The organism is Nitrosospira sp. TNL200 (assembly GCF_055386305.1).
This window is the reverse complement of record NZ_AP041003.1, coordinates 632583-690253: the sequence shown is the minus strand read 5'-3', so window position 1 is coordinate 690253 and position 57671 is coordinate 632583. Positions and strand designations below refer to the sequence as shown.

44 protein-coding genes and 1 riboswitch (2 of these 45 cut by a window edge) are annotated in these 57671 nt (G+C 55.3%); of the genes, 17 read left to right on the top strand and 27 right to left on the bottom strand.

Annotated elements, in window-relative coordinates:
* From cphA to ovoA, 6 genes are all read right to left on the bottom strand, one after another.
* On the bottom strand, positions 1 to 1981 hold the 5' portion of the coding sequence (cphA, locus tag ACZ5CE_RS03130; protein WP_464576286.1) for a cyanophycin synthetase. 587 nt of this gene lie to the left of the window's left edge; only the first 1981 of its 2568 coding nucleotides appear in the window; its start codon is at positions 1979 to 1981; its stop codon lies off the left edge, out of view.
* 53 nt (positions 1982 to 2034) lie between these two features.
* On the bottom strand, positions 2035 to 4272 hold the full coding sequence (locus ACZ5CE_RS03125; RefSeq protein WP_464576285.1) for a cyanophycin synthetase: 2238 nt from the start codon (positions 4270 to 4272) through the stop codon (positions 2035 to 2037).
* Between the two features lie 570 nt (positions 4273 to 4842).
* Positions 4843 to 5316: a cyanophycin metabolism-associated DUF1854 family protein gene (locus ACZ5CE_RS03120; protein WP_464576284.1), complete on the bottom strand. Its 474-nt coding sequence runs from the start codon at positions 5314 to 5316 to the stop codon at positions 4843 to 4845.
* The gene (locus tag ACZ5CE_RS03115) at positions 5309 to 7648 is read right to left on the bottom strand and encodes a cyanophycin metabolism-associated ABC transporter (protein WP_464577405.1); all 2340 of its coding nucleotides are present in this window, start codon (positions 7646 to 7648) and stop codon (positions 5309 to 5311) included. The genes ACZ5CE_RS03120 and ACZ5CE_RS03115 overlap by 8 nt, the downstream gene beginning before the upstream one ends.
* Positions 7649 to 8015: 367 nt before the next feature.
* Positions 8016 to 9245, bottom strand: a complete 1230-nt coding sequence (locus ACZ5CE_RS03110; protein WP_464576283.1) for a MalY/PatB family protein — start codon at positions 9243 to 9245, stop codon at positions 8016 to 8018.
* A complete protein-coding gene (gene ovoA, locus ACZ5CE_RS03105; RefSeq protein ID WP_464577403.1) occupies positions 9242 to 11356 on the bottom strand; it encodes a 5-histidylcysteine sulfoxide synthase in 2115 nt (704 codons plus the stop codon). The genes ACZ5CE_RS03110 and ovoA overlap by 4 nt, the downstream gene beginning before the upstream one ends.
* A gap of 887 nt (positions 11357 to 12243) precedes the next feature.
* Between ovoA and ACZ5CE_RS03100 the strand changes: the two genes are divergently transcribed.
* A complete protein-coding gene (locus tag ACZ5CE_RS03100; RefSeq protein ID WP_464576282.1) occupies positions 12244 to 12795 on the top strand; it encodes a Slp family lipoprotein in 552 nt (183 codons plus the stop codon).
* A 160-nt stretch (positions 12796 to 12955) separates the two neighbouring features.
* Positions 12956 to 14203: a hypothetical protein gene (locus tag ACZ5CE_RS03095; protein ID WP_464576281.1), complete on the top strand. Its 1248-nt coding sequence runs from the start codon at positions 12956 to 12958 to the stop codon at positions 14201 to 14203.
* Between the two features lie 281 nt (positions 14204 to 14484).
* Here the strand turns inward: ACZ5CE_RS03095 and ACZ5CE_RS03090 are convergent, their stop codons facing one another.
* The 9 genes from ACZ5CE_RS03090 to ACZ5CE_RS03050 form a co-directional block, all read right to left on the bottom strand.
* A complete protein-coding gene (locus tag ACZ5CE_RS03090; RefSeq protein ID WP_464576280.1) occupies positions 14485 to 14874 on the bottom strand; it encodes a TIR domain-containing protein in 390 nt (129 codons plus the stop codon).
* Between the two features lie 94 nt (positions 14875 to 14968).
* Positions 14969 to 15364: a RidA family protein gene (locus ACZ5CE_RS03085; RefSeq protein ID WP_464576279.1), complete on the bottom strand. Its 396-nt coding sequence runs from the start codon at positions 15362 to 15364 to the stop codon at positions 14969 to 14971.
* A gap of 87 nt (positions 15365 to 15451) precedes the next feature.
* Positions 15452 to 15892: a hypothetical protein gene (locus tag ACZ5CE_RS03080; RefSeq protein WP_464576278.1), complete on the bottom strand. Its 441-nt coding sequence runs from the start codon at positions 15890 to 15892 to the stop codon at positions 15452 to 15454.
* A 249-nt stretch (positions 15893 to 16141) separates the two neighbouring features.
* Positions 16142 to 18526, bottom strand: coding sequence for a sucrose synthase (locus ACZ5CE_RS03075; RefSeq protein ID WP_464576277.1), 2385 nt, complete (start codon positions 18524 to 18526; stop codon positions 16142 to 16144).
* Positions 18510 to 20678, bottom strand: coding sequence for an HAD-IIB family hydrolase (locus ACZ5CE_RS03070; RefSeq protein WP_464576276.1), 2169 nt, complete (start codon positions 20676 to 20678; stop codon positions 18510 to 18512). Before ACZ5CE_RS03070 ends, ACZ5CE_RS03075 begins: the two co-directional genes overlap by 17 nt.
* Complete coding sequence (locus ACZ5CE_RS03065) at positions 20671 to 21585, bottom strand: carbohydrate kinase family protein (protein ID WP_464576275.1); 915 nt, start codon at positions 21583 to 21585, stop codon at positions 20671 to 20673. Before ACZ5CE_RS03065 ends, ACZ5CE_RS03070 begins: the two co-directional genes overlap by 8 nt.
* Before the next feature lie 252 nt (positions 21586 to 21837).
* Positions 21838 to 22569, bottom strand: coding sequence for a bifunctional demethylmenaquinone methyltransferase/2-methoxy-6-polyprenyl-1,4-benzoquinol methylase UbiE (ubiE, locus tag ACZ5CE_RS03060; RefSeq protein WP_464576274.1), 732 nt, complete (start codon positions 22567 to 22569; stop codon positions 21838 to 21840).
* A 69-nt stretch (positions 22570 to 22638) separates the two neighbouring features.
* Positions 22639 to 23055: a gamma-butyrobetaine hydroxylase family protein gene (locus ACZ5CE_RS03055; RefSeq protein ID WP_464576273.1), complete on the bottom strand. Its 417-nt coding sequence runs from the start codon at positions 23053 to 23055 to the stop codon at positions 22639 to 22641.
* A 340-nt stretch (positions 23056 to 23395) separates the two neighbouring features.
* Positions 23396 to 23905: a DUF1269 domain-containing protein gene (locus ACZ5CE_RS03050; RefSeq protein WP_464577401.1), complete on the bottom strand. Its 510-nt coding sequence runs from the start codon at positions 23903 to 23905 to the stop codon at positions 23396 to 23398.
* A 322-nt stretch (positions 23906 to 24227) separates the two neighbouring features.
* Here ACZ5CE_RS03050 and ACZ5CE_RS03045 point away from each other — a divergent pair, with 322 nt between their 5' ends.
* The 4 genes from ACZ5CE_RS03045 (at position 24228) to lysS (ending at position 29098) form a co-directional block, all read left to right on the top strand.
* Entirely contained in the window at positions 24228 to 25346 is a 1119-nt protein-coding gene (locus tag ACZ5CE_RS03045; RefSeq protein WP_464576272.1) for an S-(hydroxymethyl)glutathione dehydrogenase/class III alcohol dehydrogenase, read from the top strand.
* A 31-nt stretch (positions 25347 to 25377) separates the two neighbouring features.
* Positions 25378 to 26304, top strand: coding sequence for an S-formylglutathione hydrolase (fghA, locus tag ACZ5CE_RS03040; RefSeq protein ID WP_464576271.1), 927 nt, complete (start codon positions 25378 to 25380; stop codon positions 26302 to 26304).
* A gap of 107 nt (positions 26305 to 26411) precedes the next feature.
* A protein-coding gene (gene prfB, locus ACZ5CE_RS03035) for a peptide chain release factor 2 (protein ID WP_464576270.1) occupies positions 26412 to 27516 on the top strand; the annotation gives its coding sequence in 2 pieces (ribosomal slippage) (positions 26412 to 26492 and positions 26494 to 27516; 1104 coding nt in all).
* A gap of 4 nt (positions 27517 to 27520) precedes the next feature.
* On the top strand, positions 27521 to 29098 hold the full coding sequence (gene lysS, locus ACZ5CE_RS03030) for a lysine--tRNA ligase (RefSeq protein WP_464576269.1): 1578 nt from the start codon (positions 27521 to 27523) through the stop codon (positions 29096 to 29098).
* 42 nt (positions 29099 to 29140) lie between these two features.
* On the opposite strand, the gene hpnA is transcribed toward lysS, so the two are convergent.
* The 4 genes from hpnA to ACZ5CE_RS03010 all read right to left on the bottom strand — a co-directional run bounded on the left by hpnA (position 29141) and on the right by ACZ5CE_RS03010 (position 34403).
* Positions 29141 to 30130, bottom strand: a complete 990-nt coding sequence (gene hpnA, locus ACZ5CE_RS03025; RefSeq protein ID WP_464576268.1) for a hopanoid-associated sugar epimerase — start codon at positions 30128 to 30130, stop codon at positions 29141 to 29143.
* Between the two features lie 83 nt (positions 30131 to 30213).
* Positions 30214 to 31845 carry a MutS-related protein gene (locus tag ACZ5CE_RS03020; RefSeq protein ID WP_464576267.1) on the bottom strand — a complete coding sequence of 544 codons (1632 nt, stop codon included), beginning with the start codon at positions 31843 to 31845 and terminating at the stop codon, positions 30214 to 30216.
* 394 nt (positions 31846 to 32239) lie between these two features.
* On the bottom strand, positions 32240 to 33511 hold the full coding sequence (locus ACZ5CE_RS03015; RefSeq protein ID WP_464576266.1) for a TolC family outer membrane protein: 1272 nt from the start codon (positions 33509 to 33511) through the stop codon (positions 32240 to 32242).
* Between the two features lie 226 nt (positions 33512 to 33737).
* Entirely contained in the window at positions 33738 to 34403 is a 666-nt protein-coding gene (locus tag ACZ5CE_RS03010) for a protein-L-isoaspartate O-methyltransferase family protein (RefSeq protein WP_464576265.1), read from the bottom strand.
* 65 nt (positions 34404 to 34468) lie between these two features.
* Positions 34469 to 34575, top strand: a riboswitch (TPP riboswitch).
* Positions 34576 to 34605: 30 nt separating this feature from the next.
* Between ACZ5CE_RS03010 and thiC the strand changes: the two genes are divergently transcribed.
* Positions 34606 to 36513, top strand: coding sequence for a phosphomethylpyrimidine synthase ThiC (gene thiC, locus ACZ5CE_RS03005; RefSeq protein WP_464576264.1), 1908 nt, complete (start codon positions 34606 to 34608; stop codon positions 36511 to 36513).
* 448 nt (positions 36514 to 36961) lie between these two features.
* Positions 36962 to 37786 carry an undecaprenyl-diphosphate phosphatase gene (locus ACZ5CE_RS03000; RefSeq protein ID WP_464576263.1) on the top strand — a complete coding sequence of 275 codons (825 nt, stop codon included), beginning with the start codon at positions 36962 to 36964 and terminating at the stop codon, positions 37784 to 37786.
* Between the two features lie 11 nt (positions 37787 to 37797).
* On the opposite strand, the gene ACZ5CE_RS02995 is transcribed toward ACZ5CE_RS03000, so the two are convergent.
* Complete coding sequence (locus ACZ5CE_RS02995) at positions 37798 to 38250, bottom strand: rhodanese-like domain-containing protein (protein WP_464576262.1); 453 nt, start codon at positions 38248 to 38250, stop codon at positions 37798 to 37800.
* A gap of 371 nt (positions 38251 to 38621) precedes the next feature.
* Between ACZ5CE_RS02995 and glnA the strand changes: the two genes are divergently transcribed.
* From glnA to ACZ5CE_RS02980, 3 genes are all read left to right on the top strand, one after another.
* Positions 38622 to 40031, top strand: coding sequence for a type I glutamate--ammonia ligase (glnA, locus tag ACZ5CE_RS02990; protein WP_464576261.1), 1410 nt, complete (start codon positions 38622 to 38624; stop codon positions 40029 to 40031).
* A 63-nt stretch (positions 40032 to 40094) separates the two neighbouring features.
* Positions 40095 to 40760, top strand: a complete 666-nt coding sequence (locus tag ACZ5CE_RS02985) for a tetratricopeptide repeat protein (protein ID WP_464576260.1) — start codon at positions 40095 to 40097, stop codon at positions 40758 to 40760.
* Positions 40761 to 40807: 47 nt separating this feature from the next.
* Positions 40808 to 42064: a putative Na+/H+ antiporter gene (locus ACZ5CE_RS02980; RefSeq protein ID WP_464576259.1), complete on the top strand. Its 1257-nt coding sequence runs from the start codon at positions 40808 to 40810 to the stop codon at positions 42062 to 42064.
* Positions 42065 to 42227: 163 nt separating this feature from the next.
* Here ACZ5CE_RS02980 and pbpG read toward each other — a convergent pair whose 3' ends face one another.
* The 4 genes from pbpG to ACZ5CE_RS02960 all read right to left on the bottom strand — a co-directional run bounded on the left by pbpG (position 42228) and on the right by ACZ5CE_RS02960 (position 48817).
* A complete protein-coding gene (pbpG, locus tag ACZ5CE_RS02975) occupies positions 42228 to 43058 on the bottom strand; it encodes a D-alanyl-D-alanine endopeptidase (RefSeq protein WP_464576258.1) in 831 nt (276 codons plus the stop codon).
* A gap of 229 nt (positions 43059 to 43287) precedes the next feature.
* Positions 43288 to 46350 (bottom strand): EAL domain-containing protein, encoded by a 3063-nt coding sequence (locus ACZ5CE_RS02970; protein WP_464576257.1) that lies wholly within the window; start codon positions 46348 to 46350, stop codon positions 43288 to 43290.
* On the bottom strand, positions 46350 to 46781 hold the full coding sequence (locus ACZ5CE_RS02965; protein ID WP_464576256.1) for a response regulator: 432 nt from the start codon (positions 46779 to 46781) through the stop codon (positions 46350 to 46352). The genes ACZ5CE_RS02970 and ACZ5CE_RS02965 overlap by 1 nt, the downstream gene beginning before the upstream one ends.
* Entirely contained in the window at positions 46778 to 48817 is a 2040-nt protein-coding gene (locus ACZ5CE_RS02960) for a PAS domain-containing sensor histidine kinase (RefSeq protein WP_464576255.1), read from the bottom strand. The genes ACZ5CE_RS02965 and ACZ5CE_RS02960 overlap by 4 nt, the downstream gene beginning before the upstream one ends.
* A gap of 496 nt (positions 48818 to 49313) precedes the next feature.
* Here ACZ5CE_RS02960 and ACZ5CE_RS02955 point away from each other — a divergent pair, with 496 nt between their 5' ends.
* The 3 genes from ACZ5CE_RS02955 to ACZ5CE_RS02945 are packed head-to-tail and all read left to right on the top strand — an operon-like array spanning position 49314 to position 51178.
* Positions 49314 to 49961: a MotA/TolQ/ExbB proton channel family protein gene (locus ACZ5CE_RS02955; RefSeq protein WP_464576254.1), complete on the top strand. Its 648-nt coding sequence runs from the start codon at positions 49314 to 49316 to the stop codon at positions 49959 to 49961.
* Positions 49948 to 50349 (top strand): ExbD/TolR family protein, encoded by a 402-nt coding sequence (locus tag ACZ5CE_RS02950; protein WP_464576253.1) that lies wholly within the window; start codon positions 49948 to 49950, stop codon positions 50347 to 50349. Before ACZ5CE_RS02955 ends, ACZ5CE_RS02950 begins: the two co-directional genes overlap by 14 nt.
* A 7-nt stretch (positions 50350 to 50356) precedes the next feature.
* Complete coding sequence (locus ACZ5CE_RS02945; protein ID WP_464576252.1) at positions 50357 to 51178, top strand: hypothetical protein; 822 nt, start codon at positions 50357 to 50359, stop codon at positions 51176 to 51178.
* Positions 51179 to 51234: 56 nt separating this feature from the next.
* Here ACZ5CE_RS02945 and ACZ5CE_RS02940 read toward each other — a convergent pair whose 3' ends face one another.
* The 3 genes from ACZ5CE_RS02940 to ACZ5CE_RS02930 form a co-directional block, all read right to left on the bottom strand.
* Positions 51235 to 53112, bottom strand: a complete 1878-nt coding sequence (locus ACZ5CE_RS02940; protein WP_464576251.1) for a S9 family peptidase — start codon at positions 53110 to 53112, stop codon at positions 51235 to 51237.
* Between the two features lie 309 nt (positions 53113 to 53421).
* Positions 53422 to 54555, bottom strand: coding sequence for a hypothetical protein (locus ACZ5CE_RS02935; RefSeq protein ID WP_464576250.1), 1134 nt, complete (start codon positions 54553 to 54555; stop codon positions 53422 to 53424).
* Positions 54556 to 54892: 337 nt separating this feature from the next.
* Positions 54893 to 55306, bottom strand: coding sequence for a hypothetical protein (locus tag ACZ5CE_RS02930; protein ID WP_464576249.1), 414 nt, complete (start codon positions 55304 to 55306; stop codon positions 54893 to 54895).
* A gap of 466 nt (positions 55307 to 55772) precedes the next feature.
* Here ACZ5CE_RS02930 and ACZ5CE_RS02925 point away from each other — a divergent pair, with 466 nt between their 5' ends.
* The 3 genes from ACZ5CE_RS02925 to ACZ5CE_RS02915 all read left to right on the top strand — a co-directional run.
* Positions 55773 to 56072: a YkvA family protein gene (locus ACZ5CE_RS02925; RefSeq protein WP_464576248.1), complete on the top strand. Its 300-nt coding sequence runs from the start codon at positions 55773 to 55775 to the stop codon at positions 56070 to 56072.
* Positions 56073 to 56176: 104 nt separating this feature from the next.
* Positions 56177 to 57430, top strand: coding sequence for a GNAT family N-acetyltransferase (locus ACZ5CE_RS02920; RefSeq protein WP_464576247.1), 1254 nt, complete (start codon positions 56177 to 56179; stop codon positions 57428 to 57430).
* On the top strand, positions 57427 to 57671 hold the 5' portion of the coding sequence (locus ACZ5CE_RS02915) for an EamA family transporter (protein ID WP_464576246.1). Its footprint extends 172 nt past the window's final position; 245 of the gene's 417 nt are visible here — the first part of the coding sequence; the start codon lies at positions 57427 to 57429; its stop codon lies beyond the right edge, outside the window. The genes ACZ5CE_RS02920 and ACZ5CE_RS02915 overlap by 4 nt, the downstream gene beginning before the upstream one ends.

The following is a 57671-nucleotide window of genomic DNA, read 5'->3' as shown; positions in this document are numbered from 1 at the left end:
GGGATATGCGCTGTTCGATGCCCCCCTCGAAGGCGACGATGGCGCCGCGATCCAGATAGATGACGCGCTTGCGTTGCGCGCGATGCCTGACTATGACTGGGTTGTTGCGATCACGCGCGAAAAAGGTGACGGATCCGGGACAGTGGGCTGCCATGCTGACAACCAGGAGATCTGCGGCGTTGAGCACCGCCATGCCGGTACCCGGCGCAACATTTTGCACGATGACCCGTTTTACTGCGGTCAAATCCTCCACGGTATCGACGTATGACATACCCAGATGATCGCCCGTTCCTATATTCGTCACCACCGCGACATCGCAACGGTCGAATCCCAGTCCCTCGCGCAGGACACCGCCCCTTGCCGTTTCAAATACCGCCGCATCGACGTCCGGATGAAGAAGCACTTTCCTGGCGCTCTTGGGTCCCGCGCAATCACCCGTATCAATACGCTGGCGATCAATATAAACCCCGTCCGTGCTCGTCATGCCGACCCGCAGGCCCTGGCTGTCCAGAATATTTGCGAGAAGCCGGGCCGTCGTGGTCTTGCCATTGGTCCCGGTCACAGCGACAACCGGAATTCGGCCATCCTCTCCCTCCCTGAACATGTTGGCAATGATTGCCTCTCCCACCCCACGTGCTTTGCCGAATGATGGCTGCAAATGCATGCGCAGGCCCGGCGCGGCATTCACCTCGATGATCGCGCCCTGTCCCTGAAGAGGCAGGGATACATTGGCGCAGACGACGTCGACACCGCATATGTCGAGGCCGATCATCCGCGTTGCAGCTTCAACAGTGGCAGCGAGTTCCGGATGAACATCATCGGTAACATCCGTCGCGGTCCCGCCGGTGGAAAGATTGGCATTGTTGCGCAGGACTACACGGATACCTTTGCGAGGAATGGATTCCGCGTTCAATCCTTGCGCTGAAAGATGCGCGAGCGCGATCTCGTCGAGATGGATTTTTGTCAATGAGTTCGCGTGGCCTTCGCCCCGGCGGGGATCGCTATTGATTTTCCGGACCAGGTCAGCGATGGTGCGGCGGCCATCCCCGACGACTTGCGGCGGATCGCGTCGCGCTGCCGCGATCAGCTTATTGCCGATCACCAGCATGCGATAATCCTGGCCGGGAATATAACGCTCGACCAGCACATCGTCGCTGATTTCCGCCGCGACCGCAAATGCCGCCTCTACTTGCGAGCGGCTGCCAAGATTTACGGCTACACCTTTTCCCTGGTTGCCATCGCGGGGTTTGACCACTACTGCACCGCCGATTTCACATGCCGCGCGCCATGCATCCTCGATGTCCGCCACCGGTCTGCCAGTAGCCACGGGAATGCCCGCAGCGGTCAGCAGGGCTCTTGTCAACTCCTTATCCTGAGCGATAGACTCGGCAACGGCACCTGTCATATCGGTCTCGGCAGCTTGTATGCGGCGTTGGCCGCTTCCCCAGCCCAACTGGACCAAGCTGCCGCTGGTCAGGCGGCGAAAAGGTATGCCACGCGCCGATGCAGCCCGGACAATGGAGCCGGTGCTCGGCCCCATGCGTAAATCCTCATCCAGTTTCCGCAATTGACCCATCGCATCCGCCAGATCGAAAGGGAGGTTATGGGCCGCCGCATGGCATAGATTTTGTGCCAGCTCCAGGGCAAGCCTCCCCACTGCCTCTTCGCTATACTCTATAACGATTTGACACGTTCCGGCTTCCAGAGTCTGTATGGTTTTACTGAATGCCACCGGGCACCCCGCCTGAACCTGCAAACCCAGGGTAGCGCGCTCCAGCAGATGGGCCAGCGTTACCGCGCCGTAGTGACCGGATGGCTGGAATACGCAAGCCTGGGGAACAAGCTGGCGCCAATTTCTCAGGAATTCCCGATTTCTGCCTATCGAGCGCTCCTCGTCATTACAGTAAACAACTGCTTCAATGGCTGTGTGGCGGCTCCACAAGTTGGGGCCGCGCAACGCGCGAATACGTGTTACTTTCATCAAGCTCTCCTGATTTCTTGCTTCTGTCCGGGGTACGGTAAAAGGTTTTCCGGCTATTCCACTTCCAGTAGAGGAAGGCTGATTCCCTCGCGAATCATGGCGGGTGCGAGGCCAAGCGCCCAGGAAGCAGCCACCGCAGCCAGAATGTTCTCGACTTCCATCGCCCTTCCCCTGCCATCAATCCAGCCAATCTCATCAAGCTTCGCGAGCGCCACCTCATCGAAACCCGTTACCAGGAGGATTGCCCGGTCGCGGATGAGGACGGCCCGCTTGCCCTGCACAGAGCCTATTCCCCTTGTGCCCTGGCTGCGATGGGTCTTGATGACGTCAATATCCGGGTCCGTGCTGAAATAAATGATCTCGCCGTTACACAGCGCGGCCATCTCGACAAGCAGCGGCTCCCTCGCATTGAGCACCGCCGCGCCGGTTGGCAGAACCACATCGACTTGCGTGCGAAAGATAGTGAAAACCTGCTCCGGCGTCCGGATATCATCGCGTCCATAATGCCGGTGCGGCTCAACGTTGGTTACCACACCGACCTGGCACCAGTCATAGGCCAGGCCCTCTTTCAGGATGCTGTCCCCGCCATTTTCGCAAACAGCGGCCTCGATGGATCGGTTTATCAAAATATGGTTGGCGGCCTTCCAGTTGGCATGATCGCCCTTGTAGATCTGCTTGCGGTCAAGATAAAAACCATCGCTGCAGGCAAGGCCGGTATGCTTTCCCGCTAAATCCAGCAGCCGGGTAACGAGATGCGCAACCGCGGTTTTGCCGGAGCTGCCGGTAATGCCTACAACTGGTATCCGACCGTCATCCCGATTGGGAAATAGGTGATCCACGATCGCAGCACCGACCGGCCGCGGCGTGCCAACCGCGGGCTTGATATGCATCAACAAGCTGGGCCCGGCATTGACCTCGACGATAGCACCACCCTGCTCGGCTAGCGGCTGGGCAATATCCCTGACCACAAGATCGATGCCAGCGATATCGAGCCCTATGATGCGAGCGGCGAGCGACGCGGTGGCCGCAGTGCCCGGATTCACCAAATCGGTGACATCGAAAGCATGGTTGCCATTGCGCTGCACCAAAACTTCCCGCCCGGAACAAGGTATCGAGTCGGCTGCCAGGCCCTGGCGCGCCAATTCCATTGTCGTCACGCCATCAATATTGATCAAATTGAGCGGATGGTCTTCGGTGTCTCCCCTGCGGGGATCCGAGTTGATCTGCTTCGTGATCAGCTCTCTGATGGATAATTTCCCGTCGCCAACGACGGATACCGAATCTCCGCGGTTGGCAGCCACCAGCCGCCCTCCCACTACCAGAAGGCGATGTTCGGTCCCGGGAACGAAACGCTCGACCAATACCCCGCTGCCCTGGCTCAACGCGGCGCTATAGGCAGACTCGACCTCCTCGCGCCGGGTCAGCTCGATGAAAACGCCGCGTCCATGATTGCCATCGCAAGGCTTGATGACGACAGGCAATCCAATCTCCTGCGCGGCTTGCCAGGCATCCGATGCGCTTTCGACGATGCGGCCTTCCGGAACAGGAACGCCACACGATTGAAGCAGCGTTTTTGTCAGATCCTTGTCACGCGAGATGCTTTCCGCAATTGCCGGAGTGCGGTCGGTTTCAGCGGTCCAGATGCGGTGGCTGCGCGCACCGTAGCCGAGTTGAACGAGATTTCCCTTTCCAAGAAGGCGAATAGCGGGAATATTGCGGTTGGCCGCGGCATCGACGATACATGCGGTGGAGGGCCCTAGCCAGAGCGCGTCGACCATATCCCGCAAGCGCGCAATCACGCCTGCGACATCATAGGGTTTGCGGGAACGCGTCTGGTCCATTGCGGCAAGCACGAGTTCACGCGCGGCAAACAGCGCATTACGGGCAATATCTTCATGCCAGGCGCTGACTATGACCTTGTAAACTCCCCGGGAAGAAGTTTCGCGCGCTCTGCCGAAACCGCCGGGCATACCGGCCAGATTTTGCAGCTCCAGCGTCACGTGCTCAAGAATGTGACCCGGCCAGGTCCCTTCCTTGACGCGGCGCAGAAAGCCGCCGCGTTCCTCATAACTGCAGCGGTGCTCGATCAGCGAGGGAAGCCAGGCGGATAGCCTTTCATAAAAACCGGGAATCGTATCGGAAGGAAAATCTTCGAGGTCGCCGATATCGATGAGCGCCTCGAGCACTGGACGCCAGGTCCAGATGCTGGGACCATTCAAATGGCGGATCTCAAGAAACTTGATGTCTTTTTCACTGACGGAGTCGATATCGACGTTTGCGCTGGCCAGCATATATTGGACTCAGGAGTAATCGAACCCGGACTAACGCGGCGTACATGAAATCGGTTTACAGCTCAAGCCATTAAATTTACCGAATTTTCGAGATGCCAGGCCAAACAAACCCCTGATTGTCTTATGTTTGATGAACTTCCCCCGTTGCCTGGAACAGCACACCCTCAAGAGCAAATACAGCTAAGCACGTCTCGTGCCATGAGAAACTCCCATTAAAATACAGAGCGTTATATAAATATTAATCAGATCTGGATAAATGAAATGTCGCCATTTGCTGACATTTTCGCCGTAATATAACTCAACATATTGATATTAAAATAGTTTTTCTGTCTCTTGATGACAACAGGGTGATAACCTTCCATGCATTGTGGAAGAGAAAAGGCCAGATTGGACGCCTGAAGCTGAGTTAGGCAAGTGTGGATTATTACCGTTTGTAAAACCCAGGAATGCGCTTGAATAACCCTTCCAAGGCTCGACGAAAGGGCGTGGCGACAGGAGATAGGAGAAAAACAACGCGGCGATACGGAGGACAAAGGCGGGAGAAATCCGCGCCTGTTTCAAAGACCGTTTTTAAAGAAAACGATCCAGAATTTTGCGGCTTGGGTGATCGAGTCCAAAGCGGTCCCGGATAAGATAGTACACGCCATGGCTATCGGTAATCAGCAGCTCCGCAGGGGTCAGCCGGCGAATATCCTCTTCACCCTTGAGAATAAAAGACGTGTCGCCGCGGTCCGTCTCCACCTGCCAGGTGCTTGGGGTGGCGAAACTGGAAGCACTGCGAATCCGCAGGATCTCGGGGACAAACTCGCGGCTTGCCAGTTCAGCCTCTATGATCATGCGCAATTCATCCGGAAGCCCGCCTAACTGCTCGATCCAGGCCAATTCATGGCCATGCTGATCCACAAGCGCAATGGCGTGCTCCGGAGCGGTAATCGGAAACGCGCGCACCGGAACTATCCCCTCATGCACTTCGCCATTCTGGCTGGTAAATATAAGGCGTCCGAACGCATCGCGGCTTAACTGATAAGGAGGCCTGTCAGCCATTTGCGACTGCCCTCGACTTCGGCTCGACGACTGGCCGGCGCAGCATATTGTCTTCCGTATCCACGTTGCGCGCCTGCGCCTGATAAAGGCGGAAATAATGGCCTTCGTGCGCCATCAGGGTATCGTGATTGCCGATCTCGACTATCGTTCCACGATCGAGCACGACCAGCCGGTTGGCATGCTGCAGAGTGGATAAACGATGAGCGATCGCGATTGTCGTACGGCCCCGCACCAGGTTTTCCAATGCTCTCTGGATTTCCTTCTCGGTGGTGGTATCGACAGAGGAAGTCGCCTCGTCGAGGATCAGAATGCGGGGATCGATAAGCAGTGCACGTGCAATCGAGATGCGTTGCCGCTCGCCGCCCGAAAGACCCTGTCCGCGCTCACCCACCAGGGAGTCATAGCCATGGGGCAGGCGCAGGATGAATTCGTGCGCATGCGCGGCGCGGGCTGCGCCGACGATCTCATCGCGGGTCGCAGCAGGCTTGCCATAGGCGATATTCTCCGCAATCGTTCCGAAGAACAGGAAAGGTTCCTGAAGCACGAGTCCGATATGCTTTCGATATTCAGCCACCGGCAGCGCGCGAATATCGGTGCCATCCAGCAAAATGATTCCTTCCGTAACATCATAGAACCGGCAGATCAGATTGACGAGGGTACTCTTGCCCGAACCGCTGTGGCCCACCAGACCGATCATTTCTCCGGGTTCGATGGTGATATTGATGTTACGTGTCACGCTGCGTGTCCCATAGCGGAACCCAACGTCGCACAATTCGATCCGGCCGGTGACCTCCGGCAAATGAACGGGCCGGACAGGCTCGGGAACGCTGGAAACGTGATCGAGAATTTCAAAAATCCGCTTGGTGCCGGCAGCAGCTTTCTGCGTGAATGAAACGATGCGGCTCATCGAATCGAGCCTCAGATAGAACCGGCTGATATAGGTGAGGAAGGCGGTCAGGACACCCACCGAAATCTGATCCTTCGAAACTTGCCAAATGCCGAACACCCATACCACGAGCAGACCAATCTCGGTAAGCAGCGTAACAGTGGGCGTAAATAACGACCAGACCTTGTTAACCCGGTCATTCACCTCCAGATTCCGGTCATTTGCCGCACGGAAACGCGCAGCCTCGCGCTTCTCCTGTGCAAACGCCTTGACTACCCGTATACCGGGAATGGTATCCGCCAGCACACTGGTGACTTCCGCCCATACGCGATCGACTTTTTCGAATCCGGTTCGCAATCTGTCGCGCACCAGGTGGATCAACCAGGCGATCACGGGCAGCGGCACCAGGGTTACCAGTGCAAGCCAGGGATTGATCGAGACAAGGATGACTACCGTCATGCCAATCATCAAAACGTCGGTAGCGAAATCAAGCAGGTGCAGTGACAGGAAAACATTGAGGCGGTCGGTTTCCGACCCGATGCGCGCCATCAGGTCTCCCGTGCGCTTTCCGCCAAAGTAGGCATGTGAAAGCTTGAGGAGATGTTCATAGGTAGCAGTGCGCAGGTCGGCGCCGATGCGCTCTGAAATGCGCGCCAGCATATAGGTTCGTGCCCAGCCCAGCGCCCACGCCAATATCGCGGCGCCAAGCAGGCCGGTCAGATAAAACGTGACCAGATCGAAGTCGATGGGTTTGCCGTTCTGATAGGGAATCAATACATTGTCCATCAGCGGCATCGTCATGTATGGCGGAACCAGTGCCGCGCCCGTGCTGCCCAGCGTGAGGAGGAAGCCGGCAAATAACCGCCACTTGTATGGTTTTGCAAAACGCCATAAGCGGAGCAGCGTCCAGGTAGAAGGAGGAATGCTCATGTCTCTTTTACACGCTGCGCACTCTTCCTCTCCCGGCAATAATGGCATATCGAGCACGCGCTCACATTTCGGGCACTGCGCCAGCTCGGGCAAGGCGAGCGAATCCTCGGATCGAGCGTGGAATTGCTGGGTAAAGCGCTCTACCAGGCGCCCCGCCGGCATGTCGTGAGCAAGCGTGTAGCGCCAGCGCGCGAGCAGCGCCTCCTCATCGAGAAGATCGAGCGCACCCACTCCGGAATGGTCATGCCGTTCCAGTCTCAGGCTGATGCGGCAGGGCCAGTCATGCCATATCGCGCTTCCTCCTTCTCTGGCCAATAAGCGCTTGGTAGTGACTACTACGAAACCGGATGAAAAATGCAGCCGGTCATCCAGATCGGTTTCCAGCCAGGCCAGTACATTCTCGCCATCGGCAAGCTGCGACTCAACCTGCCTCTTCCATGCTGATGGCACAGGGGGAGATGAAATAGCGGGAGAGGCGCTGGTTGGTGGCAAGGCTGAGAGCTGGGAGTCTGTCATCATTGAACCTGAATCCGTAGTTGACTGCTCTTTTTTAGTTTAGAACCAATGATCCACAAAGACTTTCGCGATACTCGACGTTCACCTGCGTGGTGAGTTCGCCACATCAATACGAGAAGATACTGCGCACCAGCCAGGAACCGGCAACAATCCTTCCACGTCAAGGGGCCCTGATTCGACTGAACGGGCGGAGCCCGCTATAAGGGCGCTGGCGGCATGTTCAGGAGCTTGTCCAGGTCCCGGAAAACCTGTGTATCGCGCCGGCTGAGGAAAATGTAAGGAATTTTAGCGCAGCCGCTGCTTCTCCGCCTCCATGATTTGAGATGACACAAGCGGGACGCGACTGGATTTCTATTTCAGGCGTTTGCTACGGTGAAGAGTTGTTTTTGCTCACACGGCGTTCCGCATTTTTAATGTTGGCGAGAGCTGTTTCGATCACCTTGCGGGGCGCGCCGATATTCATGCGCATGAACCCGCTGCCTGCCTCCCCGAATAATGTGCCGGGGCTCATGCCCACACCCGCCTGGTGCACAAAAAAATGCCGGAGTTGCACATCGTCCATTCCCAGCCTGGCCTTGAGCGCCTTGCAGTCGAGCCATAACAGATAAGTGCCTTCCGGTTCGATGAGCCGGATATCGGGCATATCGGTCAACAGGATCTGCCGCACCGCATCCCGTGTTTTTCTCAAATAGATCAGCAACTCGTCCAACCAGGCCTCGCCAGCGCGATATGCTGATTCGAACGCCACGATGCTGAAGGGATTGGCTGCGCTGACGTGTACTTCGTCGAATGTCCGCGTAAGCGACCTCCGGCATTCCAGGTCCGGCACGATCAGAACGGATAAATTCAATCCCGGTATGTTGAATGTCTTGCTCGGCGCAGTCGCGGTAATGATAACCACTCCGGCCGATGCTGATGCTTCCGCGAGCGTGGAAAGAGGCACATGCTTCTGGCCGGGGTAAACCAGGTCGGAATGAATCTCATCGGAGAATACGATCAGCTCATATTTTCGGGCAATCTGGACGACTTTCTCCAGTTCTTCCCTGCTCCATACTCTCCCGACAGGATTATGTGGAGAGCACAACAGCAGGAGGCGGGCACGCGAAGCGCAATGCTCCAGATGATCGAAATCAATTTCATACCGCTTGCCGCACAGGCGTAGCGGGTTGAGCACCAGTTGCCTGTTCGTGCCGGTCACAGCGGAAAAGAACGGAAAATATACCGGTGGCTGCACTATCACCGACTCTCCGGGAGCGGTAAAGGCGGTGACCGCTGCGTGGATCGAAGGCACCACGCCCGGGCACATCATGATCCATTCGCGCTGCACCTCCCAGCCGTGACGCCGCCTCAGCCAGCCCGCCAGGGAATCATACAGGCTTTCCGGATATATCGTATAGCCGTATATAGGGTGCGCCGCGCGCAGGGAGAGAGCCTGTGTCACAGCAGGAGGTGCGGCAAAATCCATGTCCGCTACCCATAAGGGGATGACGTCCGCGGCACCAAACAGGTTTACGCGACCATCATATTTCAGCGCGGCGGTATCGCGGCGGTCAATCTCGTTATCGAAGTCATGCCTGGGAACAGGGCTGTCACTCAAGCCACCCGCTCCCAGATAGTAACTTCCGACAGCGTGTGCTGGAATTTACGCCGGGTTTCCCGGATTACGAAAGGCACCTGCCGCGGTCCCTGGATCAGTTTGAAATGCTCGCCGAGAATGCCCTTCAGACCATCGAGCGTACCGAAGCTTTCGCCATCGCGCTTGAACCCGCCGATCCACAAATCCCGCTTCGTATGCTCCTCCAGCCAGGTATAGGGAGAAGCGATCAACAAAAGACCGCCGGGGTTAAGACGCGCATGGATCGAGGCAAGCAGTTTGGCCGGGTCGTAAAGCCGGTCGATCAGATTCGCGGCAAGGATCAAATCGTATCCACTGAACAACGGTTTGAGGTTGCAGGCATCGCCCTGGTAAAACTGTACCTTATCCTTCACCTTGTCCAGCCCGAGGCCCGTCAACGTACGCTCCCTGTACAATACAAGTTCTCCCTCATCCGCGAGCGTATAGCGCAATACGCCCTGCCGCGCGAGCTGCACCCCCTGCCCGATGAAGCGCGCGGAAAAATCGATTCCGGTGACATTATCGAAATGGCGTGCAAGCTCAAAAGTGGCACGGCCGGATGCGCAGCCCAGATCCAGCGCGGTACGCGCGGGCTTGCCCTCCATCGCGGCTATGGCCAGTTCGGCCAATGCTTTCGGGAAATTGGGCACATCGAAATAGATGTCTCCGTAATGAAATTCCGCATACTCGGAGAGCAGCTTGTCGGTTTCATAGTGGGAGCCGTGCTGGGCCGGCGGAGCATCCGCCACCACATAGCGAAAACCCGCATGCTGGAAGAAATGCCGGCGGAAAGCATAGCGTGCGCTCTTCAGCGACTCATTCCCGCATGAAATCCATGATCCGCCCTTCATGAGATTATGCCGGCCATCGAAGGTCGGGGTCGTGAAATCGTCGTAATGCGGATGAATATCGAAGCCCTCGAACGGATAGATCGGGGTCTCGGTCCATTGCCAGACGTTGCCAACCACGTCGTAAAACTGGCCCTGGACAAATTCATTGACGGGGTGGGTGGAGGCGCCATGGTCGAGATGAATATTCGCCGCTGTCGAAGAGGAGTGAGGCACCTCGGACAGGCCTGCCACCTCATAGAGCCGATACCATTCGTCTTCCGTGGGCAATCTGAATGGCTGCCCGGTCGCTGCCGCTTTCCAGTTACAGAAGGCTTTAGCCTCATGATAGTTGACTTCTACCGGCCAGTCCCAGGGCATGGATATTTCCTCCGTCATGAGACGCAGTCGCCAGCTGGCGCCCTGCCTGATCCAGAAAGTAGGGTATTGCGCGCGGGTATGATGAAGCCAGGCACGGCCCTCTTCTTCCCAGAAATCGTCTCTTCCGTAGCCGTTCCCCTCAACGAAAGAAAGGAATTCCTGGTTGCTCACGAGGTACTTCCCCGCCTGAAATGCGGAAACTTGAGCGATACGGCTGCCGTACTCGTTATCCCACCCATAGGTCAGATCGGTTTTGCTCTTCCCGAGTTGCACATTGCCTTCCGGCACATCGATCAGCTGGTTCTGGGGCGCCGGCCCGGATTTCCTGCAAGGCTCCCAGGCCGGATGGGATAGGACGAATTCCAGCGCATGCTGCCGGATCAGCACGGATGATGTTTCCAGATGAATGCGTTCATGTTCTATACCCATCATGATAGTCCACCACGGACTGTCCCAGCCGATAGGCAGAGTCAGCGGAGTCTCGCTGATCAACTTGTCAACCAGCCGGCGTATGGTCTTCCGGTAGGCGCGCACTTCGTCGATTGCCGGCCAGTCGTAATGAGTAGTATTCAGATCGTCCCAGCTCATCTCATCGACGCCAACCGCGAACATCGCCTCCATCTTGGGATTTATCCGCTCCGTAATCAGTCCTGCAAGCAATAATTTGTTGGTATAAAAAGTCGAGGTATGGCCAAGATAAAAAATGAGGGGGTGACGCAGGGGAATAGGCTTTTTATAGTACGCTTCCTCTCCCTGAAGCGTTTCGAAAAGCTGCTCATAGCAATCGAGGGTCGCATGAAAATAATTCCGGATCTCTTCGCGCTTCGCTTCCGCGTCGCGTCCGGAAAGCACGGGTGTCCGGGGGAAAAGCTGCGGGGATATCATGCGCAGCCTGGGATTATTTCCGGCGGTTTGCTGATCTGGCGTGGAGGTTTTTCTTGCATTCAAATTCATATTGAACCCTCGAGTGCGAATTGCCTGAAAGGAAATGCAAACGGATGTGCAAGCAAAGGATAAACCCCTTGCGTTTCTTGGTCGTTAAACCCATTCGATTTTTTCTATTATGGGAAAAGTCGGTGCACCTCAGGCATTAGCCTCAGGTATTACGAAGCGGCCAAGGCACGTTAACTCAATAACCAAGCTGCTTTCTGTCTTTCGCATTCGATTGAGATGCGGGGAGCGAGTTCCCTTTTAGTCGTTCAATTTACCACATTCAGCATCATTTTATGGTTTTAGTTGCCGCTTCCATTTCCTGATGTCAATGCATGAAACGCGCCGGTTTGCCAGCATAGGCCTGGTTACCAGGCGAAGGCAGCCCCTGAGGCCAAGCCACTGTGGTAGCGCAATATAGAGCCTGCAGCTTTTTTGCGCAAGTAGCCGCCCCCTAGGGGGTAAGTGCCAATATTCATGGGTGGCGATGGGGAGAAAACTTATTCAACGGCGGATTGCAGGACATGGCCTTCAGCTTCACGTGGCGACGGGCGGTACTGGCCGCCACTTATCCGGCTCCATGGTTTCCCCGAAAACTGGGTACGGAACGAAGCTCCGGACAAGGTGAATGGGCATACTGGTCGATTTTCTGAAGGTCCAAACATGCAATAGGATATCTTTCCCCCTTATCCTGGAATCAGGATCTGCTATAAATGTCTTATAGGATGACTGCTCGTATCAGATACGCGGTCCCGGCTTCTCGATAATCGCGGCAAAAAAACGGATAGTGAATATCGCCTGATCTTTACTTTGGAGTCACCATTGCTTAATAGGGGAAAAATATGAGATCTTGTCTGCTATTGGGATGTTTGTTGCTGGCCGGCTGTGCGGGATTGCCATCGGCAGTCAAGGATGTGCCCGTGGCAGAGCTATCTTACAGCCAGGCAAGCCAGAACCCCGAAAACTACAAAGATGTATCGGTACGCTGGGGCGGCACCATCATCGACGTGGACAACGAGCAGGATTTCACTCTCGTGCAAGTGCTTTCCCATCCCCTCAATTATTACGGGCGGCCGCAAACGGACAAGCCGAGCGAAGGGCGGTTCGTCATCAAAAGCAATGAGTTCCTCGATCCTGCCGTTTATGCCAAAGACAAGGAAATTACGGTTGCGGGAACGTTGCAAGGAGAGATCGAGCGCACGATAGGCAAGAAAAAAGTACGTTTGCCATTGCTGATGTCAATAGCTACCTATTTATGGCCTGTCTATCAAAATTATCCCTATTATGGATATGGATATCCGGGTTTCGGGGGTTACGGCTTTTCTCCCTATTTTGGTTACGGCTACTATGGAAGCCCGTTTTACTGGGGAGGATATTACAGGCCATACTGGTAGAAAACAGCAACCGAGACAGCCTTTTACCCTCCAACCACCCTGAATCAGCCCACTGCCATCTAAAGTATCTCGCAAGTGGTGGGTTGTTTGAGTTGTTTGCATTGGCCTGAAAAATGTAATGCTTTTTCAGGCTGCCGGATCAACCTACACGCGGATCGTTATGCGCAAACTCGCGCTTGTTGTTACGGCATCGTTTCTCGCTCTCCCCCTGGCCCTTCTAACCCTGCTGTTTCTAGCCATTGAAGACCATCCCCGCATAGACCGCAAGGTCATTTTAACGCCCGAGCATATCGCGCGGGCCAAGCATATCGTCGATGCCCATCGGGCCCAGGCACGTCCAGGCATGCTCGTCATGATCAAAGTAAGGGCTTCGGACGTCGATCTCGCTGCGAACTATCTCGCGAACCGGTTTGCCAAGGGCAGCGCTCAGGTAGCGCTCGCCGACCGGCGCGCCGATGTCCACTTGAGCCTTCCCCTGAAATATGCACCCGGTGCTTATTTGAATATCGAGGCTGCACTGATCGAAACGCGTGATCTGCCACAGCCTCGTTCAGTACGCATCGGAAAACTCCCGCTGCCCGATGCGCTTTCCGGATTACTTGAATCCCAGCTCATGCGCTGGCTAAGGCACAATCCCGAATATCGGGCCGGATTGGACTCTGTTCGTCTGATTAAAATATCTCCGGAGCAGCTAAGCTTTCTCTATCGTTGGGAAGGAGGCTTTTCCCGGAAATTCCGGGTTTCGGTGATGGACAAGGAGGAGCGTGAACGGCTGCTTCGCTACCAAACGCTATTGGCGCAAAACAGCAAGCGATTTTCCGGACAGACGCCCCTTTCGCAAGTGCTGCCCTCGCTGGCGAGACAGGCCATCAGGCAATCAAAAGCCGGAGATGCTGCTGCAGAGAACCGCGCCTTGATCCTGGCCACGACATTTTATGTCCTTGGCGTATCATTGGAGCAGCTTCTTCCTGAAGCCGGCGCCTGGCCTCGTCCCGTTCCCCGGGTAATTACCATTGACGGACGCGACGACTTTGCAAAACATTTCATGATATCGGCCGCGATCGCCGCCTATGCCGATACTGCCCTTGCGGATGCAATCGGCTTATATAAGGAAATCGAGGATTCCCGTTCGGGAAGTGGCTTCTCCTTCAACGACCTGGCCGCAGACCGGGCAGGCACCAGATTCGGCGAAAAATCCGTGGCAAGCGAGGATAACGCACAAAAACTTCAACGTCGCATGGCTTCAGGCTTGGTAGATTCGGATCTGATGCCGGCCTGGTCCGACCTGCCGGAATTCATGCCGGAAGCGGAATTCAAGCGGCGCTTCGGCGGCATCGATGCCCCGGCTTATCAAAGAATGATGCAAAAAATCGAGCAACGCGTTGCCGCCCTGTCCGTGCTTCACTGAAACCATGCATGATCGGCTTTACCGAATTAAGGAAACACTGAACAAATCTCCACTGGCGCGACGGCGGCATTGCGGGGCCCCTCGTGCCACACTCTGGGGAGCCACTGCGTTGCGCTCCTTGGCATCGTAGTCCAAGCTGCGACCTTTGTCGCGCGCCTTATGATTATCCCGATTTTACCAGCAACGCGCTCAGCGAGGATTTGTTCAGCGTTTCCCTAACGCCTTAAGCCGTCCTGATCGTTGCTACGGAGTCAGCAGTCTTGCGTCAATACTGCGTTGCGTTATAGCCTGTTAAGGAATGTCGAAATCGTGGGCCAGGTCCAGGCATCGATCTCGCGATCCCCCACCGGGTCGGGTAGCTTGGAGGGCAGCTTTTCTGCATCCCCATGAATCAGGAGTACGGGCATTCTACCCTCGTAAGCACAGCGTATCTCCCAGAGTTGGCCGTCCGCCCTGACGACATTTTTGGTTATAAGGGCAATCACTCCATCGCATCCCGTAACCTTGGTCCTGCACTCGTCCTTCCAGGCAGGTTCCCACGACTGCTTGACCGGCATGTCGACGAAGGTAAAACCCGTTTGCTCTTTGTTTAATTGCTCAAGCAATTGATCGCGCAGCTGGATATCCCGAAGCGCGAAGCTGATAAAAACGGTATTGGTTTTTGCAGCCATGCATACCCCCTGAAATCAGTTAATTTATTGTTCGCAAGACGGTCGCGTTGTCTATCCGTTCAGCGCTTCTTTAAATACAAGCCTGAACTCCTGCTCAGCCGGCTTTGCCGCCACCCCGCTTGGCCGTTACCTGAATTTCAATCCGCATGCGAGGATCCGATAAACCTGCCGACAGCATCATGGCCGCTGGCCTGATCTCTCCCAGGTATTTCCGGAATGTGGGCCAGCAACGCTGAAAATCCGAAGCATCGGGCAATACATAGATCACGCGGACAATATCCTCCAAGTCGGCGCCCGCCTTGTGCAAGGCTCCGCGGATATTTTTGAAACACTGCTCCGCCTGGTCTATCAGATCATCCGATATCGTCATGTTGCCATAATCAAAACCCGTGGTTCCGGAGACAAAAATCCACTCACCCTCGACTACCGCCCGCGAGTACCCGATCTCATGCTCGAACGTGGAGCCTGAGCTTATCAGTTGACGAGCCATGCAATGCCTCCGCGACGATATTATTTAATTTATATGGGCCAATGCCAGGTCAAAAAAGGCCGTGGCGAAGATTACGATTGGGCAAGGCTAGTGCGAAAAACACTGGTTCTTATCCGATACGACCGTGCAGGCGTACCGCATCTCCTGGACACCTCCCGCACGATTGAATACGTATTCCGCCCTCATCCCCTTGAATTGGGCGTCGGTGAATGAAATCGCATGAGGAACGAGCCGTTCCTCGTTCCAGAACCTCACCCTGCAGAAATCCACCTCTGTCCTGCAGATCTTGCTCAGCGCCGCGCCATATACCGCCTTATCCATGTCCCGTTTACTATCTATCAGGACCATATGAATGTAATTTTTCGATGTCCCAAGCTGGATGGACCGGACAAGACGCCATCCATCGCCGTGAAGGCTCGATTGCGGTTCGGGTTTTTGTGGCTGTGACTCAGGTTGCTGCAGCGATGCAGATATCGGCCATGAAAAAATGAACCCCACTAACCCTGCGGTAATAATCCTGATACTCACGCTCACAACGGCTCCTTGCTGTTTCCCTTGGCTTCCCTGATGCAAACTCCTGCCGCTCTCATGGATAAACCGTTGTCATTACCGGCAGGACAGCCATTCTATCAACAAAAAAAGTCATCAACAAGGGAACGCCTGAACAAGTCCGCGCGAACGCGACCGCAGCCCTGCGGGATGGGATGCGCATGAAGCGGCGGCGCGAAATGCGAATGGGCGGCGCCTGGCGCAGGCGCCACCCTCCCCCGCTTCATATTAATGGGGCACGTGTTCCGCCAGGGGACGGAATTGCAGATGGTAAAACATGCTAAGGTACCTCGCCGTCTCTTCGTGCTCCAGGTTGCTGACAAACTTCCAGAAACCATAGATGCGGGATAAAGTCATCATGCGCTCCGCATAGAGCCGCCATGTATAGCGGGACTCCACCCTTTTCAAGGCCATTTCGGATATCTGGTTCCACACTCCCGGATCCCGTGCCGAGCGTTCGAAAAAATCCGCCATCCGGGCCGCCGCCGCCGCCCCATCGTTGGGATCGAAATGATAGCCCGAGACGCCATGCTGTATGATTTCCCGCGGACCGCCATAGCATGTTGCGAATACGGGAAGGCCTGAAGCCATTGCTTCGATAATGGTCAATCCAAATGCCTCGAAACGCGCAGGCTGAACAAAAATACCGCGATGGTCCGCCACGTACCGGTACAATTCGCCGGCAAGATTCTTTTCCAGCCGGGTGCCAAGCCAGCGCATCCGCCCCTCCAACTGGTATTCGTTCATGATGGCGTGCATATGCTCGATTTCGGCACGCTCCTCGCCGTCGCTCGACGAGGCCGGGTCGATATGCCCTCCTATTATCAGCAGATTGGCCACACCCGAAAAACGCTGGCACTGCCCGAACCAGGCCGCGAGTGAAGTGAGATTCTTCACCAGATCGAGCCGCGCCATGGAAAAAATGAGTGGCTTGGCAGGATCATCAAAATGGCCGCGGTACGGCACGCCCGGATTGGCCTCGTATAGAAGGCGCTCGATATCCGGCAACAGGAAGTTCAGGCGGCGCTCCCGATCGAGATATGAAAAATACACTTCGGCGTCCGCCCCCGGCGAGACAATATTGAATTTTGGGTCGAACAGATCGATGCCGTTCACCACCCTGTATAAACCCGGCATGGTAAAGTTCTGGTAGGTTTCATATTGGCCAACCGTGTGATTGGTGCCGGCAATCTCCTGATAGGTGCTGGTAATGATAAAGTCGGCGCTGTTCATTGCGATGAGATCCGCCGTGTACTGGCAATTGAAATGGTATTGCGCTTCGCTTTCGCGCCAGTGCAAGGCGGAATGAAGATATTTGCTTTGCTCCAGCGCATGCGCGATGTTGCATTGGGTGACTCCGATGTGTTTTGAAATGAGGGAAGCAACCAGGTTGCCATCCGAATAATTTCCGATCACCAGATCCGGTCGGCCGCTCAACTGCGCCAGCGCCTCGCGTTCGACATCTATGGCAAAATTCTCCAGGTATGGCCAGATCTCGAACCGGGATATCCAATGACGGATGACTTCGCCATTTGCTTTCCTGAAAGGCACACGGACAATCCAGGAATTCTGGGTTCCATGCACCTTTTCCAGCGGATGATTGCACAGCGTTTCTCCTGCATCCGGTATCAGTCGCGTACAGATCAGGATTTTTGGCTGTGCAACGATGCCTTGCAACACCAGGCGCTCGGTCATTTCTCTTTCCAGCGCTCTCACCTGATCCAGAATATACACAACCTGGCCTCCGGTATCCGGCAACCCCAGCACGTTGTCCTGCCCAAAAAAACCGTGCGGGGATAGGATCAGCAGTTTTGAAATCATCGGGATGCGTGCAAGGAATTTCTCGAGCATTTCCGGCGATGGCGCCTCAAGAATGTCTACCAGCAAACTCATCGTTTCGCTTACCCGCTGCGCGCAATCGCCCCATCCGGGGGCGAAGCCCAATCCGCTCAGGGGTTCCGCTATGGTCTGCCAGGGCGCGTCGGGAGGATGGCGATCCAGTATGCCAAGCGCCCGATGCAAGCCGTTGCGCAACGCGGCAACATCGGCAAAGTTCCCACTGAGCATCAGGTGCTGGCCGTCCATGCTGTGCATGGTCAGAAAATGCAGCAGTTTGACCGTGCCCAGCCCGGATTGTGTAAACAGCGTGCCGGCGAGTTGCTTATTCAGGAAAATCACTCCCTGGCCGATGGACCGAATCTCCTTGAGTCTTGGAAAATTGCGATTGAACGGCGCAAAATCCAGCTCCAGGACCGGCTCATTTGCGTCTTCAGGACACACGAGCAATTCCTTGAACGCCAGGTAATCGGAAACGCTGACATCTTCGGATACAAGGTGCTGCTGATGAATACGCAGGAAATGCCAGCGGCCGGCGCCCTCGCGCAAAGCCAGGTAAATCAGCGGCGGGCGGCAGACGGCTTCCTGCAGCAAATCGACAAGCTCATGCAATGGTGTTCCAGACAGGACATGGCCGTGCTCCTCGTCCAGCGCATCGAAAACCGTGCGCAAATCGGAGCGCAGCAACAGTGGACGCTCCAGATCGAACCACTTGCATAAAAGCGCATATAGATCGCTACGGTGATCCATAACCCAGGCATCAATTTTTGAGATCATTCGCGGCCTCCGGAATAGATACGCCAAATGCGTAATGCATCATGCCCTCTGCAATGCCATCAGCATAGGAAGCGCGGGCAAAGTAAATCTGTTCATTCCCCTTCAGGCTTGCAAGCTCGGGGCTATGATTGGCCACGACCACGCCAAGCGTATCCCCTACCAGCATTTCATGGTCGTTCCCGGAATCACCCGCAACCAGAAAGGCGCGCAGCGGCAATCCCCACTTATAGGCAAGGTAGCGTATCGCCCGGCCCTTTGAAGCGCGCATGGGCAAAATGTCGAGGTATGCCTGGCGCGAATAGATCAGGTGCGCAGACAGATCCCGCTCCTTCAGCAAAGCGCGGATTTTCGGTATTGGAGGCAGTCGGTCAGGATCGACGTTATAGCTCAGCTTGAATTCCCGCTGGTTTTCCGGTGATTGCAGGATGAGCCCCGGCACTTCGCGAAGCGCCTCTTCCACCGCATCCCGCCGCCACGAATACTTGATGAAATTCTGCCACCCGATATCCGGACGGAGTCCAGGACCATAATTGATTTCGCTACCGACGGCCGTAATCAATACGTCCGGTAGCGGGACGTTCCACTCCTTCAAAATCCTCAGCGCGCTTTCCAGGGTACGTCCGGTTGCAACTCCCAGGCCCAGGCTGGGGGGAGTCGTCTTGAATGTGGCGAGAAACCGGCGCAAGGCGGCGCGATCGCCGAGAAGCGTATTGTCGATATCGGTTACGAGCATTTGCGACACCAGCGGCAGGGGCTGGCGCTGCGGCTTGTGGTATATGACCATCGTCCGCCTGATCTGCTTGCGCTGCTGATGCAGCAGGCGAGCCAGGACACGCAGGTAGTGCCTGACATGGGCATCCCAGGTATAGTGATTTTTAACTCCGGCAATTCCGTTGCGCGCCCATTGCTGCCACCGGCCAGGATCAGCCAGCGCATACTCCATTCCTCCGGCAATGGCGCCGGTATCCAGCGGATTGACCAGCACACCGTTTTTGCAGTGCGCAATGATGTCGCGCGGCCCCCCCTCTTCGGTTGCAACAATGGGAAGTCCGCTGGCCGCGGCCTCGATCAGGGTGAGCCCGAATGGTTCGGTGAGAGCCGGATTGATGAATATTCCCTTGCGCCGGGCTGCGAGCCTGTAAAGCCCCGGCACATCGGAAGACTGGTGCTGCTTGGGTATGGCGACCTTCCCCCATAAATCATAGCGGTCAATATCCAGCAACAGATTCGTCATCACCTCGGTCTGGGCCGGATCCAGTTCGCGTATATCGTCCCGATTGCCCGCTACAATGGCAAGGTTGGCCTGTTCGTGCAACGCGGGAGCGCTTCCAAACGCCGTAACCAGCGCGCTCAGATTCTTCCGCATTTCGGGACGGCAAATGGACAGAATGAGCGGTTTTCGCGGCTTCGTCAGAAAACGGTCGATCAGACCCGCCACCTCCGGTTCGTCCGATTTATGCCGGCCGGGTGGAGCAAACCGCGAAATATCGGTCCCTGGCGGAATGACCACGGCACGCTCAGGATGATAGTTGGCATATAAGCCGTATTGCTCCGTGCTCTCCTGCGGCGTGCTCGTGATGATGAGGCTGGCATGCTGCAGCAGAGCCTCCTCGGCGGCGATCCGCCGGCGAAAGCTGAATTGACGCTCCAGCGCCTGTGCTTTACGACCCTGCGCCAGCAACCGCTGTTCCTTGCTGCGTCCGAGGGAATGTCCGGTATGAATCTGGGGAATGCCCAGCAACTGCGAAAGCTGCATTCCGACGTATCCGGCATCGGCGTAATGACTATGTATCACATCCGGCAGACGCTTCTGCTCGCGGAGGAAAAGAAGCACACGATCCACAAGCTGATCGAGATAGGGCCACAGGCTCTCCTTGCGCAAGTACCGCCGCGGCCCGCAACGCAGGCGGATAATCCGCGCACGGCTGCCGAGCGCCTCTTCCGGACGGGAATATTCTTCCGACACGCCGGGATCTTCTATGAGCCGTGTCAGCAAATCCACCTTGCCCACCTGGCGCTGGCGCGCAAGCGATCGCGCCAGTTCCACCACATAGAGGATCTGGCCGCCGGTGTCGGCATCACGCCCGAGCTCCAGGTTATCAGTGCGGATGAGACCGTGCAGGCTGAGCATCAGCACGTATAGCTCACTCATGGGCTTCCAGCCACTCATTCAGGAATGGCCTGTAAAACTCCTCATCCTCAGGGATTGCGCCGCGTATCTGGCAGATAGCTGCGGCAAAACGATGTGCTCGCTGCAACGCAAGGGGTATTTTCCATTCACGAAGCAGCCCCACGATGAAGACGGCGGAGAAAGCGTCACCCGCGCCTACCGTGTCCCGGATATGGGGAACCGGGTCGCTTTCCATTTCCACGAATCGCCCGGAATCATCCAGCCAGGACGCTCCCTTTGCCCCCATTGTTATCAGAACGCCCCGCAATCCATATTGGTTCAGCAAGGCTTCGGCCCGGGCATGAGTGGAGCCCGATTGCAGGTTAAGCATTTCATTCATGGCTTCGAGTTCCGTATCGTTGGCCTTGACAATGTCGGCATGCTGCAGCAGCCATTCCACACGATCAGGATAGATCCACGGATCGCGCAGATTGACGTCAAAAAAACGGCGTCCATGGACTGCGCGCAATATATGGCGCAAGGCTCGATGCGAATGTGCGCGCTGTGCCAGGGTGCCGAAGTAAAGCAGATCGGGATTCGCGGCAAGGGCGGCAATTCGGGATAAGCGGGGATGGATATGATCATAAGCCTGATCGGGGAGAATATCAAACCGGTGGCCTTGAGAATCAAACTTCACTTCCACCGCGCCGGTAGGATGAGTGGAATCGAGTTGCACCCCATGGCCGGGCAGCTTCGCGCTTTCGAGCGCTTGCAGAATGCGCCTGCCCGCATTGTCCTGCCCAATGCGGGTAATCAGAACCGGCTTGCAGCCGAAAGCTGCCAGGTGGCGCGCCACATTGAACGGCGCACCTCCCAAAACCTCGCCTTCAGGAAACCGGTCTACGAGAATTTCGCCAAACAAGAGTACAGCTTGGCGGGCGACAGTCATCGTCTGCCCCTTGAAGAAAATTTATTTGCGAAGCGGAAAAGAACCGGATATGCGAATGAATAGGGTAATGATAAATTTATCGGGGTGCGCGATTATGTGCGATAACGTACATAAAGCCCCCGCTGAATTTCTATTCCGCCCGGGTTGAAGTTTAAAGTCATGCTGGAAAAGCCTTTCCTCCGGGTACGCCCGCTATCGCTGCCAAGCCGAACATTGCCGGCCGGGCCTGGGCACGCGCCGCAAAAACCCTGCTCAGAATTTGTAGCCGCGGTGCAGCGCCACCACGCTGGCCGATAGATTGAAATATTGCACCCGCTCGAATCCCGCATCTTCCATCATGCGCTTCAACTCTTCCTGGGATGGGTGCATGCGTATGGATTCAGCCAGATAACGGTAACTATCCGGGTCGCTTGCCACGAGCTTCCCCATCGCGGGCAGGACTTTGAACGAGTAGGTGTCGTAAAAACGCCGTAAGGGTTTCCATACCGCGGAGAATTCCAGGACGACGACACATCCGCCGGGGCGCAGCACGCGCAGCATTTCTCTTAACGCAGCATCCTTGTGCGTCATGTTGCGCAGGCCGAAGGCGACATTGGCGCAATCAAAATAATTGTCGGGAAAAGGCAATTTTTCGGCATCGCATTGCGCCACCGGCACTCCCACACCCTGATCGAGCAGCCTGTCCCTCCCTATTGTGAGCATGGAATTATTGATATCGGTGAGCCAGATCTCCCCGCCGCTTCCCACCCGTTCCAGGAACAATGTGCTCAGGTCAGCCGTGCCGCCGGCGATGTCGAGTACCCGATCACCCTCGCCGACACCGCTTGCCTGTACAGCAAACCGCTTCCACAAACGGTGCATGCCTCCCGACATGAGGTCATTCATCAGGTTGTACCGCTCGGCTACCGAGTCGAACACGCCTGCAACCTTACGGGCTTTCTCCGCTTCGGGAATGGTGTTGAAGCCAAAATGTGTTGTTTTCATGAATTTTGAACTGGAATAAAAGGAAGCCTACAGGAAGAGAACGGATGCGGTCCCTCGACCCCCGGACCACTATTTTTCCCTGCCTCTGCCGCCAAAACTACTTGGGTCATTTGCTTTGGTCCGGCTGGCGCCCGCTTCTTCCAGGCGCCGCAGGTATCGCTCCCACATCTCGTCTTGGTGGATACCGTATCGGTAGAGCAAATCCCAGGAATAAAGCCCGGTATTATGGCCATCGGTGAAGTTCAGCTGGATGGCGTAGCTGCCCACGGGTTCCACGTGATTGATGCTGACGCCTTCCTTTCCTGTCTGGAGCACTTCCTGTCCCGGAGAATGGCCGCGCACTTCCGCCGATGGCGAATGAACACGCAGAAACTCGCAGGAAAGGCGGAAGGTCTTGCCATCCGCAAAAGAAATTTCCAGTAATCGGGATTTTCGATGTAATTTTATTTCAGTAGGTGCGGGCGTATCTTCACGTAATCCAGCCATGGCGCCTTTCCTCAAGGAATCGCGCATGATAAACCACTAGGGAAGCCCTGAACAAGTCTTCGCTGGCGCGATGGCGGCTTTGTGGGATGGGATGCGCGAAAGGCGACGACGCGAGACCGCGGAGGGCGAAGCAAGCAGTATCTTCCGAAGAAGGTGCGGCCCCAAGCGGGCTGTTGGGGACGCGACAATATCTCGACGCGGTCTCCTGCATCCCCTCCGCTGCCCGATCCCCGCTCCGCGAGGCCGCTTCATGAAACAATTCGATGTTCTCCCCCATGGGTTGAATGGGTGAAACAGGAAACGTTTCAGGCCGTCTCCATGAGGGAGCCTTTTGACTCCATCAAGGAAATGCCGGGATTATCGGTTCCGTTCCCTCGATCACCGCTTCCGGGAGGTGTAACTTTACCAGTTCCTCGATTTCATCGACCCGCCCTTTCGGCACGTCCGCGAGAACCAGTAGTTGCCCCGATTCGATTGCCGTCTCGAACTGCTTGATCCTCGAATTGGCGGTACTTACCCCTATGAGGCTGCCTGCCCACGCGCCGACACCCGCTCCCGCGAGCGCGCTCCCCAGGAGCACCCCGCCTGCAATCACGGTCGAGGCGGGAGGAAGAGCGATGGCGACCAATCCGGCAAGCGCGCCGGCTGATCCGCCCAGCGCCAGCCCACGTTCCACCGCGGGGACGAAATCGGTTTTTTGAAACAACGTGGCTTCGGGCAAATCCTCCAGCTCCGTACCGCGTTTTGCGATCACATGGATATGCCGTTCCTCTATGCGGGCGAGCAGCAATTCGTCGACAATACGTTTTGCAATTGGGATGTTGGGAACAAGAAAGTAGATTCGTCGCATCATGATCTCCTTAAAATTGTTAATCACTACACGCGCAGATTCGATTGCCCTCGCTTGTATAATAGGACGGCTGATATCAAAAAGCAACGCAACGGCTTTTGTTGCCTGGATTGAAAAACCGGTATGCTGTACGTTATCCGGACGACTCCAAAGACGGTATTCGAATGGCCGATTCCGGCAAAGTCCGTTGATCGAACCGCATTGTCCGGCGCGTCGTTGGGAACGGCTTTGGAAACGAACAACGGAGGCGGAATTGAGTTGATGAGCCGGGTGCCGGAACGGGTACAGGATTATATTGAAAACCAGGGAAAGGAATGAGGGGATGATCAAGACACGTGCAGCAGTAGCCTGGGCTCCAGGGCAACCCTTGCGTATCGAGAAAGTTGATCTTCTGCCGCCACAGCGGGGGGAGGTGCTCGTGCGCATCGTTGCCACCGGTGTATGTCATACCGATGCATTCACGCTTTCCGGCGAGGATCCGGAAGGCAAGTTTCCGGCAATTCTCGGCCATGAAGGCGGGGGCATCGTCGAAGCGTTGGGAGAAGGCGTTTCCAGTGTGCAGGTTGGCGACCATGTGATACCGCTCTACACGCCCGAATGCCGTGAGTGCAAATTTTGCAAATCCGGCAAAACCAACCTCTGCCAGGCCATTCGGGCAACGCAGGGCCAGGGATTGATGCCCGACGGGACGACACGCTTTTTTAAGGACGGGAAACCCATCTATCATTATATGGGAACGTCCACCTTCTCCGAATATACCGTAATACCCGAAATCTCACTTGCCAGGATCAGCAAGGAAGCGCCTCTGGAGAAAGTTTGCCTGCTCGGCTGCGGCGTGACCACTGGGCTGGGTGCGGTCGCCAACACCGCGAAAGTGCAGGAAGGCAATACGGTGGCTGTTTTTGGCCTCGGCGGGATCGGGCTGGCCGTAATCATCGGCGCGGCCATTGCCAGGGCCGGACGCATTATCGCGATCGATCTCAATCCGGGGAAGTTCGAGATTGCCCGGCAACTGGGAGCAACCGATGTGGTCAATCCCAGGGATTACGACAAGCCGGTCCAGGATGTCATCGTTGAAATGACGGGTGGCGGGGTGGATTTCTCCTTTGAATGCATCGGCAATGTCAAGGTGATGCGCTCGGCACTGGAATGCTGCCACAAGGGCTGGGGGGAATCCGTGATCATTGGTGTTGCCGGGGCCGGCGAAGAGATCTGCACACGGCCATTCCAGCTCGTGACCGGGCGTGTCTGGCGCGGATCTGCTTTCGGTGGAGTCAAAGGCCGCACCGAACTGCCGGGTTACGTGGAACGCTATCTCAAGGGGGAATTCGAGCTCGATACATTCATCACCCATACCATGGGGTTGAGTGATATCAATAGAGCGTTTGACCTGATGCACGAAGGCAAATCCATCCGCACGGTCATCCATTACGCCCAATGAACCGCAAGTTCACGCATGGGCCCGCGAATCATTGCAACGCGGAATCGCTTGTCCCGCGCAGGAAACCGGGGATATCGCTATTTTGAAGCTGCTCTCATCCCATTGCTTGTTTGAGGGACTGCAGCAACGGTACTGCCATTACTCTCGGACCTTGGGTTGCGAGATGAATTTTTCCATTTATCTCCCGCCCACTGCGTTCAATGCATCCCGCGCACCGCGCATGGATGGCCCCGAGAAATTTCCAGCGATCTATTGGTTGTCCGGACTCACCTGTACAGATGAAAATTTCACGCTCAAAGCAGGCGCCCAAAGGACGGCGGCGGAGCTCGGCATTGTGCTGGTCATTCCAGACACAAGTCCGCGGGGAGAAGGCGTGGCGGCATCCCCCGATGCCGCGTACGATCTGGGGTTGGGCGCTGGTTTCTACGTGAACGCCACCCAGGCTCCCTGGAGCCGCAACTATCAAATGTACGATTATATTGTCGATGAGCTGCCGGCACTGATCGAGCAGAATTTTGCCGTCGGTGATGTACGAGCCATTTCCGGACATTCCATGGGTGGGCATGGCGCGCTGGTAATCGCTTTACGCAATCCACGGCGCTACAGTTCGGTCTCCGCGTTTTCGCCTATCGCAAACCCTATCGCCAGCTCATGGGGCAGGAAGGCATTTACGCATTATCTGGGAAATGATGAAAAGTGCTGGCAGAATTATGATGCCACGTTATTGATCGAATCCTCGCGGCCCTCCGAGCATTTGCCCCTGCTGGTCGACCAGGGGGATGCGGATGAATTCCTGCCCGGGCAATTGAAGATCGAACGCCTCATCGCCGCCTGTGAGGCAGCGAATTACGGGGCAAGGATCACCATGCGCCAAGGCTACGATCACAGCTATTTTTTTATAAGCACATTCATCGAAAATCATCTGCGCTTCCATCACAATGCATTCAGGAACTTTTAGTCTCGCCAGTTGAGACTTGTTCGGGGGCTCCTCATATCCTGATGCGTTCACAGCGGGAGGAAGCCATTCCGCTTCCTGTATAATCCAAGCTTTTGGAAACGACTTTCATGGAAGCGGAACAGCTTAACGCCATTGCTCACCAACTCGCCGGCCTCGACAATCGAACGGCAGAGTTGCGGAGGTATCTTTGACTTCGATGCCAAGCAAACGCGTCTGAATGAACTGACACGACTGACGGAAGACCCGGCGATCTGGGATGACAACAAACGCGCCCAGGAACTGGGCCGTGAAAAAAAGATGCTGGAAGACGTCGTTGTCACACTCGGGTCGCTCGACCGCCAATTGCATGATGCACGCGATCTATTTCAGATGGCGAGAGAAGAGGATGACGATGCCACGATCGAGAGTGTTGGCACGGATATCGCCGAGCTGGAAAAAATCGTGGACCGCATGGAATTCCGCCGCATGTTTTCCAATGCGATGGATCCCAATAACTGCTTCGTCGATATCCAGGCGGGATCGGGTGGCACCGAGGCGCAGGACTGGGCGGAAATGCTGGAACGCATGTATCTTCACTACTGCGAGCGGCGCGGTTATGCCGTGGAGGTCCTGGAAGAGTCACCGGGGGAAGTAGCCGGCATCAAGAGCGCCAGCCTGAAAATATCAGGGGAGTACGCCTACGGCTATCTCCGTACCGAAACCGGCGTGCATCGATTGGTGCGTAAGTCGCCCTTTGACTCAGGCAATCGCCGCCATACCTCTTTTGCCAGCGTATTCGTCTACCCCGAAGTGGATGAGACGATAGAAATAGAAATCAATCCCGCGGATTTGCGCGTGGACACTTTCCGTGCCTCCGGCGCGGGTGGTCAGCACATCAATAAAACGGATTCGGCTATACGCATTACCCATAATCCCACCGGTATCGTAGTGCAATGCCAGAGCGGACGCTCGCAGCATCGTAATCGCGCGGACGCGATGGCCATGCTGAAATCGCGCTTGTACGAAGCGGAATTGCGCAAGCGCAACGACGAAAAGCAGGCGATAGAAGACAGCAAAACCGATATCGGCTGGGGGCACCAGATTCGCTCCTATGTGCTGGATCAATCCCGCATCAAGGATCTGCGCACGGGAATCGAAAGCGGCAATACTCAGGCGGTACTCGACGGCGGCCTGGATGAATTCATCGAGGCAAGCTTGAAACAAGGGGTCTGACAACATGAGCAAGATTCGGGATGAAATAGATCACCTGATACAGCCTGAAGAGCACGATCGGATCAATACCGCCGCGCCGGGCGGCGATTCGGGGCAGGAATCCGACGACAAGGAGCTTCTTACCGCGGAGCGCCGCCATAAACTGGATGCCCTGCGGAAAACGGGCAATCCTTTTCCAAATGACTTCCATCGGGAGGATTTATCGCTGGACCTTCACCAGCGATATGGCGGGCATTCCAACGAAATGCTGGAAGGCGCGCCCCAGGCTGTCAGCATAGCGGGACGCATGGTACTGAAGCGGGTGATGGGCAAGGCAAGCTTCGCTACGATTCAGGATACGGGCGGGCGCATTCAGCTATACATTGCCAGGGATGTCGCCGGCGAAGCGGCGTACGACGCATTTAAGCACTATGACTTGGGCGATATATTGGGAGCGCAAGGAACCCTATTCCGAACGCGTACGGGCGAGTTGTCGGTACGCGTCACAGCGCTGAGGCTGCTGACAAAATCCTTGCGGCCCCTGCCCGAAAAATTCCATGGCCTGAGTGACCAGGAGCAAAAATACAGGCAGCGTTACCTCGATCTCATCACGAACGAAGAGAGCCGCAAGGTCTTCGTCACTCGCTCCCGGCTCATTCAGGCCATCCGTGAGTTCCTCGCTGCGCACGGCTACCTGGAAGTGGAAACACCGATGATGCATCCCATTCCCGGGGGTGCGGCGGCACGGCCTTTCGTTACCCACCATAACGCGCTGGACAGGAAGCTGTATCTGCGCATCGCACCCGAGCTTTATCTGAAGCGGCTGATAATCGGCGGAATGGAAAAGGTGTTCGAAATCAACCGGAGCTTCCGCAACGAGGGAATATCGACCCGGCATAATCCGGAATTCACCATGCTGGAATTCTACGAGGCCTATCAGGATTACGCGTATTTGATGGATTTCACCGAAAGCATGTTGCAGGAAGTAGCACTAAAAGTGCTGGGCACCGCGAAAGTGACCTACCAGGGGCGGGAAATCGATCTTGCCCGGCCGTTCGCACGGCTCACCATTACCCAGGCCATCGAGAAATTTCACCCGGAATATACCCACGACAACCTTCACAACCGGGATTGGCTAACAGCCGTAATGGCGCTAAACGACATCGCTTTCAAACCAGGCGACGGAATCGGGGGGCTGCAGCTTTCGCTGTTTGACGCCACCACGGAGCATCTGCTGCACGAACCCACCTTTATCATTGATTACCCAGCGGAAGTCTCCCCCCTGGCGCGCCGCAACGACGTGAACCCGGCGGTGACGGACCGTTTCGAGCTCTATATTGCGGGACGCGAAATCGCGAACGGATTTTCCGAGTTGAACGATCCCGAAGACCAGGCGGTGCGCTTCCTGGAGCAAGCCCAAGCCAGGGAAGCAGGCGATGCCGAGGCGATGCACTACGATGCGGACTACATCCGGGCTCTCGAATATGGCCTTCCTCCCACGGCGGGCGAAGGTATCGGGATAGATCGCCTGGCGATGCTCTTCACCGATAGTCCCAGCATACGCGACGTGATCCTGTTCCCGCAACTGCGTCAGGGAAATTAAGAACTTTTTTGTGATCAAGCCCCGCGTGGTTTTCAGGGAAAACTACCCGCAGTAGCCGTTAGTCTGAAACCAGTTCATTGCATCCTCCAGCGCTTCTGTTGCGGGCCGGTATTGATAACCCAGCTCGCGAACGGCCTTTTCGCTGGAGTAAAACATCTTTTTTTCCGCCATGCGCACGCTATCCATCGTGGCGCGAGGCTCGACACGGGTTACCATTGCCATTTTTTCCATTAGCCACGCTGCTGGAAGAACCACTTTGACCGGCAGATTGAAACGCTTTGTCCGCTTTCCGCTGATTTCATCTATTGTTTGCAGTATTTGCAACAAGGTCATGTTCTCGCCGCCTAGAATATAGCGTTCCCCCGGTATCCCCTTCGCGTAAGCCAGCAAATGGCCATGCGCGATGTCGTCGGCATGCGCGATATTCAATCCGGTATTTACATAAGCCGGCATCCGGCCGCAGAGCGTATCCACCACAATGCGCCCCGTGGGAGTGGGCTTGATATCGCGCGGTCCTATGGGCGTGGAGGGGTTGACGATGACGACCGGTAACTTATGCTCATCGGTCATTTGCCGAACCACTTGTTCCGCCATGAATTTGGACCGCTTATAGTGCCCCGTCATCGACATCAAGGTGGAAGGCGTGTTTTCGTTGGCCGGAGCATCAGTCTGGTTCGCTCCCAGCGTGGCCACGCTGCTGGTGTATATCATGCGCCGCATTCCCGCCTCGGCAGCAGCGAGTATCAGCGCCTCGGTTCCTTTTACATTGATGTCGTACATGGTTTCCGGATTGGGTACCCACAGGCGGTAATCCGCGGCGACATGGAACAGATTGTCGCAACCCGCGACAGCGCGCTTGAGCGACTGAGCCGAGCGCAGATCGCCTTGCGAAAGTTCGACAGGCAGCTTGTAAAGATTTCTCAGGTCGCTCCCTGGCCTCACCAGGCAGCGTACTTCGTGCCCGGCATTCAGCAGGCAGCGTGCAACCGCCGAACCGACAAACCCGTTTGCTCCGGTAACCAGTGATTTCATCTATTCAATCCTTAAGGAAGCGCCGGATTGAAGCAGCGCGGTGAAGCGAATGAAACAACCTCCTCCGTTTCGACGCTGGTCAATCAGTTACTTCGAGCTGCAATATGCTTTTCCACGTCTTCCTTGCTGAATCCCAACGCGGCCGCGACCCGATCGGCATGGCTTACCCTGGATACGCCGGAGATCAGCCGATAAGTCGGTCCCTGGGCGAGAAACTCGCCCTGCAGGTAGCGGCCGATTCCCTTATCCTGCAAACGTTCGCATAGCTCATGGTTGTGGGTAACGAGCAGGGTGCTGGCTCCCAGCTTGTGGAAACCGGAAAGCACATACTCGGAAAGCTCCATTTTCTCCTCAAATGTCGTACCTTCCGAAAGCTCATCCAGCACGACAAGGCTGCGAGCCGTCGTGCTGAAGAATATCTCTCGCGTACGTTTCAATTCGTGCCCAAAACGTCCAATGCCTTCATCCAGATGCCCAGGGTCGGGGACCTGGTAAAAAATATGCTCGGCCAGTACCAGGCGGGCTGCGGATGCGGGAACGTAGCAGCCCATCTGGCCCACCAGCTGAAGCTGGACCACTGTCTTGCAGTAGGCTGTCTTGCCGCCACTATTGGGGCCGGTGATTACCAGGAGCCGTCCCTTATCGTCAAGCAGGATGTCATTCGGAACATAATTCGGATTGCCTCTCGCGAGCAGAGGGTTTCTTGCCGCACTTGCGTCAAGCGAGTGGCAGTCGCTGTCCATTATCTCCGGCAGCACCATCGGCCCGCCAAAGGTTTGCGCATAACGATAAAAAGACATCATCTCGTCGATCCTGCCCAGCGTTTCCATGACACGCGCCAGCTCCACGCTATGCTTGAACAGCTTGCGTAATGGATAGATGATGTTGTCGCGATCGGAGGCGGCGATGGCGATCAACAGAACGGGCAAAACCGGTACCGCCAGCACCAGTATTCCGAAACCAAGATAAGAAATTCCGAAGCTTGCCAGCATGCCCTGAAAAAAATACAAAGCCAGCGATAAGCCGCCCAATACCAGCAGGATGGGAAGAGGTTTGAGCATGGACGGCCTGAAGCGGAAAACGGGCGTATAACGCGGTTTTTCCTCGCTGGTCTTGAATTTTCCATCTACCGGATAAATCGGCCCGCGCATCAGGGAACAGATACGCGAATGCCCGAATTCACCGATTGCGTCAAATAACTCACGCAGGTATTCGCTTCGTGGCTGCGGCAAAGTCTGCGCCAGCTCGACCAGATCGATCACAAAACCGGTACCGTCCAGAAACTGGTTGTACCCGTAGCCGCTGAACTCCATCTTGTCACTGCTGCGCCGCGAATTTTCGATAGCGATTCCGCCATTGAAATTTCCATAGAGCAAGTCATAAAGCGACTGCTCTCCGCGCCGCATTTCCTCCATGTAGCGCTCCAGACCCTCCCGAAGAGCAGGGTTTGACTCCAGTTCCCTCAACGCTTCCTGCTTTTTTCGAACATTCACCGGATCGGCCGCCGGCCGGGCCAGGGAACGATACAACACCGCCTGCCCGACATGAGTTACCGCATGATTAAATGAATCAAATAATTGATCAGCTTCGATCGCATCAAAGGTCTTTGCATCCAGAACACCGTGCTCTCCCGGAACCGGACGGGTATCCCGTACCCCTACCGGCCGATCGCCGGAAGACAGGACCGGCGGTTGGCCGGAATGCAACTCAGACATGGCTGGCTCCGTCATGATAAGTCCAGATAATTTTGATGCATGCCATGACGTGCGAATGGAAAGGGCCTGTCGAAAGTATCCGGATGCGCTCATCCTTCACTGGTTGGTGATTCATCCATGGCGGACTGTGCGGAAATATTTGATTGGCACTCGGGCACCGTCATATTGGCGGCATTCTGGAATGGCAAGCAAGCGGTCGGTGGAAAAACCGGACTACGATTGAAAATCTAACATCCAACGGGGTTGGCGTCAACGCGGCGAGCTACAAGGCAATGGCAAGGTACCCACGAAAGGTTCTTATCCGGCAAAACCCCAAATGCATCCAGCCGCTGAACGCCGCATCAAGTCCCGGACAAAACCCGAAGCGGGTTTCCATCAGCGATGGACAAACGGTTTACTTTAGCAATACATCATTTATCTGCATTAAATCCTCTTCATCCAGCTCGCCGGCCTCAGCCTCCAGCCTCAGCCTGGACATCAGAAAATTATAGCGTGCCTGGGACAGATCGCGTTGCGCGGTAGCCAGCAACTGCTGAGCATTCAATACGTCGACCTCTGTTCTCACCCCCACCTCCTGCCCGGTTTTAGTCGAATCAACCTGGCTCTTGCTGGAAATCACAGCTTGCTTGAGCGCCTGGACCTGTGCGATGCCATTAGTGACATTCAGATACTGCTGGCTCACCTGGAGCACGCTATTGCGCCTCGTATTATTCAGGTCTTGAAGAGCCCGCTCCTGGTTGGCCAGCGCCTCGCGTACGCGCGACTGGGTCGCAAATCCCTGGAAGATCGGAACATTGAGTTGCACTCCGATTTCCTTTGACGTCAGATCGACCCCCCTTCCGGTAATGGTCCCCCCCACCCCTTTCTGGTCGCTGTAGATCGCCACCAGGTCGAGAGTGGGATAATGACCCGCCTTGGCCCTTTCCACATCCTGCTTTGCGATATTGACAATGGCCTGCTGAATCTTGAGCGCAAGATTGTTCTGCTCCGCGACGGTGATCCAGTCCTGCATGTTGGCATACTTGAGCTTCAGCAGGTCAGATGCGGTGTCATGCGGACGCCGGAGATCGCCGGGAATACGGCCGATGATTTGCTGCAGCGTGCGCTTCCTGACCTCCAGTTCGTTCCGGGCCGCAATCTCCGTCGAAACGGTCAAATCGAAGCGCGCCTGTGCCTCGTAGGTGTCCACGATGGTTGCCGTCCCCACCTCGAAGTTCCGCTTGGCCTGTGCGAGCTGTTCTCCGATTGCTTTCTTCTGGGCCTCCGCCACTTCGATATTCACCTGGGCGGTCAGTATATCGAAGTAAGCCTGGGCAACGCGCAGTATCAAGTCCTGCGCCGCGAGAATGAATTGCAGGTCCGCCTGGACCACCTGGATCTTCGCCTGCTCGTAGATCGCAAAATTTTCCTTGCGATAAATTGGCTGAGTCGCGGTAACAGTCAGGCTCTGGTTATCTATGGTCACCTCGCCAGGAGGCACCGCCAATCCTCCCGACCCTATCGATGCGCCCCTATCTATCAACTGCCGGCGCCGCACGCCCGAAAAGGTAACCGTGGGAAGCAGCCCCGCCCGGCCTTGCGGCAGCTTTTCCTGCGCTGCGAGGTGGGCGGCGCGAGCTGAACTGTATTGCGCATCCTGCTCGAGTGCCTCACGATAAATCGCCATCAGATCCGCCGCATGAGCCGGAGAAAAATCTACCGCATGAGCCGGAGAATATAGAGCAATCCCAACAATCAGTAAGCCCGGGATGTATCGTGAAATATTCACTTTGATTCCGATTGTCCTGCTTCGGATACGAAAAACGAACTATCGCCCCTCGAGCATGACTCCAGGCAACAGTGGGGTTGGATGCATGCAGCCGATGGACAATTCGGGAACCGCTTCTGGAATTTCAAAAGACGAACCTTGTCGGCCTCTGGGCATTTTTCAGAGGAGGAATACAAGTTTCGAACAATCCGACCGTGCTGAACTCACCCGGCTCTTCGAATCGCGTCACCCGGGTAACAAGCACGGCATTCATCACCGGTGGATCGCCCACAATTGCGAACAAACGACCGCCGGTCGTTAGGCTTTCCTGGAAAGCCGTCGGCAGTACCGGCACGGACCCCGTGAGCGCGATGACATCATAAGGCCCATGCTGAGGCCACCCTCTGGCAGCATCGCCCGCTTCCAGCACGACATTGTCGATTGCATGTGCCTGGAGATTTTTTTCCGCCATAGCCTTCAGTTCGGGAATGATTTCAACACCATGGACCAGTTTGCCTTTTTTGGCAAGCAAAGCGGTAAGATAACCGCTTCCACTGCCTACTTCCAGAATCCGGTCCGTTCTTTTTACCTGAAGTTCCTGTAAAATACGTGCTTCAAGTTTGGGAGTGAGCATGGCCTCCCCATGCCCCAGCGGGATCTCCATATCCACGAATGCGAGAGACCGGTAGGCTGCGGGGACGAATTCCTCGCGCCGCAGCTCAAACAATAACTTTAAAACATCCTCGTCCAATACGTCCCATGGGCGAATTTGCTGCTCCACCATATTAAACCGGGTTTGCTCCAGATCCATGCTCCTGCCCTATATAAATTGTCGTTTACAGACTTGCAATTATTCCATATTTCCTTTAGCTTCACAGCAGCAGCTAGGGGTCCGTTTCCGGCGCTGGCCGGCAAACTGGTGAGAGAGTCCCTTACTACCTGACACGGATAATGCCGCCGTAGGGAAGCTGGGACCTGACGTCCCGCTCGTTTATGGCATCAAAGGAGCGTTCATGAAAGCAACAGTCTTAAATCCCGCCTCGTTTCCCTTCCCTTTTTCGAGTAAAACGGCGCATGTCGATGAAGGAGCCATCAAGCCTCTTCCAAAGTCCTGCAAAGTCTATGTGGAAGGCTCTCGGCCCGATCTTCGGGTACCGATGCGGGAAATCAGCCAGTCGGCTACCCATGCGAACAAGGGGGATGAACAAAATCCCGCTGTCTACGTTTACGACACTTCCGGACCCTACACCGATCCCGCGATAAAAATCGACATCCGGTCCGGATTATCTCCACTGCGGGAGAAATGGATAAGCGAGCGCGCGGACTCGGAAGTTCAATCCGGTCCCGCTTCCCTCTATGGCAGGCAACGGCTGGCCGATCCGGCGCTCGCCGACTTGCGCTTTGACCTGAAGCGGCACCCTCGCCGCGCCAGAGCGGGCATGAACGTAACGCAGATGAACTATGCGCGCCGTGGAATCATTACGCCGGAAATGGAATATGTCGCCATACGGGAAAATCTGCGCTGCGAGCATCTCAACGCCCAGCAGCGGGAATTGCTAGCCCGCCAGCACCCCGGCCACGACTTTGGCGCCTTTCTGCCTCGTCACATTACGCCGGAATTCGTACGTGAAGAGGTGGCCCGGGGCCGCGCGATCATCCCGCTCAACATCAACCATCCCGAATCTGAACCGATGATCATCGGCCGCAATTTCCTGGTAAAGATCAACGCCAATATCGGAAATTCCGCGCTGGGCTCAAGCATCCAGGAGGAAGTTGAAAAAATGACCTGGGCCATACGCTGGGGCGGAGATACGGTGATGGACTTGTCCACCGGAAAAAATATCCACGAAACGCGTGAATGGATCATTCGCAATAGCCCCGTTCCCATCGGCACTGTCCCTATCTACCAGGCGCTGGAAAAAGTGAATGGAAAAGCGGAAGAACTCACCTGGGAAATCTTTCGCGATACGCTGATCGAGCAGGCCGAGCAGGGCGTGGACTATTTTACGATTCACGCGGGTGTGCGGCTCGCCTACGTTCCCATGACGGCAAAACGCCTGACCGGAATTGTCTCGCGCGGCGGCTCCATCATGGCGAAATGGTGCCTCGCGCATCACAAGGAAAGTTTTCTCTACACCCGCTTCGAGGAAATCTGCGAAATCATGAAGGCTTATGATGTAAGCTTTTCCCTGGGCGACGGACTGCGTCCAGGGTCGATTTACGACGCAAATGACGAGGCCCAGTTCGCGGAACTGAAAACATTGGGGGAATTAACCCAGATCGCATGGAAACACGACGTGCAGGTGATGATCGAGGGGCCGGGGCATGTGCCCATGAATCTCATCAAGGAGAATATGGACCTGCAGCTTAAATATTGCAACGAAGCGCCGTTCTACACCCTTGGACCGCTCACCACGGACATCGCGCCCGGCTACGACCATATCACCTCCGCGATTGGCGCGGCGATGATCGGCTGGTATGGCACCGCAATGCTGTGTTACGTTACGCCCAAGGAACATCTTGGGCTGCCGGATAAGGATGACGTGAAGGACGGCATCATCACCTACAAGATAGCCGCTCATGCCGCCGATCTGGCAAAGGGACATCCTGGTGCACAATTACGCGACAATGCGCTTTCCAAGGCGCGATTCGAATTTCGCTGGGAGGACCAGTTCAACCTCGGTCTCGATCCCGATAAGGCGCAGCAATTCCATGACGAAACCCTGCCGCAGGAGGGCGCCAAAGTGGCTCATTTCTGCTCCATGTGCGGCCCCCATTTCTGCTCGATGAAAATTACGCAGGATGTGCGGGATTTCGCAGCAAACCAGGGTGTGAGCGAACAGGACGCCTTGATAAAGGGGATGGAAGAAAAAGCGCAGGAATTCGTGGCAAAAGGAGCGGAAATTTACACGAAAGCTTAAGGAAACGTTGAACAATCTTCGCTGAGCGCGTTGCTGGTAAAATCGGGATGATCATAAGGCACGTGACGAAAGTCGTAGCTTGGGCTACGATGCCAGGGAAAGCGCAACGCCATGGCTCCGCAGAGCATGGCCCGAAGGGCGTTCGAGAAACGGGAAGCGGGATGCGGAGGGAAATGCTTCGACCGTACCCCGGTATTATTGGGGCACAGGCATCCCGCTATGGGTCGCATCTTCCATGGAAGAAATTGCTCCGCCCTGCCCGGTTGCACCGGCGTTGCAAAAAATGGGCTCTTGCCTCAAGAAAAAGCGGGGGTACGTGCCCCCTGTTCCGTCTGTTTAACTGGTAATCGACTCCCTTCACTGGATGAAGCTTTTGCATAGCGCACCCCCCGCCCTTTCTCCTTCTCCCGACGTGTTCCGGGTACAAGCACTCCTTGCCGGATAACCGATGGATTGGCTTCTGGTTCTCAAGGCGCTGGTTCTCGGCATTGTTGAAGGCTTGACCGAATTTCTTCCTGTTTCCTCTACCGGACACCTGATTCTTGTCGGCGATCTGCTGAACTTCAATGACGAGAAAGGAAAGGTTTTCACCATCCTGATCCAGCTGGGCGCCATCCTGGCGGTGTGCTGGGAATACCGCGCCAGAATAGGCAGCGTCATGCGGCAGATCGGGTCAAGCAAAGACGCCAATCGCTTCATGCTGAACCTGTTTATTGCCTTCCTGCCGGCTGCGATCCTGGGCCTGCTCTTCATCAAAACCATCAAGCATTACCTGTTTCATCCGATCCCCGTCGCTCTGGCGCTGATCATCGGCGGATTCCTCATTCTATGGGCGGAACGCAGGAAGCACGTCGTTGATGTCGATCGCGTCGATGACATGGGCTGGAAACATGCATTGAAGATCGGACTGATGCAGTGCCTCGCCCTGATACCCGGCACGTCGCGTTCCGGCGCGACCATTATTGGCGGGCTCTTCTTTGGCTTGTCCCGAAAGGCTGCCACGGAATTTTCATTCTTCCTCGCAATACCCATCATGTTCGCCGCGACTTTCTATGATGTCTACAAGCACCGCGACATTCTCCAGTTCAACGACATGGGCGTATTTCTCGTCGGTTTCGTGGCTTCGTTCATCAGCGCCCTGATCGCGGTTCGCGGGCTATTGCGATTCGTGAGCCACCATGATTTTACCGTATTCGCTTGGTACCGCATTGGATTTGGCGCAATCGTGCTTGCGACCGCTTATTCCGGCATGGTGGAATGGTCGGCGCCTTGACTCCGGGTCTCTCAGCTTTGCACCCAGGGCAATCCAGCCGCTTTCCAGCCACCCTTGGTGCCACGATGGCCGCTCGCATCCTTATCGCCTTCGAAGCCTTCCAGAACGTTGTAGCAATTTGCGTAGCCCGATTCAGTGGCGGTTGCGGCAGCTTGATGCGAACGTCCGCCGCTGCGGCAGAGGAACATTACCATCGATTCCTTATCCACTTGGCTGGAAAGATACGAAAGAAAACTGGAATTGGGCCGCATGCCCGGATAGGACTGCCATTCGATTTCGACCGCGCCAGGTATTCTTCCCACCCAGTCCAGCTCGGCCCTTGAACGGACATCGACCAGCCTGGCTCCGGGAGCTTCCTGCAGAAGAGTGAGCGCCTCGGCAGGATAAAGAGCGCCCTCGTATGGCAAATTCATTTCCTGGGCGCGCTGTTGCGCCCTTTCAAGTATCGAGCCTATCGTATCCATTGGCTTCCCCCCGGATATTCAAATCAATGTATCAATGTAAATGCAATATTAGTACATTTTTGCTTTGTGAAGTCTGAACAAATCTTCGCTGGCGCGACAGCGCCTTGCAGGTCAGGGCGGCGTAACCGGGTTTTATATTCCTGTTTTCATCGATCAGCCTAAATCCGGCAGTTGGAGCACGCTCAGCGACTTGACTTGTTCAGGACTTCCTTAATACGCAAGCGCTCCTGCTGATATAATCCCCCACTTGCGCCACGACCATCGTCGCGCACCTTATGGTCATCTCGATTTTACGAACTCGGCAGGATTTGTTCAGAGATTCCCTCGCACCTCGTCCGTATTGCATTGCAATTCTGGTTTTGGAGAAAAAAATGGCGGTATCCGACGTACTGAAAATGATACAGGACAATGAAGTGAAATTCGTTGACCTTCGCTTTACTGATACCCGGGGCCAGGAACAGCACGTGACGCTTCCTGCTCACGCAATCGATGCGGACAAGCTTGAGGATGGGCACGCCTTCGATGGCTCTTCGATTGCCGGATGGAAAGGCATACATGCTTCCGACATGCTCCTGATACCTGATCCGGATACGGCGAACATGGACCCGTTCATGGATGAACCTACGCTATTCATAACCTGCGATGTGGTGGAACCCTCTGACGGCAAGGGCTATGACCGTGATCCGCGCTCCCTTGCGAAACGGGGCGAGGCTTACCTGAAATCGACCGGCATCGGCGATATCGCCTATTTCGGACCCGAGCCGGAATTTTTCATTTTCGACTCCGTAACCTGGCATGAGGATATGTCCGGCTGCTCTGTAAAAATTGAATCGGAGGAAGCGGCATGGAGTTCGGCGGTGAGATACGAGACTGGCAACACCGGCCATCGCCCACCAGTAAAAGGAGGCTACTTTCCAGTTCCCCCCATAGATTCCCTGCACGACATCCGCTCCGCCATGTGTCTCGCCCTCGAGGAACTGGGTCTGGAAGTCGAAGTGCATCACCACGAGGTAGCCACCGCCGGCCAGTGCGAGATTGGCACGAAATACAGCAGCCTGGTCAAACGTGCGGATTGGACCCAGGTTTTCAAATACGTAGTCCACAGTGTCGCTCATTCATATGGCAAGACGGTAACTTTTATGCCGAAACCCATAGTGGGCGATAACGGTTCGGGAATGCATGTGCATCAGTCTATCTGGAAGGGCGGCCAGAATTTATTTTCCGGAAATGGCTATGCCGGACTCTCGGAATTGGCGTTATTTTATATAGGCGGGATCATCAAGCACGCGAAGGCCCTGAACGCGTTCACAAACCCGGGAACCAATTCATACAAGAGGCTCGTGCCCGGTTTTGAAGCACCTATCAATCTTGCTTATTCCATCAGCAACCGGTCTGCCGCGGTGCGCATTCCCTATGCAAACAGCCCCAAAGGCCGTCGCATTGAAGTGCGTTTTCCCGATCCCACCGCCAATCCTTACCTGGCATTTACCGCGTTGATGATGGCCGGGCTGGACGGGATCCAGAACAGGATCCACCCCGGCGATCCCATGGACAAGAATCTTTACGACCTGCCTCCCGAAGAGGCCGCCAGGATTCCCAATCCCTGCGCGTCTCTGGATGAAGCGCTGGACAACCTCGACCAGGACCGCCACTTTCTTACGCGGGGGGGCGTATTCTCGAATGACATGATCGACGGCTACATCGAACTGAAAATGGAAGAAGTTCAGCGTCTGCGCATGACCACCCATCCAGTGGAATTCGATATGTACTACAGCCTGTAGCCGATCGGTTATGAAGCTGGGAACATTTTGAATCGAATTTGGCCGCTCTATGAAGGAAAATCCGTGACGAAGCTCATTACTGCCGTGTTGATGACCGTTCCGTTCCTCATGCTCTGGGGTTGCGGCGACAAGCCCACTGCGAAGAAACCGCCGGAAGAGTCCACAGTCAAGCTTGCCGACGAATATACTTCGGAGAAGCAGATTCCATCCGTACTGGAAAATGAATTGACGCCCGAAGAGAAATCAGCGGTGCTGAATGAAATCATGCCGCCCGCCTCCCCGGACGAACCTACGCCCGAAGAAAAGTTTCTCAAATTGAGAAAAGATGCCGAAGCGGGAGATCCTAAAGCCCAAAATGGGCTCGGTGTAATGTATTACACCGGTGAAGCCATATCGAAGGATTCTTCGGGAAAAATTCTCAACAATGACCCGGTCACGGCTGCCGCCTGGTTTCACCGGTCCGCCGCGCAGGGATATGCGGATGCACAGTTCAATCTTGGACTGATGTACGCCAATGGGGAAGGCGTGGCCCAGGATACGGCCAAGGCCGTGGAATTATTCAGACAGGCGGCGAATCAGGGCAATGTGGATGCGCAAAACAACCTCGGAGTAATGTATTACTCGGGCGAGGGGATCCCCAGGGATCCGGTTAAGGCGAAAGAATGGTTCAGTAAAGCTGCTGCCCAAGGAAATGAAGACGCCAAGGCCAATCTGGAAGCAATGAAATAGGTGGCGCCAAGACAAATCGGGTTCATTCGGCACGATACAAAAAACAGATGAATCCACTCCCCATCGAGATAGCCGGCGCAATACTGTTCGCCATCGCGCTGCTTCATACTTTTTCCACGAAGATCTTCGAGCACCTTGCGCATACCCGGCCAGCGCATGCCGGCATCTGGCACCTGCTGGGCGAAGTCGAAGTGGTTTTCGGCTTCTGGGCAATGATTCTTATCATCGTGATGATGATCATGAATGGCAAGGAAGCCGCCACTACCTATCTGGATCAGCAGAGCTTTACTGAACCCCTGTTTGTATTTGCCATCATGGTTATCGCAGGCAGCCGGCCCATACTGCAAATAGCCATGCTCAGCGTCGAGAGCATCGCGAGGCTTATGCCATGGCCGGAGGGAAAAGCCTTTTACTTCGTTACCTTATCCTTCGTGCCCCTGCTGGGTTCATTCATCACCGAGCCTGCCGCCATGACGCTGGCGGGGCTGATCCTTCTCCATCGCTATTATTCCAGGAACATTTCAACCCCGGTCAAGTACGCCACGCTGGGCGTTCTTTTCGTCAATATTTCCATTGGCGGAACCATGACCTCTTTCGCCGCTCCGCCGGTGCTCATGGTGGCAGCCAAATGGGAGTGGGACACCACCTTCATGCTGATGACGTTCGGCTGGAAAGCCGCCATTGCAGTAATCATCAATGCGTTCGCTGTCACTCTCCTGTTTCAGCGGGAATTATCGGATATCAAGGGTGAAGACCATGCAAACCGGGAAAACGTCCCGGGGCTCGTCACAGCGATACACCTGGGGTTTCTGATCGGGGTGGTCGTATTCGCGCACTATCCGCCGGTTTTCATGGGCCTCCTGCTTTTCTTTCTGGGTTTTGCACACGCGTACGAACGCTATCAGGATCGGTTGATCCTCCGGGAAGGATTGATGGTGGCATTTTTCCTGGCCGGATTGGTGGTTCTTGGAGGGCAGCAGAAATGGTGGCTGCAGCCAGCGCTAAGCGGTATGGACAGTACGGCGCTCTTTTTCGGCGCCACTTTGCTCACCGCGGTAACCGATAATGCCGCACTCACTTACCTGGGCTCGCTGCTCGAAAATACCAGCGGGGAATTCCGGTATTCGCTGGTTGCCGGGGCAGTCACTGGCGGCGGGTTGACAGTTATCGCGAATGCCCCGAATCCGGCGGGTTTTTCCATACTCAAGGGATCATTTCAGGATCAGGCAATCCAGCCCCTGGGTTTGCTGGCAGCCGCGCTACCGCCGACGGTGGTTGCTATTCTTGCGTTCCAGTTGCTGTAATTCTCAAGCGGCGCGCTGTTGCACCAGCAATCCACCTGATCGCTGGCAATCAGGCGGCAGCCTTGAACAAAAAACTTGACTGGGTGAGATTGGTCCAAAAAGCGGCGAAATATAGACCATCCAGACGCTTTTGCAGCCAATTTCCTTTAAGTCCGGCGAGCTGCTAACCCCGGACTTTCCGGGTGAAACCAGTCTCCATCCATTTCTTGACGCGGTTGGCGTCGCCGATACGGGTATTCTTTCCTGCCGAATCAAGCAATACAATAATGATGGGTTTGCCGCTTATTTTTGCCTGCATGACCAGACAGCGGCCCGCTTCGCGAAGAAATCCCGTTTTGGATACACCGATTTCCCAACTGCTGCTGCGCACCAGTCTATTGGAATTGACAAATTTCAGGCTGCGTTCCTCCTTGAACTCCACCGCGTGCGCAGCGGTAGTCGAAAATTGGCGGATCAGATCATAATCCTCCGCGGCCTCGACCAGTTTTGCGAGATCCCTGGCCGTTGAAACGTTTTTCCTATTCAAGCCGGTCGAGTCAACGAAATAACTGTTACCCATGCCCAGCTCGAACGCCTTGTTGTTCATCGCTTCGACGAATGCGTTGATGCCGCCCGGATAAGCGCGCCCAAGCGCCGCGGCGGCGCGATTCTCGGAAGACATCAGGGCCAGGCGTAAAAGGTCATAGCGAGAGAGGCGCGTGCCAACGCGCAATCGTGAACGGGTATTCTTGATGACATCCACATCGGCCTGCTCGATAACAACGCCTTCTTTCAGAGGCAATTTTGCATCGAGGACAACAATTGCGGTCATCAGCTTGGTAATGGACGCGATCGGCACAATGTTATCGGGGTTCTTGCTAAAGAGAACGCGTCCATGCTCGGCGTCCAGGATCAGCGCCGCATGCGATCTGAGATGCAATCCGCCCGCTTGTGCAATGGTGGCGCAGGCTAAAGCGAACGTGACAAATACCGCAAGAGTAATCTTTTTTTTCATTTGCCTATCCGTATCTCACCAGAATTTTTCCCCGCTGCGCTTCAAGCCGAAGGTCAGCACTACGTAAGTTAGCAAATTACGTGCGATAGTTAAAGAGATTTCTGCGAAATATCGGCATGCGCGCGCAAATTTCGGCAGACGCCCAGACAGAACGGGGATTCAAGTCATGGCTCGGGGGCAGCGGTCGGGCCATGGCATCCATATGGATCGGGATTGCGTTGCAGCGTGATCAATCCATCGAAAGGCGGCGCCCTTCGATCAACGCCTGCGAGGCCCCCTCAAGCGGCAAAGGCAGGGAGAAAAGGTAGCCCTGCATCTCGTCGCAGCCATGCTCCTTCAGAAATTCCAGTTGCGCACTTGTTTCAACGCCCTCCGCGATCACCTTCAACCCCAGGCTATGGGCAAGATTTATCATTGCCACCGTGATGGTGGCGTCATCCGCGTCGCTGGTCACGTCGCGAATGAAAGTACGATCGATCTTCAGCACATCGAGAGGAAAACGCTTGAGGTAAGCAAGGCTGGAATAACCGGTACCGAAATCATCCATGGAGATTTGCACTCCAAAAGCCTTGAGATTCTGGAGCGTACTGGCGGCCATCTCCGCCTCTTTCATTAATACCGACTCGGTCAATTCGAGCTCCAGCAGACGAGGATCGATTCGCGAAGCGGCCAGTGCTTTTCCGATGATCTTCTCGAGGTCCTGCTGGTGAAACTGCCGGGCAGAAAGATTGATCGAAACCGGGTGCAACGGGACTTGCTGCTCCCGCCAACTTTTTATCTGTTCGCAGACAGTTTGCACCACCCATTCACCCACGGGAACGATCAGCCCGGTATCCTCGAGGACGGATATGAACTGCAGTGGAGGCACCAGGCCCAGCCCTGGACGCTGCCATCGCAGCAAAGCTTCGAACCCGGTAATCTGTCCGCTGATCAGGCTTGCTTTCGGCTGGTAATGCAAAACGAATTCCTGCCGCGCCAGCGCGCCGCGTAACTGCGTTTCCATGGTGAGGCGCGCCATTGCGCGCTCGTTCATCTGCGGCAGATAAAATTGATAAATTGCCGGGCCCTGCTCCTTGGCCTGGAACATGGCGGTATCTGCGTTTCGCAGAAGACTGTCGGCATTAACCCCATCCCCGGGATAAACGCTGATGCCGAGGCTGGCGGAAACATAGACCTCCTGTCCCTCGAGTTCGAATACCTGCGAAAGGGAAAATATCACTTTCTCCGCTACCAGCGTGGCATCCTCGCCAAGGGTCAATTCGGGCAAAATGAAAGCGAACTCATCCCCACCCAGACGGGCGACCGTATCGACGGAACGTATGCACCCCTGTAGCCGCTGTGCAACCTGTACCAGCAGCTTATCTCCAACGCCATGACCCATCGTATCATTTACAATCTTGAAACGGTCCAGATCGGCAAATATGACGCCAATCCGCTTCCGGTTGCGGCGCGCAAGTTCCATTGCCCGCTCAAGCCGGTCAAGAAACAGGCTTCGGTTCGGCAACCCGGTGAGCGGGTCAAACTGAGCCAGATAGGTCAGTCGCTCCTCGGCATTTTTACGATCGATCGCCGTCGCAAGGATGTTGGCGAGACTTTGCAGAAAATTGACACTGTTCGCCGCAAACCGCAGTGGATCCCGGGAATAGGCTCCGAGAATGCCGTAAGCCCCCCCCACTCCGGAGATGAGCACGCCAACCGCGCTTCGTATGCCATGCGCTTTCAGGATCTCCGATGTCCGGAAGCGGCTTTCCAGGAGAAAATCCTCCACTATCACGGGCTGATGGGTTGCGAGAATGAAACGGTTCTGGCTGCTATCATTCGTCGCGGAAATCGGGCGCCCTTTCCATCGCGGCTCCCACCCGGCGCCCGCCCTCAATATGAATGATCGTTTATCCGGCGCAAGCTGCAGCACCTTGCAAAAACCGACATTCTGGCCACGGCAAGTCACCAGCGCGGCTTCCTCCCATAGCGCATCGATACTCGTGCTGGCAAGCGCCTGCTGCCCAAATTGGGCGATCAGGCCTTGTTGCATTGCATGCTGCTGAAGGGCCAGCTCCGTCTGTTTGCGCTCAGTTATGTCGATCGCCGTGCCTACCACCTTCAAATCGTTACTGCCGGTACTCCACTTTACCGCCCGGGCAGTATGCAGGTAGCGGACTGTTTCATGGGCGTGTCGAATCCGGAAATCCGGTTGCCCGCGCCCCTTCTCCGCACCAACCCGTTCCAACTGCATTTCCTGCTCGCGCAAATCATCAGGGTGGACATACGATTTCCAGATCTCATAGGTAATAGCACTTCCACGGGGAGCACCATAGATTTCATACATGCGCTCGTCCCAGATAAACTCGTTGGTCGCCGTGTTCCACTCCCAGATGCCGATCGCTGCGGCTTCCGTAGCCAGGGCGAGGCGCGTCCTTTCTTCCACCAGAACACGCTCTCTGCGGTTGGACTCCGCCCGTAGCCAGACATTTTCTATTACAGTTGGCAGCCGCTGAAGATAACCCTCGCTTTTTACGATATAGTCAGCAGCGCCGAGCTTGAGAGACTGGCGCGCGATCTCCTCATTTCCATGCCCGGTAACCAGGATGATGGGCAGATCCAGACCGCGAACCTGGCAAAGCTCCTTTAATACGTCAGTCGCCGATGCCCCGGGCAAGCGGTAATCAAGCAGGAGCACATCCGTGATGCACTTGGGATCCGGAACCGAAAGACGCTGAAAGACTTGCTCGGCTGTATGGAGGGATTCGACCTGCAAATGTGGAGCGATGACACCCAATTCGCGTTTCGTAAGATCTATATCGTAAGGATTGGGTTCGACATAAAGAATTTTCAGCGAAGCAGCCCGGCGATAAGTTTCCGTATGGAATTTATCCAGCGCGGCGCGCAATACCAGGCCCAGAGTACTGAGAAAATCATTGCGCTTTATTACGTAGTCATCGGCTCCGGCGCGAAGCAATGCCAATAAAACCTCTTCGTTGCCCGATCCGGTCAGCACGACGACAGGGAGTGGCAGTTGCTCGCCGCGAACCCGGGTCAGAAGCGTTTCGCCGCTCCCGTCGGGGAGGTCGAGGTCGGTCAGGACGAGATCGTAGCGAGGAGTATCCGTACTCGCGCTGGCTGCAATCGGGGAAGCCGCCCGGCCGCCGTACACGTCCCGGAAACGCTCCAGTTGCGTCAACGCTGCGGCTAATGTTGGAACAACATCCACTTCGATATCCGGCGCATGCTTCCGAAGCTCGATACGCACCAGGTCGGCATCCTGCGCGTTATCCTCAAGATAGAGAACCTTCATTATTCAGACGGGGAACTGCACCGGATATTGAGAACAGTCCAATAAAGTTCGATCTGCCTCGCCACATCGATGAATTTGTCGAAATCCACAGGCTTCACGATATAGGAATTCGCCCCGAGGGAGTAAGCTTCGAAGATGTCCTGATCCTCGGCAGAGGAAGTTAAAACCACCACAGGCACGACGGCGAATTGCTGGTGTGTCCGAATGGTCCGAAGTACCTCCAGCCCGCTGAGCTTTGGCAATTTCCAGTCCAGCAATATAACGGCCGGCAAGGGATCTCCCCCCTTCCACCGGAAAATGTAATCCACGGCTTCCTGCCCGTCACGCGCAACTTCCAGCGGATTGGCCAGATTATGCCGCGAGAATGCCCGTCGGGTTAGATCCACGTCCATCGGATTATCCTCGACGAGCAAGATAGGCAGCGCATTCATAGGGAAGGAAGCTGACTGTTAAACGAGGATTCGGGCGGGTTTTCCGGATCGACCCTCGCAGCACTGTTGAACAGCGGGAGCCGAAGATAAAACGTAGCCCCGGCGCCAGGTTGGCTTTCTGCCCAGATCTTTCCTCCCATTCGCTCCATTGCTTTTTGAACCATGGCAAGTCCGATGCCGGTTCCGGGATAATCTTCCGCGCGGTGAAGACGATGGAATATTTCAAAAATCTTGTGGTAAAACTTCATATCGAATCCGATCCCATTGTCTTTCACGGCGAGCACGCAAAAGTCCGCCGCCGACTGCGCACGGATTGCTATTTCCGGTTGAGAAACGTACCGGGAGAATTTCACCGCGTTATCCATGAGGTTGCGCAGCACGATCGCAAGGCCATCAGGATCGGCACGCACCTTGAAATCATCAATCTCGACAGTAATCCGCACCTTCTCCAGATCGCCTTTATACTGCTCCAGCATATTGGCTACAAAGCTGGAAAGAGAAATAGCCATGGTCGATAACTTCCGGCGTTCCAGCTTCGAATAAGCCAACAGATCCTCGATCAGCGCCGACATATTTTTCGTTGCCGCGCGCACATTCATCAGGAAGCCCCTGCCCTCTTCGCTGAGACTATCGTGATGGTCTTCCAGCAAGAGGCGGCTATAGCCGTCTATCCCTCGCAAGGGCGCCCTGAGATCATGCGAAACGGAATAACAGAAATTCTCAAGCTCCTTGCTTTTCGCCTGAAGCTGGGAAGTGCGTTCACTCACCTTGTGCTCGAGATTCGTCTTCGCATCCCATAACGCTGCCTCGGCATTTTTCCGCTGGGTAATATCCTTTATGATGAGAAATGCCAGCCCCTTGCCCTCGTCATAATGGGAAATTGCTCCGGAATAACCAAAAACGCCTTCCCAATTTCTATCCAGCCGCCTGACCCGCAATTCCAGATCATGCAAGGACTCGCCACGGAGCACCCGCCTCAACGGCCATTCCTCGACCGGCACCACCGCTCCCTCGACTGTTGAAAACTCGTACATGTCCTTGAACTTCTCAAGTTCGACGAGAACATCGCTTTCCTCACTGATATCGTGCATTTTGAGTGCGGCTGGGTTCCACTGGAGAAGCCGACCCGAAAGATCGGCTATCACGACACCCTCACTCATGTTCTCCATCACCACGTGGAGCTGTCTCTCTGTTTCCCGGCGCGCTTTCTCCAGCAACCGCCGTTCATGCACATCGGTATTGGTGCCGAACCATTGCACAACCTCGTCCGATGAATTTCTCAGTGGTTCCGCCCGCGTAAGGAATACGCGGAATCCGCCATCTTTTCCCCGCAGCGGAAATTCCATATCGAAAGGCTCGCCAGCCGCGATTGCCGCGGTCCAGCGCTCGATTACCATTGGCAGGATTTCAGGATCATGGAAGCTTTCCCACCCCCGGTCTTTCATCTCCTGCAGGGTGGTGCCGGTATAGTCGTACCAGCGCTGGTTATACCAGTACCTTGTGCCATCGGGGTATGCCATCCAGGCCATTTGCGGAATGGTATCTATCATGGTCCGGAAGCGTTTCTCGCTTTCCTGCAAGGCGAGTTGAGCGGCACGCCTGGAGGTGATGTCGAGAATGATGGCCAGGAATTCCCGTTTGTCTGACTGAACGTTGAGCTGTAGCCGGACTTCCACCGGATAGTATGTGGCATCCGCACGCAAGTGCGTCGTTTCAAAGGTCAATATCCCTTTCTCGCCGGTCAAAAGCGGATGGATCATGGCGCGAAATGACGCTTCGTCGAATTCCGGTTTGATGTCGAGCGGCGTCATACGCCTCAGGGTTTCCACGTCGTACCCCAGGTTATATCGCCCGCTCTCATTTACATACTCAAAAAGCAGTGTCTCGGCGTCAAATAAGTAAATTTCGTTCACGCTCTGCTCTAGAATGCGTGCAATTCTTATATAGGAGGGGTCGGGCGCTGCGGTATTCGCAGAACCTTGACCCGTATTGAACACATTTGTTCCTTTTCCGGCGTTGTCGAAGGGAGAGGTCATCGCGGCGTACGAGTTATTACTGTTTGAACAAAGGCTGCGGCAATCCGCTGCCACCATTCTGCAGGTTAAAATTCAGGATCGAATGTACAGGCGTATATTGGATTGTTTTACCCATCGCGGACAATGAGAAGGAACCGTGTGCTCGCCTGCCCACAACCAGAAAAAAGCAGAAAAAGGGTTCTCACGCACGCGCGAACTTCCGCCGGAACGAGCCCGTTCGGCAAATGCTCATCGGTGGCGAAGAATTTCCATAGCCCGCCATCGAATACGGTTGTTTCGGCCAACTCAAAAGGAGTATGAAACCGTAAAATCCGCCTCATGGATAGCTGTAAGATTTTACAGCTTGGCTCATGCGGTTTCAGGGAGCGCCGCCAAACGCGGACATGGCCGGCAAAAAGAACGGATGGTGCGGCAAAGTTTCCCCCAGGCCACCGACAGATGCGTTTTTAACAAATTTTGACAAACAAGGGGACGCTCACCCCTTTCGGAGATAAACATGCAAGAACTACAAGCAACGTGGACCGCACTCAAACTCGGAGGTCTGATTATCGCGCCTCTGTCGGTGCTGGCGGTCATCGCCCTGGGCATCATGCTGGAAAAGGCATTTGTTTACTGGCGGTATGCGCGGCTCTCGCACGATCTGCTGAATCTGGTTGAAACTTATGGTTTCGAGTGGGCGGACCTGGAAAAAATACTGTCCGGACTGGAGGAGCGCCATTATTACAAACGGTTTTTCGAGGTAGTGATCAGCAACAGGCACCATCCGTCATGGTGGACCGAATCTCGCGCAGCAGACGAAGCCCAGCTGATCGAAACCTCCCTTGCCCGCCGGCTGTGGGTACTCGAAACGATCGTCACCGCTGCACCGCTACTTGGGCTTGTGGGAACAGTGGTAGGAATGATGCGCGCCTTCCAGGTCATCGGGGGTGAGGGAATCGTCAATCCTACTGCGGTGACCGGTGGAGTCGCTGAAGCGCTTATAGCGACCGTGGTCGGTCTGGTGATTGCTTTGATCGCCCTGTTCGGATTCAATTATTTCTCTCGCTTGCAGTCACAGACAATGGATGAAATGGAACGCCTGGGGACGCGCCTGATCGATCATATTCGCCTGGACCAGGAGAATGGCAACAATGAAACTGCGTAAATCCAGGACTTTTCGCAAGGGACGCATCGAGATCATCCCGATGATCGATGTGATGTTCTTCCTGCTTGCCACGTTCATGCTGTCTTCGTTGTCAATGCAGAATCTCGATTCCCTGCAAGTGAATCTGCCGCAGGGATCGGCGGAAAAACTCAATACCAAGGCTCCTGTAACCCTCACGATAACAAATGACAGCCAGATTTTCATAGATCGCACGCCAGTTACCCTGGATACGCTGGAGGAAACCCTTAAACCGCTGCTGCGGGACTCGGAACAGAAACTGGTCGTTTCCGCGGATAACGACGCGCCGCAAGGCGTCGTGGTACAGGCGATGCTGCGCGCACGTGCGGCGGGAGCGCAGCATTTCCTGATAGCGGTCAAGCACCAATAATCCCAGCATGCCGCATACCAGAGCCAGAGAGGTTCGAATCTGGTGGCCGATGCCATTGGCGGCCCTCCTGTGGCTGCTTATTATCTGGGCATTCGGGTTCCTGCTCACCTCTCCGAAGGTGGAACCTATAACCCCGCCGCCAATTGCAGCCAGCTTCATAGAACTCCCTGAGGAAAAAACGGAACGGAAGCTGCCTGCCCCGAGCATTCCCAAGGCGCCGCCACCTTCCAGAAGGTCAGAACCCCGTCTGGGCGCCGGACCGGCTAAACCGGCAAAGCCGGCAAAACCGTCCTCTGAGAAAGGGACTTCCAAACGGGAAGCTCCGGCGGAAGTGCCACCGCTGCCCAAGCCCGAACAGCCAAAAGACCTGTCTGAGTATATGAAAGAAGCAAAGGAGCGCCGCACGGCTGGCGGAATTTTTGAGGACGAGCCGGCAGAACCGAGGAACGTGGAACGTCCGCCATCCGAGGAAGAGCTGCGGATGGCGAATGTGAAACGCAATCTCAAGGAACCGGGCACCACGGGAATTTTTCAAATTACCCGGATGGGGGCACGCAATGCCCAGTTCCTGTTCCGTGCCTGGAAAACGGATATCAGCAATCCTCGGCGCGAAGTGATCGAAGTCTCCGCCGGCCCCGATGGCGACATCCAGCGGGCGGTGGTAAAAAAGATGATTGAGCTGATTCGCCAGTACCAGAAAACGGATTTCAATTGGGAGTCCTACCGGCTCGGCACCGTGGTTGTCCTTTCCGCGCGCCCCGAAGATAGCCAGGGGCTGGAGGATTTCCTGATACGCGAATTCTTCGATCCCAATTTTGGCCTGAGGTAACGTCAAAACAGCCGAAGGGGCAGGCATGGCCCCTCGTTCAAGACAAGCTGGTCACCTCATTTGAGGTATTTATCCAGAAACTCGAGTATTCGGCGATTTGCTTCGATCTGGTTTTTCTTCTTGGTGAAACTGTGCCCCTCGTCCGGAAACACGATATATTCGACCGGTACGTCATGCCGTCTGACTGCTTCCACGATACTGTCGCTCTCCGCCTTGATGACGCGAGGATCGTTGACCCCCTGGATGACCATGAGCGGCTTGCGGATTTCCCGGGCATGAAATAACGGGGAGGTCGCGACGAGAAAATCGATGTCCTTCACAGGGTCGCCAATCTCATCGTAAATCGCCTTGCGAACCGATTCCCAGTAAGGAGGAATGCTTTCCAGTGTCCGCAGCCAGTTGCTGACACCGAAGATATCCACACCCGTCTTGAACACCTCAGGGCGAAAAGCCAGCGCTGCCAGAGTCATGTATCCTCCATAGCTCGCGCCCATGATGCCGATGCGCTCGTGGTCGATGTATCCCAGGCTGGCGAGATAAGTCCTGGCTTCCACGCAGTCCCATAGCGGTTCTCGCCCATGCCTGCGGTTGGCGGCGGTGAAGAACGTCTTGCCATAACCGGAGCTGCCGCGGTTATTGATTCCCAGCACAGCATAACCATGATTCACCAGGTACTGGATTTGGGCGTTATAGCCGCGCATGGTCTGGCCGCCCGGCCCGCCATGGACATACACGATTGCGGGTGCTTTGTTCGAGGCCGACGCTCCATGCGGCTTGAAATAGATGGACGGAATGACCGTGCCGTCGAAGGATCTGAAACGCACCACCTGCGCCTCCACCAGATCCGAAGGATCGATATCGGGACTCAGGCTCCGGGTGAGCTGGCGTACCTGTCCAGGCTCGCCGGATTTAAAATCCAGGACATAGAGGTTATCCGGGGAACGGTCGCCGTTCAGGTAGAACGCCATCCGGGTGCTATTCCACGAGAAAACCACCCCTCTTATCTCACCTTCGGGCAAGGCGGGAAGCTTTACCGGGTTTTCCGACCACTCTCCCTTTTCCCCATCCTTGCTCTGTAAGACTTCGACAACGCGGATCACGATACTGCCATCCTGATTGATGCCCGTAACCCGGAACCTCCCATCCCGCGAAAAATACGCGGTGATCACATCCCAGTCCGCGCTTTCGTGGTCCCTGACCTCGCCCGTCAGCAAATCATATGCGCCCAGGCGTTTGAATTCACTTCCTTCATTAGTGAGAAACAGCAGCTTCCGGGAAGCGGGATCGAAAGTTTCAGCGCGAAAGCCCGCCGAACCGGTATGCGGAGTCAGATGCTTTATCTGTTGCGCAGTGGTATCGAAAAGATAAATGTCGCTGTCCGAGGTGGTGTTGTTGCGATTCAGAGCGATCCAGCGCTCATCGCGGCTGATGACGCCCAGATCGAATCCTTCCTCATTCTTGTAAAGCACGATGCGATCGTATGTCTGCGCATCGTAGCGGTACAGGTCAAAAAACCTCGGGTCGCGCTCGTTGCTGGAAACAAAAAAAGCACTCCCGTCCGGACGCCAGCCCATGAACTGCGCCTTGAGTTTCTCGCCCGGAGTGAGATCTCTTTCGGTACCGTCGCGGTCAAGCAGGAAAAGGTGATAATTCTCATCACCGCCGCAATCCCTCATGAAAAGCACTCGGTCGTCGTGGGGAAAAAAGCTGACCGAAAATGTGCTCTCCACCGTGGATTGCGTCAGCGGCTCCGGCGTGCCGCCTTCCACAGGGAGCGTATACGCATTGAAAATGCCAGTGGCGTTGCTGGTAAAGAGAATGCGCTTCTCGTCCGCGCTGAAGGACGCTCCCATTATGGAAGTCGTCGCCATGAATTGCTCTATGGTATAGCGCTTGGGCACGTGCGAAAATTTTTCGTGAAGCCGGGGCAGCAAAGATGCTCTTCGCACCGGGAAAATAATGGCCCGTTAGCGAGCTCGAGACAAATCAAGACAGATTAAAATACCAGTGATTCTTCAAATTCCCTCAGTGCAATGCCGCAGGCTGACGAAGCCAAACCTTTTTATCACCTGTCAGTGCACCGTTATTAGAACACTGTTATTAGAAAGCCGGTCCTGCATTTTTGTCAACCGCCTGCTTGTGAGGACCCCAGGAAGCGCTAAACAAATCCGCGCTGGCGCGGCCTCTTCACCCCGCCGCTGGCCGATCCCCGCTTCGGGGGGGGACGATAAGCCCGGGATTCGTCAAAATTCCAGCACCACTACTCGTGGGCAATGATCGCTCGTCCTGATGGATTGCCGGTGGTTTTTTACCAGAGGCACCTTGCGGGAACTCAGGGGCAGACGTTGCATTTGCCTGATCGGCTCACTGACGACGATATGATCCAGCCCGTCGTAGCCGCGGCACCCCTTCCCAGTGGGCATCAGCGGCACCTGATACAACTCAGGGAAGCCATCAGCTATCTCCTGCCAAAAATAACTGCTTTTGACCCTTCCCCATACATCCCTGGTATTGGGACTTGCCGGGTCGGACCCATCCGTTCGGACTTTGGTGGCCGCAATTCCAGCCTTTTCTTCCTCGTCTATTTTGCGGTTGAAATCCCCCAGCAGCACGAAGCGCGGGCTGCGCCCGGCGACATCCTCGACCCAATCTTCAATAACGGGAACTTGCCGATTCAGGATCTCGCATGCCGGGTCGGGATCGGTCAGGCTGCGGCCCGCAAATCCATGGCCGGTGACGAGATTGGCGCAACCCGACTTGAGATGGACATTCAGGAAGATCACTGGCTCGCCATTGACCATCAGTTCAAGAGCCAGCCCCGGCCTGACGCTGTGCGATAAAACACCCTCCTCCGGGTTTTCCGCAATGGCGAGATCATGATTGGGAGTGCAACGGCCCGCTGCGGAAGAAACCGATTTTTCCCAGGCGAAAGCGACCGTTTGAAAAGCATCGTGCGGGGCAACACAGATGTCAAATTCCCCGGCAAAGCGGCCAAGCACCTGCTCCACGACTTCCCGGGATTTCACCTCCTGGAAGGCGATGATCTTGATATCTTCGTTTCCGATCAGATTCTCCACCGTGGCGCGCAGTCCCGCCAGCTTGGCATTGTAGCTTTCCACCATCGCATTCCCGGATGGGGGATTTTTTGCGCTTCTCCTGCCATAGGCGCTGCACGGCGCTATCATCTGCATTTCCCTGAAACCGCCAGCCGCCTCCATGATTGCCTCGCGGCACTGCCTGGCACGGCTTGCTTCCTCCGCTTGCAAATGCCGCGGACCGCGCACCGCTTTCGCCCGGCTTGCGCACCAGTTCACTGCTGGCGCGCTGCAGACCTCGACGTGCCGCTTGAAGTCATCGACGGTTCCGGCCCACGCCATGTTGAAAATAGCGATTCCGATCGGAACCGTTTCCCGCACCTGCGCATCCGCGGGGAAAACAAACACCAGGCCAGCGAATAAAAAAGACGAAAAAGAAACGAAGCGCAAAGAAGATATGGACGACGGGAACATCATACTAGATGAATAAAGATCATCCTAAATCCGGCAGTTGGACAGGAGTAGAGTGTGCGGTTTTTGGAATGCAGGGCGAGGCGCAACGATGCGCAATGGCCATACCATTCCAGGAAGTGGCAACGCAGCCGGAAGTCTTTGTGGATCACGGTCCTAAACTGGAAACGAACAGTCAACTGCCAGATTTATGCCGGATTTAGGGTCATCATAACCTGGGCTCATCCGGAGTCTTGCATCTGAATTGCCAGGAAAGTTCCCTGTCTCCGCTACCCGTACCGGGCGGAGCCAGGTTTACCAATGCTTGTTCCTGGATGAGGACGTATCCCGTCTTGCAAATTTTGTTGGCGCGCTTCGCCAGGGTTCGAACCGCCCAATCACGGCTTGTCTGGCAGGGCTTGAAACTGGTTTTGATGGAATACTGGCGCGTGCCATCGCTCAATTTTATTGGAGGTTCCTCGTACACCGGCTTGTCCGCACAGCCAGCCAATATCGATACTGAAACCAATGCGATTGCGATCATCCTCATTATGCTGCCGCGATGTATGCAGTCTAGCGGATTGCCGATTGCATAACGTGTTTTCAAGCCTGTCTCAACCGCCCCAGCCACTACTTTAGCCACGAAAGGTTACCTCACCTTGATTATTGAACAACCCAATAGTGCACTGCATATCTGCCCCCATTCCGGCATTTTCTTATCCCGGATCAGGTTTTTCTCCTTTCTCAACCACCTGACGCAAAACATCAGCTGAAAAACCCATTCCCATCCCCCGGCCAAACTCTTTCCCGCCGAGAGTGGAAACTCGAGAATTTCGTATTCTAAACCTAAACCTGTCCCACCCCTTCGATAAGGCATTCCTCGGGAGATGTCCGATCTTTAACAGCATTTAGTAATTCCCGTCAGCACCTTGCGGTCATTACACATTTGTAATACTTGCGACAGCATCGCGTCAGGATTGCCTGTTTATAGTCTTCCGGAAGAGCACGCCGGTTTTCCGCCCTTCCGCTTTACAACAAAAAATGACGTTCTCATCCAAGGCCGACATTGCCTATTGTTCCATTTGCCCGTACATGCTGAATGCGTGACTATGTCTAAAGCGCTGAAATCAGTTGTACGCCGCCTTCAGCTCGAGATCAGGATTTGCCGCCTCGTGCTCAAGGATAGCCGTTCATCACAACCGGTTAGGCTGCTGCTCTGGCTTTCCCTGGCTCATGCACTCTCTCTCATGGATCTGGTGGCCCCCGATTTTTTTGCTCTCCTGGGCGAGGTCGATGACCCGATCATCATCCCCGCGCTGTTTATTGCCGTATTAAATCTCATTCCGCAGGAGGTGATCGAGGATTGCCGTGTGGAAGTCATAAAGGCCGATCAAATTGCCTGGTCCTAGATTTTGACCAGGAATTCCTGCAAATGAGAAATGAAATAATCAGAAAGGGAAGACATATGCCAGCCTCGCCAACGCGATGATGGGTTTCAGCAGCAAGCTTACCTATGACGACGACACGCAACACCGCCTTGAACAACCTGCCCAATCTGCTTGAAGGAGGTCAGACAGATTTATCCGTCGAGTTACCCATCGGGATCACGGACCCTATTGAAATCCGGGGAGCAACCGCGAGTATTGTCCGGTCCATTCCCAATTCGCTGGACGGTTCCTGGGAGGAGAGCTATGCCGGCAAATGTTTCAAGCATTCCTATTACCAGTTGATTCAGAGAACGCTCGGCGAGCAGTTCGATCATTACTTTCTGATTCTGGAGAAAAGCAATGGGAAGCCGTTTGTGCAACCGCTCTTCCTGGTAAGAGAGAGCATTCTGAAAGGACTTTCGTCTTCGCTGAAACAGGGATTGGGAAGATGGCTGCAGGGCCAGTTTCCATTCATGTGCGAGATCCGGATGCTAATGGTGGGGTGCTCCACGGGAGAAGGGACCCTGGCAGGCAAAGAATGCGATCATTCCGAAGTTTCCATGTTTTTGCACGAAGCGCTTCCCGAGGTAGCGCGTAGGTTGAACGCATCCTTGATCGTGCTGAAGGATTTTCCTTCCAGCTACCGTGCGACATTGAAGCATTTTTCCGCGAACGGCTATACCCGGATTCCAAGTTTCCCCGCATGCGGGATCGATCTTTCCTACCGGAATTTTGAAGATTACATGGAGCGGACGCTCAGCTACAAGACCCGCAAAAATCTCCGCCGAAAATTCCGGGATGCCGATCGGGTGGGAAAATTCTCAATGGAAGTCCTCAAGGATTTTACGCCCGTTCTGGATGAAGTTTACCCGCTGTACCGTCAGGTGATCGACCGCTCAAAGTTTCAATTCGAGATACTGACAGCGGAATATTTTGCCGGACTTGCAGTGGCACTGGGGGGAAATGGCCGTTTCTTTGTCTGGCGGGATTCCTGCGGGAAAATCGTTGCCTTTACCGTTTGTGTACTTGAGGGAAAAACACTTCGTGACTGTTATATTGGCCTGGATTATGAAATAGCCTTGAGCGCACATCTCTATTTCATTTCGCTTCGGGATATTTTTTCCTGGGCTATGGAGAATCAAATCGAGCGCTACTATAGCAGCCCCCTGAACTACATCCCCAAATTGCATCTTAAACTCGAACTCGCTCCCCTTGATCTGTATATCCGGCATATCTCGCCGGTAATCAATTTCTTTTTCCGGCATCTGATTCCCATCCTCGAACCGACGCGGTATGATCCGGTTTTGCCGAAGTTCCCCAATTTTCCGGATCTGCGATGAACCCGATTCAGCCCCCCGCGCGTGTGAAAAGTGTCCTGCCCTACTGGGGGGTCATCTGCTGTGCCTTGTTTGTCACCGCATCGGAAGTTCTTTTGAAAATGGGAGTGGACGACACACAAGATTTGTACAACGCGCCAAGCTGGGCGGAGTTTCATGGACTTGTCTCGGGGTGGATCTGGGCGGGAATTCTCTGCTACATCATCAGTTTTGTCTTCTGGTTGAAGGTACTCAAGGTCCTTCC

Coding starts and splice junctions, on each gene's coding strand:
- ACZ5CE_RS03125 (WP_464576285.1), bottom strand. CDS start 4,272: ATGCTGGCCAGCGCAAACGTCGATATCGACTCCGTCAGTGAAAAAGAC.
- ACZ5CE_RS03120 (WP_464576284.1), bottom strand. CDS start 5,316: ATGGCTGACAGGCCTCCTTATCAGTTAAGCCGCGATGCGTTCGGACGC.
- ACZ5CE_RS03115 (WP_464577405.1), bottom strand. CDS start 7,648: ATGACAGACTCCCAGCTCTCAGCCTTGCCACCAACCAGCGCCTCTCCC.
- ovoA (WP_464577403.1), bottom strand. CDS start 11,356: ATGATATCCCCGCAGCTTTTCCCCCGGACACCCGTGCTTTCCGGACGC.
- ACZ5CE_RS03100 (WP_464576282.1), top strand. CDS start 12,244: ATGAGATCTTGTCTGCTATTGGGATGTTTGTTGCTGGCCGGCTGTGCG.
- ACZ5CE_RS03095 (WP_464576281.1), top strand. CDS start 12,956: ATGCGCAAACTCGCGCTTGTTGTTACGGCATCGTTTCTCGCTCTCCCC.
- ACZ5CE_RS03090 (WP_464576280.1), bottom strand. CDS start 14,874: ATGGCTGCAAAAACCAATACCGTTTTTATCAGCTTCGCGCTTCGGGAT.
- ACZ5CE_RS03085 (WP_464576279.1), bottom strand. CDS start 15,364: ATGGCTCGTCAACTGATAAGCTCAGGCTCCACGTTCGAGCATGAGATC.
- ACZ5CE_RS03075 (WP_464576277.1), bottom strand. CDS start 18,526: ATGATCTCAAAAATTGATGCCTGGGTTATGGATCACCGTAGCGATCTA.
- ACZ5CE_RS03070 (WP_464576276.1), bottom strand. CDS start 20,678: ATGAGTGAGCTATACGTGCTGATGCTCAGCCTGCACGGTCTCATCCGC.
- ACZ5CE_RS03065 (WP_464576275.1), bottom strand. CDS start 21,585: ATGACTGTCGCCCGCCAAGCTGTACTCTTGTTTGGCGAAATTCTCGTA.
- ubiE (WP_464576274.1), bottom strand. CDS start 22,569: ATGAAAACAACACATTTTGGCTTCAACACCATTCCCGAAGCGGAGAAA.
- ACZ5CE_RS03055 (WP_464576273.1), bottom strand. CDS start 23,055: ATGGCTGGATTACGTGAAGATACGCCCGCACCTACTGAAATAAAATTA.
- ACZ5CE_RS03050 (WP_464577401.1), bottom strand. CDS start 23,905: ATGCGACGAATCTACTTTCTTGTTCCCAACATCCCAATTGCAAAACGT.
- ACZ5CE_RS03045 (WP_464576272.1), top strand. CDS start 24,228: ATGATCAAGACACGTGCAGCAGTAGCCTGGGCTCCAGGGCAACCCTTG.
- lysS (WP_464576269.1), top strand. CDS start 27,521: ATGAGCAAGATTCGGGATGAAATAGATCACCTGATACAGCCTGAAGAG.
- hpnA (WP_464576268.1), bottom strand. CDS start 30,130: ATGAAATCACTGGTTACCGGAGCAAACGGGTTTGTCGGTTCGGCGGTT.
- ACZ5CE_RS03020 (WP_464576267.1), bottom strand. CDS start 31,845: ATGTCTGAGTTGCATTCCGGCCAACCGCCGGTCCTGTCTTCCGGCGAT.
- ACZ5CE_RS03015 (WP_464576266.1), bottom strand. CDS start 33,511: ATGGCGATTTATCGTGAGGCACTCGAGCAGGATGCGCAATACAGTTCA.
- ACZ5CE_RS03010 (WP_464576265.1), bottom strand. CDS start 34,403: ATGGATCTGGAGCAAACCCGGTTTAATATGGTGGAGCAGCAAATTCGC.
- thiC (WP_464576264.1), top strand. CDS start 34,606: ATGAAAGCAACAGTCTTAAATCCCGCCTCGTTTCCCTTCCCTTTTTCG.
- ACZ5CE_RS03000 (WP_464576263.1), top strand. CDS start 36,962: ATGGATTGGCTTCTGGTTCTCAAGGCGCTGGTTCTCGGCATTGTTGAA.
- ACZ5CE_RS02995 (WP_464576262.1), bottom strand. CDS start 38,250: ATGGATACGATAGGCTCGATACTTGAAAGGGCGCAACAGCGCGCCCAG.
- glnA (WP_464576261.1), top strand. CDS start 38,622: ATGGCGGTATCCGACGTACTGAAAATGATACAGGACAATGAAGTGAAA.
- ACZ5CE_RS02980 (WP_464576259.1), top strand. CDS start 40,808: ATGAATCCACTCCCCATCGAGATAGCCGGCGCAATACTGTTCGCCATC.
- pbpG (WP_464576258.1), bottom strand. CDS start 43,058: ATGAAAAAAAAGATTACTCTTGCGGTATTTGTCACGTTCGCTTTAGCC.
- ACZ5CE_RS02970 (WP_464576257.1), bottom strand. CDS start 46,350: ATGAAGGTTCTCTATCTTGAGGATAACGCGCAGGATGCCGACCTGGTG.
- ACZ5CE_RS02965 (WP_464576256.1), bottom strand. CDS start 46,781: ATGAATGCGCTGCCTATCTTGCTCGTCGAGGATAATCCGATGGACGTG.
- ACZ5CE_RS02960 (WP_464576255.1), bottom strand. CDS start 48,817: ATGACCTCTCCCTTCGACAACGCCGGAAAAGGAACAAATGTGTTCAAT.
- ACZ5CE_RS02955 (WP_464576254.1), top strand. CDS start 49,314: ATGCAAGAACTACAAGCAACGTGGACCGCACTCAAACTCGGAGGTCTG.
- ACZ5CE_RS02950 (WP_464576253.1), top strand. CDS start 49,948: ATGAAACTGCGTAAATCCAGGACTTTTCGCAAGGGACGCATCGAGATC.
- ACZ5CE_RS02945 (WP_464576252.1), top strand. CDS start 50,357: ATGCCGCATACCAGAGCCAGAGAGGTTCGAATCTGGTGGCCGATGCCA.
- ACZ5CE_RS02935 (WP_464576250.1), bottom strand. CDS start 54,555: ATGGCGTGGGCCGGAACCGTCGATGACTTCAAGCGGCACGTCGAGGTC.
- ACZ5CE_RS02925 (WP_464576248.1), top strand. CDS start 55,773: ATGTCTAAAGCGCTGAAATCAGTTGTACGCCGCCTTCAGCTCGAGATC.
- ACZ5CE_RS02920 (WP_464576247.1), top strand. CDS start 56,177: ATGACGACGACACGCAACACCGCCTTGAACAACCTGCCCAATCTGCTT.